At 53.7% G+C, this 51,183-nt stretch carries 32 protein-coding genes (1 of these 32 cut by a window edge); 21 read left to right on the forward strand and 11 right to left on the reverse strand.

Annotated elements, in window-relative coordinates; translation table 11 throughout:
- Positions 1-3,928: the 3' portion of a LamG-like jellyroll fold domain-containing protein gene (locus E0L15_RS01555; RefSeq protein ID WP_168124319.1), read on the forward strand. 2 nt of this gene lie to the left of the window's left edge; the window shows 3,928 of its 3,930 coding nt (coding positions 3-3,930); the start codon is cut by the window's left edge — 1 of its three bases falls inside, at position 1; its stop codon occupies positions 3,926-3,928.
- 79 nt (positions 3,929-4,007) lie between these two features.
- Here the strand turns inward: E0L15_RS01555 and galE are convergent, their stop codons facing one another.
- Genes galE through E0L15_RS01570 form a run of 3 tightly spaced genes read right to left on the reverse strand, consistent with a single transcriptional unit; the run spans position 4,008 to position 7,127 of the window.
- Positions 4,008-5,027 carry a UDP-glucose 4-epimerase GalE gene (galE, locus tag E0L15_RS01560; protein ID WP_168124320.1) on the reverse strand — a complete coding sequence of 340 codons (1,020 nt, stop codon included), beginning with the start codon at positions 5,025-5,027 and terminating at the stop codon, positions 4,008-4,010.
- A gap of 40 nt (positions 5,028-5,067) precedes the next feature.
- A complete protein-coding gene (gene glmM, locus E0L15_RS01565; RefSeq protein WP_168124321.1) occupies positions 5,068-6,432 on the reverse strand; it encodes a phosphoglucosamine mutase in 1,365 nt (454 codons plus the stop codon).
- Positions 6,433-6,464: 32 nt separating this feature from the next.
- Positions 6,465-7,127, reverse strand: a complete 663-nt coding sequence (locus E0L15_RS01570; RefSeq protein WP_087371793.1) for a UDP-N-acetylglucosamine pyrophosphorylase — start codon at positions 7,125-7,127, stop codon at positions 6,465-6,467.
- A 422-nt stretch (positions 7,128-7,549) separates the two neighbouring features.
- Here E0L15_RS01570 and E0L15_RS01575 point away from each other — a divergent pair, with 422 nt between their 5' ends.
- The 11 genes from E0L15_RS01575 (at position 7,550) to E0L15_RS01625 (ending at position 28,133) form a co-directional block, all read left to right on the forward strand.
- On the forward strand, positions 7,550-18,004 hold the full coding sequence (locus tag E0L15_RS01575; RefSeq protein WP_168124322.1) for a MucBP domain-containing protein: 10,455 nt from the start codon (positions 7,550-7,552) through the stop codon (positions 18,002-18,004).
- A gap of 66 nt (positions 18,005-18,070) precedes the next feature.
- Complete coding sequence (locus E0L15_RS01580; protein ID WP_168124323.1) at positions 18,071-18,784, forward strand: hypothetical protein; 714 nt, start codon at positions 18,071-18,073, stop codon at positions 18,782-18,784.
- Positions 18,785-18,795: 11 nt separating this feature from the next.
- Positions 18,796-19,068 (forward strand): PqqD family protein, encoded by a 273-nt coding sequence (locus E0L15_RS01585; protein WP_087371802.1) that lies wholly within the window; start codon positions 18,796-18,798, stop codon positions 19,066-19,068.
- A 50-nt stretch (positions 19,069-19,118) separates the two neighbouring features.
- On the forward strand, positions 19,119-19,367 hold the full coding sequence (locus tag E0L15_RS01590; protein WP_168124324.1) for a hypothetical protein: 249 nt from the start codon (positions 19,119-19,121) through the stop codon (positions 19,365-19,367).
- Positions 19,368-19,369: 2 nt separating this feature from the next.
- Positions 19,370-20,260 (forward strand): hypothetical protein, encoded by an 891-nt coding sequence (locus E0L15_RS01595; protein ID WP_168124325.1) that lies wholly within the window; start codon positions 19,370-19,372, stop codon positions 20,258-20,260.
- Positions 20,253-21,371 carry a radical SAM protein gene (locus tag E0L15_RS01600; RefSeq protein ID WP_168124326.1) on the forward strand — a complete coding sequence of 373 codons (1,119 nt, stop codon included), beginning with the start codon at positions 20,253-20,255 and terminating at the stop codon, positions 21,369-21,371. The genes E0L15_RS01595 and E0L15_RS01600 overlap by 8 nt, the downstream gene beginning before the upstream one ends.
- 10 nt (positions 21,372-21,381) lie before the next feature.
- Positions 21,382-23,124, forward strand: coding sequence for an ABC transporter ATP-binding protein (locus E0L15_RS01605; RefSeq protein ID WP_087371813.1), 1,743 nt, complete (start codon positions 21,382-21,384; stop codon positions 23,122-23,124).
- 507 nt (positions 23,125-23,631) lie between these two features.
- Positions 23,632-24,417, forward strand: coding sequence for a hypothetical protein (locus E0L15_RS01610; RefSeq protein ID WP_087390598.1), 786 nt, complete (start codon positions 23,632-23,634; stop codon positions 24,415-24,417).
- A gap of 11 nt (positions 24,418-24,428) precedes the next feature.
- A complete protein-coding gene (locus E0L15_RS01615) occupies positions 24,429-25,868 on the forward strand; it encodes a CpsD/CapB family tyrosine-protein kinase (protein WP_168124327.1) in 1,440 nt (479 codons plus the stop codon).
- Entirely contained in the window at positions 25,852-27,264 is a 1,413-nt protein-coding gene (locus E0L15_RS01620) for a polysaccharide biosynthesis tyrosine autokinase (RefSeq protein WP_168124328.1), read from the forward strand. The genes E0L15_RS01615 and E0L15_RS01620 overlap by 17 nt, the downstream gene beginning before the upstream one ends.
- Positions 27,265-27,275: 11 nt before the next feature.
- Positions 27,276-28,133 carry an immunoglobulin-like domain-containing protein gene (locus E0L15_RS01625; protein ID WP_168124329.1) on the forward strand — a complete coding sequence of 286 codons (858 nt, stop codon included), beginning with the start codon at positions 27,276-27,278 and terminating at the stop codon, positions 28,131-28,133.
- 232 nt (positions 28,134-28,365) lie between these two features.
- Here E0L15_RS01625 and E0L15_RS01630 read toward each other — a convergent pair whose 3' ends face one another.
- Genes E0L15_RS01630 through E0L15_RS01640 form a run of 3 tightly spaced genes read right to left on the reverse strand, consistent with a single transcriptional unit; the run spans position 28,366 to position 30,053 of the window.
- Complete coding sequence (locus tag E0L15_RS01630; RefSeq protein ID WP_168124330.1) at positions 28,366-29,022, reverse strand: carbohydrate-binding domain-containing protein; 657 nt, start codon at positions 29,020-29,022, stop codon at positions 28,366-28,368.
- A gap of 16 nt (positions 29,023-29,038) precedes the next feature.
- On the reverse strand, positions 29,039-29,731 hold the full coding sequence (locus E0L15_RS01635) for a DUF4956 domain-containing protein (RefSeq protein WP_168124331.1): 693 nt from the start codon (positions 29,729-29,731) through the stop codon (positions 29,039-29,041).
- Positions 29,724-30,053, reverse strand: coding sequence for a VTC domain-containing protein (locus E0L15_RS01640; RefSeq protein ID WP_168124332.1), 330 nt, complete (start codon positions 30,051-30,053; stop codon positions 29,724-29,726). The genes E0L15_RS01635 and E0L15_RS01640 overlap by 8 nt, the downstream gene beginning before the upstream one ends.
- Positions 30,054-30,482: 429 nt before the next feature.
- On the opposite strand from E0L15_RS01640, the gene E0L15_RS01645 reads away from it, so the two are divergent.
- Positions 30,483-33,164 carry a family 20 glycosylhydrolase gene (locus E0L15_RS01645; RefSeq protein ID WP_168124333.1) on the forward strand — a complete coding sequence of 894 codons (2,682 nt, stop codon included), beginning with the start codon at positions 30,483-30,485 and terminating at the stop codon, positions 33,162-33,164.
- Between the two features lie 308 nt (positions 33,165-33,472).
- The gene (locus E0L15_RS01650) at positions 33,473-38,161 is read left to right on the forward strand and encodes a glycoside hydrolase family 97 catalytic domain-containing protein (protein WP_168124334.1); all 4,689 of its coding nucleotides are present in this window, start codon (positions 33,473-33,475) and stop codon (positions 38,159-38,161) included.
- Between the two features lie 97 nt (positions 38,162-38,258).
- On the opposite strand, the gene E0L15_RS01655 is transcribed toward E0L15_RS01650, so the two are convergent.
- From E0L15_RS01655 to E0L15_RS01675, 5 genes are read right to left on the reverse strand one after another with little or no spacing between them, the layout of a single operon-like run.
- A complete protein-coding gene (locus tag E0L15_RS01655; RefSeq protein ID WP_168124335.1) occupies positions 38,259-39,266 on the reverse strand; it encodes a TRAP transporter substrate-binding protein in 1,008 nt (335 codons plus the stop codon).
- A 21-nt stretch (positions 39,267-39,287) separates the two neighbouring features.
- The gene (locus tag E0L15_RS01660) at positions 39,288-40,574 is read right to left on the reverse strand and encodes a TRAP transporter large permease (protein WP_168124336.1); all 1,287 of its coding nucleotides are present in this window, start codon (positions 40,572-40,574) and stop codon (positions 39,288-39,290) included.
- Positions 40,575-41,168 carry a TRAP transporter small permease gene (locus E0L15_RS01665; protein WP_168124337.1) on the reverse strand — a complete coding sequence of 198 codons (594 nt, stop codon included), beginning with the start codon at positions 41,166-41,168 and terminating at the stop codon, positions 40,575-40,577.
- A 31-nt stretch (positions 41,169-41,199) separates the two neighbouring features.
- Entirely contained in the window at positions 41,200-41,961 is a 762-nt protein-coding gene (gene aroD / locus E0L15_RS01670) for a type I 3-dehydroquinate dehydratase (RefSeq protein WP_168124338.1), read from the reverse strand.
- A 44-nt stretch (positions 41,962-42,005) separates the two neighbouring features.
- On the reverse strand, positions 42,006-43,223 hold the full coding sequence (locus E0L15_RS01675; RefSeq protein ID WP_168124339.1) for an MFS transporter: 1,218 nt from the start codon (positions 43,221-43,223) through the stop codon (positions 42,006-42,008).
- 249 nt (positions 43,224-43,472) lie between these two features.
- Between E0L15_RS01675 and E0L15_RS01680 the strand changes: the two genes are divergently transcribed.
- The 7 genes from E0L15_RS01680 to E0L15_RS01710 all read left to right on the forward strand — a co-directional run bounded on the left by E0L15_RS01680 (position 43,473) and on the right by E0L15_RS01710 (position 51,028).
- On the forward strand, positions 43,473-44,360 hold the full coding sequence (locus E0L15_RS01680) for a LysR family transcriptional regulator (protein WP_087228593.1): 888 nt from the start codon (positions 43,473-43,475) through the stop codon (positions 44,358-44,360).
- 131 nt (positions 44,361-44,491) lie between these two features.
- Positions 44,492-46,516, forward strand: a complete 2,025-nt coding sequence (locus tag E0L15_RS01685) for an FAD-dependent oxidoreductase (RefSeq protein WP_087370772.1) — start codon at positions 44,492-44,494, stop codon at positions 46,514-46,516.
- A gap of 30 nt (positions 46,517-46,546) precedes the next feature.
- The gene (locus E0L15_RS01690; protein WP_087228589.1) at positions 46,547-47,434 is read left to right on the forward strand and encodes a quinate/shikimate dehydrogenase; all 888 of its coding nucleotides are present in this window, start codon (positions 46,547-46,549) and stop codon (positions 47,432-47,434) included.
- A gap of 155 nt (positions 47,435-47,589) precedes the next feature.
- Positions 47,590-48,174, forward strand: a complete 585-nt coding sequence (locus E0L15_RS01695) for a helix-turn-helix domain-containing protein (RefSeq protein WP_168124340.1) — start codon at positions 47,590-47,592, stop codon at positions 48,172-48,174.
- Positions 48,175-48,331: 157 nt separating this feature from the next.
- The gene (locus E0L15_RS01700; RefSeq protein ID WP_168124341.1) at positions 48,332-48,892 is read left to right on the forward strand and encodes an RNA polymerase sigma factor; all 561 of its coding nucleotides are present in this window, start codon (positions 48,332-48,334) and stop codon (positions 48,890-48,892) included.
- Positions 48,889-49,779, forward strand: coding sequence for a hypothetical protein (locus E0L15_RS01705; RefSeq protein WP_168124342.1), 891 nt, complete (start codon positions 48,889-48,891; stop codon positions 49,777-49,779). Before E0L15_RS01700 ends, E0L15_RS01705 begins: the two co-directional genes overlap by 4 nt.
- A gap of 19 nt (positions 49,780-49,798) precedes the next feature.
- Positions 49,799-51,028 carry a serpin family protein gene (locus E0L15_RS01710; protein ID WP_168124343.1) on the forward strand — a complete coding sequence of 410 codons (1,230 nt, stop codon included), beginning with the start codon at positions 49,799-49,801 and terminating at the stop codon, positions 51,026-51,028.
- Positions 51,029-51,183 lie beyond the last annotated feature (155 nt).

A 51,183-nucleotide genomic window follows, 5' to 3' on the forward strand; every position in this document is an offset into this window, starting at 1 on the left:
GAAACAAAAGGGGTGGAAGATCGTTCTATCTTCTGTGCTGGCATGTAGTATGCTCATGCCCTATGCGATGGGCGTGCGTACCATGGCTGCTGCGCCAGAGAGTCAGCTAAAAGATCACTGGAGTTTTGATTCTCTGACCAGTGATGCAGGAGAGCACACGACGGCCACACTGGAAGGTGACAGCGTGAGTGTTGTGGACAGCGGAAATCCGGTGTTTGGGAATGTGCTTCGATTTGGAGGGGGTACCGACAACTATCTGAAGCTGCAAGATTACATCAACACGGGAAAGGGACAAGTTTCCTTTTCAATGTGGTATCGGTACGATAAGACCATTACAGGGGATAAGGAGTCTGCATCTACCGTGCTGCTTCAGCACGAGGGGAGTGGGCGTTCTCTGTTGACCCTGCGCTCCAATGGCCAGTACCACACGTACATCAACGGAAAAGATGTGCTCTCTCAGAAGTCGGTGTCCAAGGGAGAGTGGCAGCACATCACGGTCACCTTTGACCAAGAGAGTAAGAAGGTAAAGTTCTATATCAACGGTGTTTTGGACAGTGAGCAAGCGCTGGGTGACAGCACCGTGGATCAGTTGCTGACGCTTCGTCTGGGCGCCCATAAAAACGCAGGCAACACGGATCCTCATCCTATGCGGGGAGATGTAGACGAGTTCTATGTATACGAAAAGGTGCTTAGTGATGCAGAGGCCCTGGCAGTGTACGAAGATAAGGCTGTGGAGCTGTACCGGGCGGAGTTGCAGACTGCTGTGGAGGAGGCCCAGGCCCTCTATGACAGCCATGCTCTGCCCGATGACCACGAATGTGCCGTGGAGCTGGCTCAGGCCATTGCGGCGGCGACAGAGGCCACAACCCTGGAACAGATGAAGCAGGCTTATGAGACGCTGCAAAATGCCGTAGCGGCATACCAGGCGGCTGTCCCACTGAACCTGACGGTCAACCTGGACCAGGTGAACCGAGTCATTGATGCAGATTCCATTTTTGGTATTAATCACCGCTATGCGTTCAATGGTTATGGTACCTTTGATTCTGAGACGATGCAGATGAAAGAGGAGTTTACCCAGCTGTACATGAATGCGGGTTTTGGCTCCATCCGTTATCCCGGTGGAACCATTTCCAATCTGTTCAACTGGAAAACCACCCTGGGACCGAAAGAAGACCGCAAGGACCAGATCCACGGCTTCTATAATAATCCGGGGCAGGGAGGTATTGAGCCCAACTTTGGCATTGCAGAGATTGCAGACTTTGCCGACCAGGTGGACTCCGAGATCGTCTATGTGTACAGCTTGGGCCGCGGCAATGCGCAGGATGCAGCCGACCTGGTGGAGTACCTGAATGCAGAGGTGGGTACCAATCCCAACGGAGGCATTGACTGGGCTCAGGTGCGTGCGGATAACGGACACCCGGAGCCCTATCACGTGCGCTATTTTGAGATTGGAAATGAGATGCAGCAGGCTTTTGGCCAGGCTGCTGACGGAACGTCTTCCCAGGGTTATTGGACCGATTATGTGGCCGGTGGAGCAGAGAAGGCCTACACCGAGGGCGGAACCGCCACGTTCACTCAGAGATACACAGTGGATGAGGAGAATTGGAACAAGGTGGCCTCTCAGTCCGATGGAAGCGCCAATCTGGTACGCTTTTTGCGGTATGCCAACCTCAACCCCGGTATGCTGGATGAAAATGGGGAGATTGTAGATGACCCCAGCTTCCGGGCCATGAATGATGGAGTGCGGGTCTATGTGGGGACCGACGGGAACCTGACGGAATGGACTGTGGTGGACAGCTTGGAGAACTCCGGGCCTGAGGACACCCACTGTGTAGTGAACTACGCCAACGGCTCTATCCTGTTCGGTGATGGCGTTCACGGCAAGATTCCCTCCAAGGGCCAGAACATCTATGCCACCTACAGCGTGGACCGAGAGGGATTCCTTGATGTGTCCAAGGCCATCAAAGAGACCACCCAGAAGATCAATGAGGCGGAGGGCACAGACTACCAGGCCAACGTATATACCAGCTTTGAATCCAAGGGCTTTATCAATCGCATGAACAGCCTGGGGGCCAACGAGTGGTACGATGGCATGACTATCCACCCCTATTCCGGCACCGTGTCTGGTGGCAGCGATGCCAATGCCTTCTATGACAACGCCATGAAGAAGGCAGAGAATGTGGGCATCCAGCACGTGCAGGACTATGTGGACATGCTGCCGGAGGGAAAGGTGCCTGTGATCAGCGAGTTTGGCATCTTCCGGAACACGGAAGCTCAGGTGCGATCCCAGACCCATGCCCTGTACATTGCCAAGGTGATGATGGAGTATGTGAAGCTGGGTAGCCCCTATATCCAGAAGCACTGCCTGGCAGACTGGTATAGTTCTGGGGCAGACTCCCTGGGGCCCACCCAGCAGGCGGTGATTCAGGTGGTAGCCCAAGAGGGGGCTGACACCTCCACAGGCGAGGGTGAGTTCCGTTTCTTCTCCACTCCGTCTGCCCATGTGTTTGAGATGCTCAACGCTGGCTTCGGTGATCAGGTGGTGGAGGCCCAGGTGGCGAATGCTCCTACGCTGTCCAACGGTGTGACGGCCATTTCTACCCTGGCTAGCAAGGACGAGGCTGGAAACGTGTACATCGCAGTGGTCAATGTGGACCGTGAGAAGGACTACAGCGTGCAGCTGAATATCCCTGGCATGGATCTGTCTGGCCGCACCGTAGAGATTCAGACCCTGGCCTCTAAGGGCATTGCCGATGAGAATACCCTGGAGAATCCCGACAACGTATCCATCGAGACGACTCAGATGGTCATGGGGGACAACCCTGTGGTGGAGCTTCCCAAGCACTCCTTTGTGGTGATGAAGGTGATGGCACCTCAGCCTGAGACCTACACCGTGACTGTAAACACCCAGGGCCAAGGCACCGCCTCTGCCTCTGTAGAGACTGCCACGGCTGGTACTACCGTCACCCTGACGGCCCAGGCTGCCCAGGGCTGGCACTTTGTGGAGTGGAAGAGTGACGATGTTACTGTTTCCAACAACGCCTTCCTGATGCCGGAGCAGGCGGTGACTGTAACTGCTGTGTTTGCCCAGGATAGCCAGCCCGGCGATGTGGACAAGACTCTGTTGGAGAAGACCATCGTCTACGCTGAGACGCTGGACACCACCGGTGTCACCGACTCCGCTGTGGTTGCTTTCCAGAAGGCGCTGGCCGAGGCCAAGACCGTGATGGCCGACACCAATGCCACCCAGGAGCAGGTGAATGCCGCTTGGGACAACTTGCTGGAGGGCATTTGGGTTCTGGGCCTCACCCAGGGCGACAAGACCCTGCTGGAGCAGCTCATCACCAAGGCCGATGACATGATGGCTGAGGCCGACAAGTATGTGGAGACCAACTGGCAGCAGCTGGTGGACGCTTTGTCCGCTGCCAAGGATGTGGCCGCGGACGGCGACGCCATGGACGAAGATGTCCAGCCCGCCGCAGAGGCCCTGCTGAATGCCATTCTGGCCCAGCGCTTCAAGGCCGACAAGACCATTCTGGAAGACCTCATCAACAAGGCTGAGGACATCAACCTAGAGGGCTATACCGCCGAGTCTGTGGCCACCTTCCGCACGGCTCTGGCCAATGCCCAGGCAGTGATGGCGGATGAGAGCCTCAGCGAGGACGATCAAAGCGTGGTGGAGCAGGCGGTAGCCCAGCTCAGCAATGCCATGGACGGACTCACGGCCCAGGGAGCGTCGGAGCCCAGTGATAAGCCGGATGCCTCCAAACAGCCTGAGGCGACCCAGAAGCCCCAGGTCACAGAGAAGCCCAGCAGTGTGCCCCAGACTGGTGATTCCGCTCACCTGATGTGGTATGTGGCCGCTTTGGCCACCGCTGTGAGCTTGCTGGCAGGGGCTGCTGTGGCCGTGCGCAAGCGTAGAAACTGAACATACAGAAAATAATAGAAACAACCGGAGAGGCCAGCCCGTTTGGGCTGGCCTCTCCGGTTGTGATTTATAAGTGGAATTAAGCCTTATATCCGTTGGGGTTTTGGGACTGCCACTTCCAGGAGGAAGCGCACATCTCTTCAATGCCGTACTGGGCTTTCCAGCCCATCTCGTCCCAGGCCTTCTGGGGGTCTGCGTAGCAGGCGGCAATGTCGCCGGGGCGACGGGGGTCCATGACGTAGGGCAGTTCCTTGCCGCAGGCCTTCTCATAGGCGTGGAGAATGTCCAGCACGCTGTAGCCCTTGCCGGTACCCAGGTTGCACACAAAGAGGCCGCAGTTCTGGGATACCTTTTTAATGGCAGCCACATGGCCCCGGGCCAAATCCACCACATGGATGTAATCCCGGACGCCGGTGCCATCGGGGGTGGGGTAGTCTCCACCAAAGACGTGGAGCTTCTCCAGCTTGCCCACGGCTACCTGGGCGATGTAGGGCACCAGGTTGTTGGGGATGCCGTTGGGGTCCTCGCCGATGAGACCACTTTCATGGGCGCCGATGGGGTTGAAGTAGCGCAACAGAGCCACGTTCAGGGTGGGATCGGCCTTGCAGTAGTCCATGAGAATCTTCTCGATGAACAGCTTGGTGGTACCATAGGGATTGGTGGTGCCGCCGGTGGGGAAGTCCTCACGGATGGGCACCGTGGCGGGATCGCCGTACACGGTGGCGGAGGAGGAGAATACAAAGTTCTTCACGTTGTGGGCCCGCATGGCGTTGAGCAGCACCAGGGTGCTGGTGAGGTTGTTGGTGTAGTATTCCAGGGGCTTGGCAACGCTCTCACCCACGGCCTTGAGACCGGCGAAGTGGATGACCGAATCAATGTCGGGGTACTGGTTGAAGATCTGCTCCACGGCGGCTGCATCACACAGGTCTGCCTCCACAAAGGGAATGGTGGTGCCAGTGATCTGCTCCACGCGGTGAATAGCCTCGGGGCAGGAGTTGACGAAATTGTCCACGACGACAATGTCGTGGCCGGCCTGAATGAGCTCCACACAAGTATGGCTGCCGATATACCCGGCGCCGCCGCTGACGAGAATTGACATGATTGTATGCCCTCCTTTGAATATTGGTGAAAACGGAAACTTACACTGCGTGGCCCTTGGCAATGACCACATCCACCACTTGCTGGGCCAGAGCCTGGCACTGATCGTGGTCAGGGGCCTCCACCATGACCCGAATGAGAGGCTCGGTGCCGGACTCGCGCACCAGAATGCGGCCGGTATCGCCCAAGGTATTGGCCACGGCATCCACCGCAGCCTGTACGTCGGCGTCATCCTGGGCGGTTTTCTTATCGTGGACCCGGACATTGATCAGTACCTGGGGATAGATGGTAACCGGAGCGGCCAATTGGGTCAGAGTTTTGCCCTGGGCCAGCATGGCCTCCATGATCATCAGAGCGGTGAGAATGCCGTCGCCAGTGCGGGCGTGCTGGCTAAAGATGATGTGGCCGGACTGCTCGCCACCCAGGCAGTGGCCATTCTTGACCATATTCTCATAGACGTACTTGTCGCCCACGGCGGTCTTCTCATAGGAGATGCCCACCTCGTCCAGGGCTTTGTACAGACCAAAGTTGGACATGACGGTGGTGACGACGGTGTTGTTGGCCAACTGTCCCAGGCTCTTGAGGTAGCAGCCATAGAGGTACATAATGTGGTCACCGGTGACCACATTGCCGTTCTCATCCACGGCCAGGCAGCGGTCAGCATCGCCGTCAAAGGCAAAGCCCACATCCATGTGGTTTTCCACCACGTAGCGCTGGAGTGCGCCGATATGGGTGGAGCCTGCATCCATATTGATGTTCAGTCCATCGGGATTGGCGTGGATGGTGTGTACCTCAGCGCCCAGAGCCTCGAAAATCTGGGGGGCAAGTTTCCAGGCGCTGCCGTTGGCGCAGTCCAGAGCCACGCGCTTGCCCTGGAAGGAGTGTTGGACCAGGGAGATGAGGTATTGGGCGTACTGCTCTCGGCCAGCCACATCGTCAATGATGCAGCCGATGGCATCGCCGCTGGCCATGGGCAGCTGCTCCAGGATCTCACCATCCAGCATCAGCTTACCGTCCAAATAGTCCTCTACCAGAGAGATGACACCCTCGTCCATCTTCTCGCCGTCTCCATTGATGAGCTTGATGCCGTTGTCATAGAAGGGGTTGTGGGAGGCGCTGATCATCACGCCGCAGTCGTAAGCGCCGTTGCGAGCCATGTAGGACACAGAGGGGGTGGTGGTGACGTGCAGCAGGTGAACATCTGCCCCGGAGGCGGCCATACCAGCGCTGATGGCATACTCCAGCACATAGCTGGAACGGCGGGTGTCCTTGCCCACCACGATGGTGGCACGATGGCCCCGACCATAGTAGTAGCCCAGGAAACGGCCAATCTGATAGGCGTGGTCGGCAGTGAGGCCTACGCCGGCCTTACCGCGGAAACCGTCGGTTCCAAAATATCTTCCCATGAGATTATCCTCGCTTTCTTTATTGGAATGCATCAACCCTGACGCTGGGTGATGTGGTCCTTGTCCTTATAGATACTGCCCTGGGGGATAACGCCCCGGACGCAGCTGGTGGGGTAGACGCTGGTGTGGCGGCCCAGAATGGTGCCGGGATTGAGCACAGAGTTGCAGCCCACCTCCACATAGTCGCCCAACATGGCGCCTACCTTTTTTCGGCCAGTCTCCAGCAGCTCATCTCCCTTGATGACCACTGGGGTCTTGTCGGACTTCACGTTGGAGGTGATGGAGCCAGCACCCATGTGGCTCTTATAGCCCAGAATGGAGTCGCCCACGTAGTTGTAGTGGGGCACCTGAACGCTGTCAAAGAGAATGACGTTTTTCAGTTCCACGGAGTTGCCCACCACGCAGCCTTCGCCAACCAGAGCGGAGCCCCGGATGAAAGCGCCGTGGCGCACCTCGGTGTTGGGGCCGATGATGCAGGGGGAGCCCAGGTAGGCGGAAGGCATCACCTTGGCGGTGCGGTGTACCCATACCTGGGGCTGAGGCTGATCGTATTCCTCCGGGGACAGAGTGCTGCCCAGGGAGAGAATCAGCTGGGAGATTCCCTCCAGTGCCTCCCAGGGATATTCGAATTGCCGCAGATAATCGGCGGCAACGGTATGCGAGAGGTCAAATAGGTCTTGAATTTTTACATCCATGAAATGTACCTCCAATTCTACTTCTTTACATCTTATTAATATAGAGGAAATCCATGAAGTTTTCAATCACTGATTCTATTGAATTTCTTTCCAAACATAACGTGTGAAACTGTCGAATTGCCGGATGAGACACTTCGGCTCAGCTGTAGCGGTATTTGTCAGGTAAAAAAGTGTAGCGGTAATCTATGTAGCTAGAGTAGACTGCGCTGAAAAAATAAGAAGAGAAAAATGAGGCGTGTATCTGGTGAATGTTGAAAAAATCTGTCGATGTGCATAAAAAAACAGACGAAAGCTGTGGTATATTAGTGGTATATTACAAATAAGGGGAATGGGCAAATAATTGAATATTGATGCAATATGTGGTAAAATATAAAAAGTTAAAGCACATTTTGGAAAATTTTATCTGGAGTGAGGGAAGAACGATGAAAAAACGATGGGAACGGTTGATTGCCGCGGTTATGTCTGTGGTGATGGTTCAGACCGTGTGCCCGCCGCAAGCGATGGCATTGGCTGCATCAGAGGTGAAGGAAGCAGCGGAGTATCTGGAAATTGACCAGCTGTTTTCTGCCACGCAATCGGCGGTCACCACCGACTCCCCGGAGAACGTGGAGACCCAGACTAGCGCCGCACTGTTTCAAGACGGAGCGGTGCGCATTTATCATGCCCTTCAGCTGTATGCCATTGGCAGCAATGCGGTGGTGCACAGCGGAGATGCACAGGCGGAGACCTTTGGCACAGGTACGGTGCTCACCGATGAGAATGGTCAGGTCCTGCTCTATGATTCGGATGGCAGCTATCAGCTGATGAACGACATTGCGCTGCCTGAGGGAACGGCATGGACGCTGCCCAGTGGCTTCTCGGGCACCTTCGTGTCAGAAGGGGAGAGCACGGAAGCGCCGTTGTACGATGAGGATACGGATACTATCTACATCTACAACAACTATCAGCTTCTGACACGGGCTGCTGAGGATGAACTGAAGACGGTCCTGTCTGGGGATAACGTGGCGGAGACCTTCGGCCTGGGCCAGGTGGTGTATGCTGGCGACCAGCAGCTGGAGTATACCCAGGAGCATAACTATGTGGTGGCCCAGAGCTTTACCGGAGAGATGCCGGAGCTGAAGGCGGAGGAGATTCTGTCGGAGACGACCCAGAATGCCACCCCGGGTTTGGATGGGCGTGATTATCTGGGCCAGGTAGTCTACTATGAGCCCAGTGATACCAAAAAACAGAATCCCTATATTCTCATTGGTAATGAGCAGCAGTTGCAGGAGATTGGCAAAGACACACAGGTTACGCCCATGTTGTATGTGAAATCTACTGCGACATGGGAACAGTGGGAGAAAACTGGTGAAATTATATTAGGAGTACCTGTATATGACTGGGTCAAAAAGGAAGAAGTGACCTATGTTCCGTATTACCCTGGTGATGCAGATTTTAATTTGAGAGCGGATAAAGACGATGAAAATGAACTTGTATATCTGTATTTTAGAGATGGTGACAACGCTCAAGATTCCTTAATGCATATTGATTATGCTGAGAGCAATCTTGTAAGTAATTTGCTAGGCGGTGTGCTTACAATATTGGATGACATAGTAAGCGGATTGCTAGAGGGGATTCTAGGCAGCATTTTTTGGGATGGAACCAGGAATAAGGAGACTACACATGACATTGTCATTGTTGATAAGGAATACAATGATGTGAATGCTGCCAGTTATGTTTCGGTAAAAAATGCACCTGATGAGTACAAAGGCTTGAAGTATACATCTGATGCCAACTATATTATTTTCCGGGATATCGAGTTGACACCGGCTGCCGATGGTGAAGGGAATTGGACACCTTTGATGTTTCATGGAACCATGATTGGTGCCAAATCTGAAAATGGTGAGAAGATTTGGAATGAAAATGGAATCATTTCAACAAAAACTCCCATCACAATTAGTAATGTAACTGTAGTTGCCAATGAACCATTGCAAGTCGAGAAGCAAAAAGGGTATGGTTTTTTTGCAACGATTTACAGTGAAATGAATAGAGAGAAACTCGGTGAATCGTCCGGCCAAACGGTTGTGTCTAATTTGAGGTTGCAGGATGTGGTTGTAAACACCGATACAAGTGACTATTCGGTGGACAAAAGCCTCCTGGGATTACTGTTGGGACTAGCAGGAGGAGTAACGGGAACGATTCTGGATGGGCTGCTGCAATTACTTGGCTTTAAATTGAATCTTGGTGCAGTGCTAACAGATTTGCTGAGTGTTCATCAAAACGACCCAACTAAATTTGCAACGGGAGGTTTTGCGGGGCGCATCCAGGGCGATGTTTTGGTGGCCAATTGTAGCGTAGAAAATGCCGTTGTGAGCAATATCAATGACTATACAGGTGGATTTGTTGGTTATACAGAGGGTGTGACCAAGTATGACGATGTGTCGGGTTTATTGCAGTTGTTGGTGGATTTGCTGGAGAACGTTTTGAATTTAATCCCAGGGCTTGGTCTGGGAGATCTGGTTACCGTCTTACTAGAAAATGATGTGCCGATTGGCAACCTGATTCCATGTGGATACTATCGACCTCAAATTAATAACTGCTCCGTAACGCTGAGCAAGGGGGACCTTGGAAATGCCGCAAGTGAAGCGAAAGACTACGTGGGCGGTTTTGTAGGCAAGCAAGTAGGCACTGTTATGGACACTTGCACCGTATCCGGTCTGAAAAGCGTAACAGCTAATGATTATGCCGGCGGATTTGCCGGGGCGACGATGGATGCGTTGATTCGGGGCTTGCTGACAGAATTGGGTGGCAATATTTCTTATTCTCCGTCTACGGAAAATACCAACTGTACCGTGCAATCAGTAGTAAACAGTTCGGAAGATGAACAATCCGAGACGGAAGCCACTTTGTGGACGATTACCGGTACCAACTATGTTGGTGGATACACGGGTATGACGGCGAATAGCAATATTGTCAATTCTACCGTCAAGAACCTGGGGGCAGTCACTGCATCTGGTGACTATGCTGCTGGCTTCGTGGGACAAGCTACAGTGGGCTCTGGTGCACTGTCTTTGGGTGAAGATGAAAATACCTTGCTGGGTCAAATAGGAAAATTAACTGGAGATTTGACTGGCATGGAAGGAGCAGTTCTGGAACTGTTCGGAGCTGCACCATCACGTTTTAATAACTGCAAGATTCTAGACTCCACACTGTCCGTTCAAGCCGGGAACTATGCTGGTGGGTTTATCGGACAGGGTGACGGTGTGCAGATCAATCAGGAGGGTGGAACTACCACTCTGAAAAATGTGGCATCTATCACCAGTGCCCAAAACTACTCTGGTGGTTTTGCAGGCCAGTTGATACCCACAAATGCTGGTGGAGCCCTTAACAAGGTGTTGGGAATTGCCGCAATACGAGAGCCTGTTGTTTCTAATGTCGATGTGTGGGGGGCTGATGGAGAATTTGCAGTCACAGCGAATGAAAACTACGCTGGCGGAGCAATTGGTGTAACGGTAGGTGGACAAATTAAAAATGTGACAGTGTCCAACTTGCAGAAAGTTGCAGCAAATGCTGAGAAAGGTATTGCTGGCGGATTTTTGGGAAGCAATAATGCCAGCGGATTGGTAGACGCAGGCGGGTTGAACCTGCTCAACCTGGATATCCTGAAAGTTAGCAATCTACTCAATGTCGTCAACTATCTGCTCACCGACTGCACCAACTGCTATGTGAGCTTTACTGGCAATGCTGCACCCCAGGTCACTGCCGCCAGTGCGGGTGGCTTTGTGGGTGAGATGTACGGTGGCAGTGTCAATAATTCTGACATGACAGACAATCGAGGCGCAGTACGAAATCTTTCTAATGTCCAAGGTACGTATTACGCTGGCGGCTTTGCCGGGAAGATTTGTTCTGGCAATCTGGCAGATGCTAGCGGCGGGATCGAGCTTGCAGGATTAAAAGTAGATGTCACAGGTTTGGCTGGTGTTTTGCAGGGTTATGTGCCCAAAGTCACCTCGGCGGATGTGTCGTCTGCAGAAACTGGGCTGAAGGTACAGGCATTAAAGCAAAAGATGCGGGAGGACAACACAACCGTTGCAGACAAAGATTCCGGTGCCGCAGGTGGATATGCGGGCCTAATGCGGGGCGCTCAGATTACGGACAGTGATGTGAACGCCCTGGCAACCCGAGGAAGCTTTAAAAGTGAAGAAGTTTCCAACAGCGATTGGGCGGTGAAAGCACCCGCCTACGCCGGAGGATATGCGGGTAAAATTGACTTGGGCTCCCTGGCTACGGTGGGTGATAGCGTGTCTCTCCTAGACATTGTTGGCTTGGATGACATACTCTCGGCACTGAGTGTGGTGGAGTCACGTCTGGAGCAGTGTGACGTAACTGGAAAAAGCGGTGGTTTCAATGTAAAGGCATCCAACATTACAGAGAAAAAGACTGTAATGAGTGCCACCGTAGGCTCGGCCGGCGGATTTGCAGGTGAAATCAACGGAGCCTGGCTCAATGGATGTGACGCAGGCAATTATGAGTATATCGAGGGTGTGGTCAGTGCTGGCGGATATGCAGGCACAGTCCAGCCTGGAGATATGGTCAGCTTGCTGGAAGGGCAGACGAACATCCTCGAAATTGTGAATGCAAGTGGTCTGCTCAGTGCATTGAAGACGTTTATTCCTCGCATTTACAACAGCTCGACGGCTGCTGTGCCTTGTGGTGGCTATATCGAGGCCACTGGGACTTCTGTCGATGAGCAGCTGAAGGGCATGGCTGGTGGTTACGTAGGTTACAATCAGGGCGGCCGTATCTGGGGTAATGTTAAGACGGACCCTGCTGATGTATCGGAACAACCAGCCGTTTTGAAGGACCAAAAAACGGCAACGACCCATCGAGTACGTGAAGTTGTCGGCGAAGAGTTTGCTGGTGGTTTTACCGGACTCATGAAGTCTGCCAACTTGGTGGATAGCGGGAGCGTGAAACTGTTGCCTACAGGTGAAGGTGGGGCAGTTGTTAAACTTTCGGTGCCGGTATCTGCACTTGAGGTTGTCTATGCAATCCAGACCAATACCCAGACAACTGGTCCGCTGCGTGGCCTAGACGAGGATACCTGGAAGGCATGGGTAGCCGCAGTGGGTTCCAGCGGTGTGTATGGAGAGGAACTTGTTCAGGCTTCCTATAATGAGTTGGCGGAGTACATTTATGGATACACGGTAACCGCAAAAGCAGAAGATGAAGGAAGCAGTTTGGTTGACGGCGGCGCCGCTGGCGGCTATGTGGGACGCATGGAGGCCGGAGTCATTACCAACGCTTATGCGCAGGATGTCAAAGCCGTCACTGCATTCCGTAGTGCCGGTGGTTTTGCCGGTGAAATGGAAACAGGGGCGGTTGCTAATGTTGGAAGCATAAAGATTGCTGAGATAGATGTCACAGGAAACCTGCCGATTGTAAAATCCTTTGTACCGGTGGTCTATGCCTCGCGTGTAGACGGATATCAATCTGGCATGACGATCAAAACAACCAGTGATACTGAAAACAGTGCCATTGGAAATGCCGGCGGTTTTGTGGGCGTAGCTTATGGCGCTCAACTGTGGCGAGAAATTCCAAAAGATGAAGATTTGGACTTTGTGCGGGTGACGGAGCAAGCCGCTGAAGTTCAGAATCTGAAGTATGTTTACGGCTCTCAGTATGCTGGCGGTTTTGCAGGCCGAATTGACTCCGCAAGTGCAGCAAACGTTGAGGTCGGGTCGGACTCCGGTGTGCTGGACCAGATTCTGGAGCATCTCATTCAATCGGTCACGGGAGATGTTGCCAATTTGCTGTCTGTGCTGGATGCCACAATACCCACAGTGGAGAGTGCATGGGTGAATACTAGAGTGAAAAAGGATGCCAAGGCGTCCATCACCAGAGATGATTTGGAAGCCACCATGGACTTTGCAGTTTTGGATGCCGACCAAGCAGCTGGTGGTTTTGTGGGTATGGCTTGCGGCGCTGTGTTTGGTGAGCGAAATGCTACCACAAAGACGACAGAGGAAATTCCTGATACTGCATTGGTGATTTCTGGTGTGCGTGCGGTGGTCGGCGGTGAACATGCTGGCGGTTTCTTCGGACTGGCAGAAATGGGCGGCGTGGCTCAAATCGCTGAGGGAGGCACTGGCATCCTCAACCTTCTGGTGCTCAATAATGTGGACGTTCTCAACGCCTTCCGCACCTACTTCTACGATTGTTATGTGTTTGGTTCTGCTGAGGGAATGTCGGTCTATGCGCAAACGGACTCCAGTGATGGAGGCGATAGCACAAGTGGCAGTGATGCAAACCAAGTCTATCACAGCGGAAATGCCGGAGGATTCGGCGGCAGCTTGCTCAATGCGACCGTACTGCGTAGTCATGTGAGAAATCTGAAACTGGTCAACGGCCTCAATTATGTGGGCGGCTTTGTGGGCCTTAGTGGTAAGAGTGGCGTCTTGGACCTGGATAAAGCAGAAGTGCTGAAAAATGTGTTGATTGCCGCTGCGGGCCTGATGGACATTTTCGGCTCCCACATGGATGACAGCTCCGTCACCGGTATGGCCAATCAGGTGGGTTACACCTTGGCCAGTAAGGGCGGGAAGGATTGCATTGCCGGCGGTTTCATCGGATATGGTGATCTCTCGCGGGGCAACAACTGCAAAGTAGACCAGCTGAAGCAAGTGTACAGCGATGCCCAAGCCGGTGGCTTTGTGGGCCGTACCAGCTATACCTATCTTGCCAAGATTGACGGCGCCTCCCCAGTACTGCTCAACCCTCTGTTGTATGTGATTAATGAGTTGCTTGATGCACTGTATGTCGGGAAGTTGGAAGATATCGGTGCGATTCAGGTAACAATCCCTGGCTTGGAGAAGGCGTTGGAGCTAAAGGTACTGAGTGATGGCGATGTACTTTCTGTAACACTCTTCGGCTTGAAAATTTCCGTTGCTCTAGTGAAAGACAACGGAGATGGAACTAAGGATGTGGCTCAAATCCATATCGGAGACTCCTATGTGGAGATACCATGTTCGGAGGACGGTATCACCGCAGACAACCTGGAAATCGGTCTGATTAAAGCCAATCGTACCAAAGTGGCTGGCTGTACCATTACTGGTGTCACAAATGGCTACGACGTATTTGGTGGCGGCGCAGGAAATGGTGAGAAAGAGGAGGCTACCGACCCCAATGGCTACGCTGGCGGCTTTGTAGGCTTCAACAATGAGGGCTTGCTGGAGAACAACACCATGATTTATGCTGATACCATTCGTGGTACGGCAAACTTGGTCGGAGCCTTTTCTGGACGTACGGAACTTGAGTCCTCGTATAGTTTTAATACGTTGAAAGAAATTGAAGGTAATAATAACAAATATTCGGTGTACCGTCTCGATAAGTATGGGGATGAATTGAATCGCATACTGCACCAGAGCGGGGAGGCATTGAGCGCAGATTATCAGAAGGAGAAGATAGGAGAGGTGTCTTACCACGTCTATACTGTGGAGCACCGTGGCCCCTCTGAGATTCTCCAGGGAGAAGCTCCATCCTATTTTGAGGCTGCATGGAAAGATGCCGTGCTGAACAGCTCCAAATATGAACAAGCTAAGTTCCCGGCCAATGTGTATGTGTCGGCGGGACAGGCAAACCTGATGCTGGGGGTGGCCACCGAACAGAATGAGGACCGGACGATTCCTGGTGCTGGTGATATGCAAGACCCCTGTGGAACCGAGATGCTGCTGACCGTACAGAAAATTTGGTTTGATGATGGGAGTATTAAGAGACCCGAGGAAATCAATGTGACTCTGCTTCAAGGCTTCAAGCCCTCGAAGGAAGGGGAAGAGTCCACTATGAAGCCATATCAGGTTCCTGTGGAAGATCAGTATCAGCCAGGAGAAACCGGTGCGTCTGTTGTGGATAATGTCTTGAAAGAGAATCCCTTCCAGATGAATATCGACATGGTAGGTGCGGACCCCGATATTTGGACCACCCAGTTCTATGTACCGGTGCGTGCGGAACAGGGGGAGAACGGGGAACTTGGTCAACTGTATACCTACGATGTCTCGGAAGAAACAATTGATGGCTATGTTACTTTCTATTACAAGCCAGACGACTACACCATTTACATCTTGAACTTCCAGATTTCTATGCTGATGGAAGACGATACTGTAGTCATCGATTACGGTTTGCCCGTGGCAGTGGATGTTTTGGACAATGATGCGCTGGGGTCCTATCAGATTGCGGGCGAGTTGGCGGGCGTTGCAACATTTGACGAAAAGGATTTGTACAAGACATTTCCTGATACCAAACGAACCTTTGAAAAAATGGATTTGTCCTACGGCACTGCGGTCACGAACATAGACGTGGGCGTGTTGGGTACGGAGCTATACGACAAGCTATCAAATGTAAAAGCTGAGACCCCGGAGACCGACGTTAAGCCCGAGACCCCGGAGACCGATGGTAAGGCTGAAACCTCAGAGACCAACGCCGCTTACAAGCGGGACGTATACTATGTACCCGATACCATGCAAATGGACTCCCTGGAAAAAATGCTGTATGTGGTGAAGTTGGATTCTGAGCATGTAAAAAATGACCAACACTACATCACGGGTGCGCTCTCAATCATTCCTGCGACCGAAATCTTCTATGAAGATAATTTTGGTGCGATTAAGTACACGCCTGGATTGAAGAATGATGGAACAGACATTAGTTGGGTTAATGTAGAGAATTCTGGGTCTTCGAGTGATCATCAGCAAGATACAGATCGTCCGGGCAGCAAAGAATTGGGCAAGCTGTGGGATGATCTGTACGGGAATGATACACACTACAAGGACGATGCTACGTACAGCAATGGGTCCACTTATTATGTGACAGTTGATGAAAATTCGGACTTGAACCAGTTGCCTACAGCAGAGTTTGAATTTACTGGAACTGGGTTTGATATCATTAGTGTGACCAGCGGGGATACCGGGTATGTTATGATTGAGGTCTACAATAAGAAAGAGAATAAGCTCGTTCGAAGGGCCATAATTGACACATACTATGGTTATACGTATGATGCAGAGAAAAATGAGTGGATTGTGGATGAAAATGCGGATAACACCAATGCGTTGTATCAAGTGCCTATTGCAAAGGTTGATGGTTTGGGATGGGGAGAGTATAGCGTAAAAGTAATGCCTGTTTATGAGAAAGTTTTTGACCATCATTATCAGGAAGGCGGTCAAGACAATTCCTACACATTCTATTTAGATGCCATTCGTGTATATAATCCAGCAAATCCCTCGGGCAATGCCTATAAAGATATCAAGGATGTTTACTTGGAAGATGGGGAATTCAATCCTCAATTCATGGAAATCCGTGATATTCTCCTCAATGCAAAGAATACATCTGAGGTCACTGAGATTGGCGCAGTTTTCGTGGATGGCAATGGAGCCTTGACTGACATTGAAGACTATAAGGCGTATGGACCCAAAAATGAGGTCTACTTGGCCCCAGGTCAGGCGATATCGTTCAATCTGGAGACGACAACGAAGGATATTCCTGATAAGCTGCAGTTGTCTGCAAAGCTAGACAGTGGAAGTTCCACACAGATGACCATCGAACTGGCAGTTCCTGATAAAGATCAACAGTGGGTCTCGTTCCGGGCAAAGACACACACGATCGAGACAGCGTATGATTTGTATTACGAATTTGGTGAACAGTGTGTGTGGGAAGCCCAAAAGGATGAAGCGGGCGAGGTTGTCTCCTATAAAACCAAGTTCCCCATTGTTATCCGAAATTCCAGCAGTTCGACAACGGAGGGGGCGGGTGTGGTCCCCACGGATGATCCCAACGCAAATCTGGACGACAAGGTTGGAAATCTGCTGTCTCTGACCAACCTGCAATGGACGGGAAATGCTAAAATCAAGCAAGAAGGCGATGGAACTGCCACAGTCCAGAGCGAGGAGAACCGTACTGCACAGCAAGACTTGCTGGTGACAAGCAGTTGGGAAAATGTTGAGGCCGCCTATTACTTGCTCAATCCTGTGCAGCAGTACACCGTGACCGTGAAGTATCAGGATGAGAGCGGAAATTCTTTGGCAGAGGACCAAGTGCTCCAGGTTTACGATGGCGCAGAATATGATGCCACGAAACTTCTGGAACAAGCCATCAAAGGATATCAGTTCCAGCGGGTTCAGGGAGAGGCAACTGGTGTGGCCACAGGCGATGTGGAGATTGTGGTGATTTATCAGAAGCTGAGAATGGAAACTCTACAGCAGCTGATAGACCGTGCCAATACCATGGTGGACTGTGCCCACAAGTACGTCAAAACCCAGTGGGAAGCTCTGCTGGATGCACTGGCAGCGGCGGAGCAGCTCTTGAGCGTGGAGCATGTGACTCAAGACCAAGTGGACGACACAGCCAGTGCGCTGCTTGAGGCGATTTTGGCCCAGCGCTTCCAAGCGAATAAGGAGAACTTGGAGGCGATTTTGGAGCAAGCCAAGGACATGGACCTCTCCGGCTACACGGTGGAAAGCGTAGCAAGATTCCAGGCGGCGCTGGATGCAGCGCAGGCTGTGATGGATGATGATAGCCTGAGTGAGGAAGAGCAGCAAACGGTGGATGCAGCGACCGAGGCGCTTGCTGCGGCCATGGAGGGGCTGACGGCTGAAACGGAGCCGGAAGAGCCGGAAGCCACAGATGCCCCCCAGGTGACCGATGCGCCTGAGGTAAGCCAGCAGCCCGAAGCTACCAACGCTCCACAGACAACGGATGAGCCCCAGGCGACTCCGGAGTCGGAGGCCCAGGTTCCCCAGACGGGAGATGAGTCTGGTTTGACCATCTGGCTGACAACTCTGTTTGTCTGTGCTGCGGCTGGAATTGCCATGGGTATGAAAATCAAGACTCGAAAAGAAGAAGAGCAGTGACAAATACCTGATATGGCCGGTGGCTTCCCCTGGAAAGGGGAAGCCACCGGGGCACTGGAGGAAAAGATGGATAGTTCCAAAGGACAGACAAGAAAAAAACGCAGAAACACACTGGTGTGGAAAGGTGTGGCTCTGGCAATTATGGTAGCCGTGTGTGTGGGCGGCCTTTTTGTGTGGAGCATGTGGAGGAAAGACCAAGAACAGAAACAAAATATGCCCGTATATTTAAAAAGCGGCATATCCATTGAACGTGTGGAAGCTTATGACGGACCCTTTTGGGAGGATGGCACAGACCGTGCCGTAGAAGACGTATGGCAACTGACGGTGCTCAATACGTCAGACCAGGACATACAGTATTTGAAAATCGTGGCCAAGGACGAGAATGGGAGCTCCTTGGGAGAATTTGAAATAACAACGTTGATTGCAGGAAGTACCGTCCAGGTGTTGGAGGCATCTGCTGTGCAGATGCCGGGAAATGCCCAGTCTTGCACTTATTCCATAGAAAATTTGGCCTATTTGAAGCAGGAACGCTCGCTGCATACGGATAAATTTACCCTGTCCGTGGCGGACCAGTGGATTCGATTGGAGAACAACAGCAGCGAGAACATCGAAAACGACATTTATATTTACTATAAAAGAATCGAGGATAATGTATTACAAGGAGGAATCACCTATCGGGTGAAATTTGCCGGAGGTCTGGAGGCCGGAGAGAGCCGGGAAGAGCAGACCCAGCATTTTGACCCAGATACATGTGAGATTATGTATTTGACCTATCAGTGAGGAGCGTTTCAATGAAAATTTCCAAGGAATTTATGTTGCGGGAAATTGCAGGAGAGTACATTGTTGTGCCCACAGGTAAGGCTGTATTTCAGTTTATGGGGTTGATTACGCTAAATGAAGTGGGGAGGTTTTTGTGGGAGTTACTTCAAAGTAAAGAATACTCTATGGATCAACTGATACAGAAAATTTGCCAAAGCTATGAAGTGGAAGAGGCTGTTGCTCAGAGCGATGTAAGAGAATTCATAGATGCTTTGAAAAGTAGAGGCATTTTGTCTGATGATTGAGCGAGATAGAACTGAAATTCAATAACGATATAATTAGTGGGAGAGAGTAAATGAAGAAAACATATGAAAAGCCTATGGTATATTTTGAAGAGCTTAGTTTTGATACTACCATAGCAGATATGTGTAGCGCCGTTCTTACAAACAAGTGCCAAACAAATGCGGCTACAGGTGATCTCTGTACAAAATATGAGATTCCAGGGAGTATCTTAGGGTTTGTTTATTTTAACGAAAACCTAGATGTTTGTGAGGCATCAATGGAGTGTTATCATGTTAATGCAGGGGTGTTTGGGGGCTCCTAAATATGTATGGGTCAATTCAATATACTGTTGCAGGACTTCGACTACAAATCAATTGGCAACCCTATATGATTAAACTGAAAAAAGAATACCCATATTCTGCGTATATGTCTCAAGAAGAACCATGTGATGTGAACGTGATGATACGTCCAGCATCTCAGTTGATGAGACGCAATACAGACCCGGTTTTTGCCAGTAGCAGAAACCGGGCTTATTACGAGTACGGAAAAATATATCGCTATCGAGGTACATTTCTGAATGTAGATGAGGAAAACTGGCTTGGCTGTCAAGTCATAGACCCATTGGAGGAGAACGTGATACAGGTATATTTGCCGTGCCGACAAAAAACAATGACTGAAGGAAGCCTGTTTGCCGCCATGGGTTTGGATTATCTATTGTCATACAGGGGGAAAGTGGTGCTCCACGCTGCCTATATCCAGTGTCTTGGACAGGCCGTTCTCTTTACAGCCCCCTCTGGCACTGGAAAGTCTACTCAGGCGGAACTGTGGCGCCAGCATCGGCCAGGTACTCGCATTGTCAACGGAGACCGGGCGGTGTTCAGTGTAGAGGATGAACGAACGATGGCACATGGCTTTCCGTTCTGTGGGTCCTCTGGAATCTCCCACAACATATCTTGCCCGTTGAAAGCCATCGTGGTCTTGCGCCAAGGGAAGAAAAACCATCTGGTGCGCCTTGTGGGCGCTCAGGCTGCCACAATTCTGCTCTCGGAATGCATGGTTCCGTTATGGGATCGGATTGCCACGCAACGTGTGATGGACACTGTGACGCAGGTAGTAGAGCAGTGTCCCATTTATCTGTATCACTGTCTTCCGGATGCCTCGGCAGTGGAGCATTTGTATCATGTAATCTATGAAGGAGGGAAACCAGATGAATGAGCCATGGTGGAGTCAGGACGTGCCCATCAGTCAAATGCTGTCTCGAAAGGCAGCTGTGCGTGGCATTCCGTTGCATGGTACCTTTGAGCTGACCAGTCGATGCAATTTTAGCTGTAAAATGTGCTATGTGCACGGCATGGAAAACATGGAGCAGTTGGAACAGCAGGAGCTGACAACGCAAGAGTGGCTGGACATTGCCCGCCAGGCAAAAGAAGCCGGAATGCTGTTTTTGTTGCTCACGGGTGGGGAGGCCATGCTGCGCCGGGACTTTATCGGGCTGTATGAACCGCTGTGTGACATGGGATTTCGGGTGGTCATCAACTCCAACGGCTCCATGCTTACCCCAGAAATCGTAGAGTGCTTTTCTAAGCGCCCTCCTGCTCGGATCAACATCTCCCTCTACGGGGCTTCCGATGAGACCTATCGCTCCTTGTGTGGCGTGCCGGCCTACGAGTCGGTGAAAACGTCCATCTATCGTCTGCGGGAGATGGGGATATCGGTTCGGGTCACCATGATGCTGACCACTTATAATTGCGGGGATATGGAGCAGGTGCACCAGACTGCACGGGATGCAGGGGCGCTGTGTGCCATGTCTTCCTATCTCTTCCCGCCGATTCGGTTGGATGAACAGACCTGTGGGAATAATCCTGGACGCTTAGCGGCGGAGGAGGCGGGGGCTTACCTTGTGCGCCGGGAGCGCCTGTTAAGCAAAGATGAGGAGTTCGTCAGACGTGCAAAATGGGCCGTTGAGCGGGATAATTCACCGCAAGAGCCAGCACAGGAGGGACTCCCCATGCAGTGTTTGGCGGGGCGAGCCTCTTTTTGGTTGACCTGGGACGGAAAGATGCGTCCCTGTGGCCTGTTTGACCGAATTGAAATGGATGTGCGAGAGGTTGGCTTTGCGAAGGCCTGGAAAGAAATTCATGAGAAAACTCTTCAAATTCGGTTACCACATGCCTGTGCCAATTGTCCTGACCGAGTGCTTTGCCACAACTGTGCTGCCATGACCTTAGCAGAGACCGGGGCATTTGACAAAAGACCAGAGTACGTATGTCGGATGGTGGAGGGCATGAAGACAGAGTATGCCAGACAACTGAAGAATATGGAGTGATGGAATAGTCATGTTTGACTGGAAGCGTATCAGACGCAAGATTGCAGAGGGTGCCCTTCAGGAAATGAAACGGGAAGGACAGTGGATCTTCCAGCGCATGAGAAAGTATTGGGGCAGCATATTATTCTACTTGGTTATAGGAGTGTTGGGAACACTGCTAGGATTGGCAGGCAGTATTAGTTCCAAGTATCTGATTGACGGAGTCATGTTTCAGAATTTGAATTTGCTGCTTGCAATGCTCTTGTTGCTGATTTTGACTGGCCTAGCTAAAGTTGGGTTAGATGCGTGGAGCGGGATTTATCTGCGAAGGGTAAGCTTAAAGGTGCAAAATGAGTTGTTGGCACAGGTTTATCATGATATTTTTTGTACTCGTTGGCAGAGTATGAGTAAATACCATAGTGGTGATTTGCTCAGTCGTTTGAATAGCGATGTCAACACAGTATCTGCCAATGTGCTGAGCTGGTTTCCTTCGTTTGTTACCACTGGTGTGCATGGTTTGGGCAGTTTGGCGATTATGCTGTATTATGACAAGACCATGACCGTGATTGCGTTGCTCAGTGCACCTGTTTCGTTGTTGCTATCTCGGGTATTGTTGGTACGCATGAGGGATCACAACAAGAAGATGCGACAGGTGGGCAGTGAGCTGATGGGCTTTACAGACGAGTCATTTCAACATGTACACACCATCAAAGCGCTGCACCTTACGGATATATTTGAAAATAGACTCAAAGCAGTGCAAAATAAATATATGACAGAGGCGGAAGAGTACAACCAATTTTCAGTACAAGCCGCCTCCTTTATGTCTGTGCTGAGTTTGATGGTATCCGTGTTGTGTATGGCCTGGGGAGTATTTCGACTGTGGAACGGATATATCACCTATGGTACGATGACGTTGTTCTTGCAGCTGGCGCGCTCCTTGAGCAGAGACTTATCTGGTATAATTCGAATGGTACCCAGCGCTATCTCAGCGCTTACTTCGGCCGGGCGAATCATAGAAGTCACTGAATTGCCCAAAGAGCCTGTAGGGAATTCGGTCAACATTCAGCACATTGAAGATCAGAAACAGTATGGTTTGTCCATCCGGTTGCAGGAGGTTAGCTTCTCTTACAAGCGGGGAGAGGTTGTGTTGAAAGGGTGTAGCTTAGAGCTGAATCCTGGTGATTACGCTGCAATAATGGGACGATCTGGCTGTGGGAAGACTACTTTGCTTCGTATGGTATTGGGGATGATTCAGCCAGATGAAGGAAAGGCTGCCGTCGCGGCAGTGGACGGGGTCTCTGAGCCCTTGGGGGCAGGGACACGAGAGTGGATTGCCTATGTTCCTCAGGGAAATACCATTTTTTCCGGATCGATTGCGGAAAATTTGCGAGTGGTGGTTCCAACAGCCACGGAGCAAGAAATGATAGAGGCACTCCAGGTGGCATGTGCGTGGGAATTTGTTAGCAAACTGCCAGGAGGCCTACAGGGCATAGTAGGAGAAAAAGGAATTGGTCTGTCTGAGGGACAAGCTCAACGTATTGCGATTGCAAGAGCGGTACTAAAAAAAGCGCCCGTGATACTGTTTGATGAGGCTACGTCGGCACTAGACCAAGAGACGGGGTGTCAGATTTTGCGCAATATTAAGCAACATATGACATATTGTACCTGTCTGATTGTTACCCATCGCACTTCTGTGCTGGAGGTCTGCAATCGCTTTTTTTACATGAGAAATGGACATTTGACGGAGGATACACGGTCATATGCACAACAGTGAAGGCAAATGTTGGAAGAGATCGGGTGAAACATGTTGCACGGTCCAAACCAGGATATATCTGCAAGAGATAGAAAAGATGCTTCATGAGAACCATTCGGCATCTATTCCGGTATCTGGAATAAGTATGTACCCGTTTTTAACCCCCAATTGTGACTATGTTGGATTGAGGCCCATGGATACTGTGCGGTGTCGTCCAGGAATGATTGTACTTTTTAGGCGTGAGAGTGGAGCATATGTTCTGCACAGAATTATCAAGTGTAAAAATGAAAGCGTCTTTTTGGCTGGGGACGGACAGTGCATACTAGAAGGCCCTATCCATATCTCGCAGGTAGTGGGATGGGTTTCGCATGTGTATCGACGCGGGAAATGGGTTGCGCTTTGGAGAAGGAAAGGATTTATATTCGGTGTTTTATGGCGTTGGGCATTTCCCATCCGTAGATATTGGTTTGGTGGTGCTCGGCGATTGAGTGTACTTGTGGCCGGTAGGAAAGGATGAGGTGGGAGTGTATGAGAGTAATTCGTTGGCTTGTGGTGGGGCTGTTTGTGCTGTCTCTTGGATTATGGACGTTGGTGAGATATCAGGAATGGAAACGACAAGATGTTCATGCACCGATCATCACAGCACAGCCCGAGGTGCTAAATTTGTCGGTGGATGAGATGAAAACCGGTCTGATGGAAGGCGTGCAAGCCTGGGATGAAGAGGAAGGAGACTTGACAGAGCAAGTCATTTTGGGAGGACTCTCGTCGCTGAGTAGTGATGGAAGTTGTTATGTAAGCTATACTGTATTTGATCGAGCGAATCATTCCGCAACCCTACGACGAAAAGTTGTGATGGAAGACTATCACTCCCCTCAATTTCAGCTGATCTCTGCATTGGTGTTTGAACAGGGGGGAAAAGAAGATCCGATATCTTACATACGAGCGTTTGATATGCTGGAGGGAGAGATTACAGATTCGATAACTTCGCTAGAGAATGATCTGGACATGGGGCAACCAGGGGAATACATGATTCAAGTTCAGGTTGCCAACTCGATGGGAGATTTGTCGGAACTGAGTTTGCCAGTACATGTACTCGAGCAGGGGGAAGTGGCCTTGGAGAATCAATGCCCTTTGTTGTATTTGGCCTGCGGCGAGTCGTGGAATGCCTACGACTATGTGTGGGCCATTTCGGGACAGGGAGAAGAGAAGCTCCAGATAGAGGATGGGGTGGATGCATCAACCCCCGGAGTGTATCAGGTGCACTACTGGGCTGGAAAACAACACACATGGATGACGGTTGTAGTATACGAATAGGGTGAGAAATGATGGAAGAAAGAGAATTGTTTCGCTGGGATGAATTGAGCTGGTATTCGGTACTCCGTGATCTGGTTATCAATCTATGGGTTGTGGTTTTAGCTGGTTTTACGGTGTGGATGGGAGTAGACAGTGTTGTACAGCTTCGATATGTTCCGGCGTATACGTCCTATGCCACAATGGCGGTTACCGCAAAGGGAAGCGATATCAGCATTTACTCCAACCTCACAGCCACAACTCAAATGGCAGAGGTGATTGGAGAGGTGTTTGCCAGCAATGTTCTACGCGAGAAAGTTGTTGAGGAGTTAGCCGTAACAGAGTTTGATGGGGAAATTAAAGCAGAGGTAATACCAGAGACCAATATGCTCACAGTTCAGGTCACGGCACCTACTGCCAAGCAGGCCCATCAAGGTTTGTGGTCAGCTATAAATCATTATGACGAAGTTTCAAACTATTTGTTTACCAATGCTGATTTAATGATGCTTCAACCACCATCCGTACCCCAAACACCTTCAAATACCCCAAACATCCGACACATTCAGAAAATAGCAAGTGTTGGAGCGGCAATCTTGGTGGCGGCAGGATGTGTGTTGTTTACTGCGTTACGTCCAACCGTTCAGACCATGCAAGGGGCACAGCGGAATCTAAATGGAAGTGTCTTGGGTGATGTACCGTTTGAGCGGAAGTGGAAAAGTACAAAAGACATCATACGCCGAAGAAAGAAATCCATTCTGTTGAATGACCCAGGGGTTAGTATGGGATTTTCTGCATCCATCAGAAAAATTGCAACTCGCCTGGAGCTTCGGATGAAACACAGTGGGCACAAGATTCTGTTGGTGACAAGCGTAGGAGAGAATGAGGGCAAATCATCGGTGGCAACCAACATTGCACTGGCGTTAAAGGAAAAGGGGCGGAGAGTTCTGCTGTTGGATGGTGACCTGCGAAAGCCTGCCATTCATAAGGTGCTACAATTGCCCAAAGAGGATGCTGTGTGCATAAATGACTATCTCAACGATCGGTGCGAGGGAACGAATACTGTCTATTACGATGAGGACAGCGGTCTACACGTAGTCCAATCCGGTGCTCAGCGTGTGGATGACGGAGTACGGGGGAATGCAACAAAGATATGCCAACTAATCCAAGCTCTATCAGAAACGATGGACTACATAATTGTAGATTCGGCACCTATGGCTGTGACAAGTGATACGGAATATCTGCTACAAGCAGTGGAAAGCGTATTGTTTGTTGTGCGACAGGATTGGTGCGGGGTGGATGCCATTAACGATAAGCTCGAGATTCTTCGGCAAAATAATGTGCGAATCCAAGGTATCGTGCTCAATGCAGTGCATCCATTTGGGTTTGGTAGCAGAAGTCGGGATCGGTATTACGGATACGGTCGAAGAACGCGCGGGAAAAAGAAACTGGAGGCAGAACATGAGCGAGAAAATTGAGCGTTCAGAACATGAAATTGATCTATTGTTTCTGATAGAAAGCTTGGTAAAACTCCTGTGGCGACACTGGTGGTGTCCTGTGGTGCTTGCCTTGGTTTTTGGTGCTTTCAATTATGGCTATACATATAAAACCTATGTTCCCATGTACTGCAGCAAGGTTTCTGCAACTGTTATGGTGGCAACCAATCCACGGGGAGATAGCTATGGGTTTTATTATGATAGTAGTGCAGCCAATCAGTTGGCAAACACCTTCCCTTATATTTTGAGTAGTCCTATTTTACTTGATGAGTTGAAGGCAGAACTAGGTTCGGAGGTGATTCAGGGGAACTTGGCGGTTTCCCTGGTGGAAGGCTCCAATATGTTGACCATGTCTGTGACGGGCCCCGATCCTGTGGAGACAGAAAGAATTTTACAGGCGCTGTTACAAGTATATCCTAACGTAGCTCGTGTGGTAATAGGCGATATCGAGTTTCATCTGATTGATACGCCAGCTGTGCCCAATGAGCCATGTAATTTTCCTAACTATCCCAAAGCGGTGGTGCAAGGAGCTGTCTTGGGGGCAGTGGTGGGAGTAGCTGTTCTATTTTTGGTCGCATTGCTCCATAAGAGAATCCATAGTCCCGATGAACTCAAACCTGTGAGCAACATTGTGTGTCTGGGTAAAATATCCGCACTCAGAAAGAGAAAGTGGCGCCATCCTTCTATTTTGGAAGAAGAGATGAGCTTAGGATTTGTAGATGAAATAGACAGCCTTACGTTATCAGTGCGGAGAGAGTTGGATGAGATACAGGGAAAGGTCGTAGTTGTAACCAGCACAGTGGCTACAGAAGGAAAATCCATGGTTGCAGAAAATCTGGCTTATGCATTGGCCAAACAAGGGAAACGGGTTACTCTGATTGATGGAGACTTGCGTAAGCAGGATATGTGGACAAAGGTAGGAGGAAGTGGTAAATACGGCCTGATGGATGTAGTGTCAGAGCAAGAAGGTCAACAGAGAACGTTGGAGGTGTGTGAGAAATCCGGGATCTCCTTTGTGGGAGGAAGTGCTCCTGTCCCCGCCGTTGCTGAAATTTTGAACTCAGGTAAATTGAGCGAGTGGCTTGAGACGTTAAGGGGGACTATGGATTATATAATAATTGATAGCCCGCCCATGCAACTGTTTGAAGATGCAGCTGTATTGTCTGGGTATGCCGATGGAGTACTCTATGTAGTAAGACATGATTGGATACGAAGAAATCAAATCATGGAAACTTTGGATCAGCTAGGGGAGGTACACACCAAAATCCTCGGTTTTGTATATAACGGTCAGCCTCACTCACATAGCCGGTATGGTTACGGATATGGGTATGGATATGGCAAATACGGCTATAGCTACGGTAGATATGGAAATCGATGAGGAGAGAAAGCATGAAAAGGAAACTGTTTTTTCTGCATGCGCTGGGAGTTTTAGCTGCCATCCTACTGGGAGTCCTACTGATGTATGCCGTACAGCAGCGGCCGGAGCAAGTAAATTCAGCTCTGACCAAGAAAACACAGAAATGCCAGATCCAGTGGAGTCCGGAGATACTGGTGTACGATGGAACGAGTGAGCTAGATATAATGCAAGGAGTGCTTGTTACAGATGAGGACGGAAATGATCGTACCTCTGATGCCCGTGCAGTACTCCAGAACACAGAGCAGCTGAACCAAAAAATGATTTATTATTCATTGAACGGATATAGCGAGAAATTAACAGACCAGGGACGGATGCTGCTTTTGGAAAACTATACTGGTCCAACCATACAGGTGGATTCGGAAGTACAGTTGACAGTAACTCAATTGGGGAATTTACCAGGAGTATTGGCTGAGCGGAAGCAGCTGGAAGCGGATAATGGATACGGTAAGGAGATAACGGGTCAAGTATCATGGTATCGGGAGAAAACTGCAGAGGGAGAGTATAGTATTTTTTTCACGGTGTCAAATGAATTTGGCGATGTAGCAACTGCACAGTGCAGAGCATATATAGATGGTGTGAAAGATGATATTGTGCTAACCTTGCGACAGGAACAAATATCCATTTCTCAGAATGAACCGTTTGTACCCCTTGACTGGGTCCTTGAAGCGGAAGATGCCAATGGAGAAAACCTGATCGATGGAGTAGAGGTGGAAGGAACGGTCAATTCTTCTGTACCGGGGAACTATACGATTACATACCGGTTAACATCCTTGGACGGAAGACAATGTGCAACAAGAAATCTAAGTGTAAAGGTCAACGAGACCGCATAAGGCCAGAATACCAAAGGGGGGTGTCAGCAGTTTGTTGAGCATATCCTCGATACTACCATGTACCAATTTTTGGATTTACCTTTTGGCGCAGACTTATTAAACCATAGAAGCTTATCAGGCATGGTTTGCTATCCCTTTTCGAATGATGTGTTACAACTTCATTCGACCAGAGATTTGCAAACCATGCCTTTTTATATGCAAATATATGATACTTATTCTACCATGTTCCTACTTACGGACGGCGTCCGCCCATGCCACCCATGCCCCCCATCTGGCCGGACTGCATGTTGTCGGTGTGAGCTTCCCCGTTGGCGCTGCCGCCGCCAGAGGTGATGGTGTAGGTTCCACCATCTATCTGCATCCAACTGCTGGCACTGACACCATCTCCGTCGGCGGTGATGGTGTAATTTCCATCGCCCAGATAGACAAAGCCCTTTTCGGTGTCTTCCTCATTGTCGCTTTGAATGCCGTCCTTCCCGGTTTGGAGGGTGAAGGTACCGTTGGCAATGGCCAAACTGTCCTTGCCAGACAGGCCGTGGCTGGAGACGTTGATCTCGTAGGTACCGCAGGTGACCACCAAGTCATCTTTGGACACCACACCGTGTCCCCCCTGAGAGGTGATGGTGACGGTGCTTCCGTCCACGGTGACGGCGTCGCTGTCGCAGGTAGAGGGGGAACCCAGCGGAATGTGGACGGCACTCTCCTCGTCATAGCCGATCTCAAAGTCCCGGCCACTGAACAGCTGGGACAGATCCACGCTGCCAGAGGTACTGGACTGAGAGGACGGCAGGTCCTGACTGGATGTTGTGGGAGCGGGTGAGTTTGTACTGCATCCTGGTAACAGCAGGAGCGTGGAGAGCAGCAGAGTGCAAGACTTCAGAGATTTCATGATGTATCATCATCTCTTAGAACTCGCAGGAAGCGGTCTCTTGGCGAGAAACTGTGATTTCCAGGTTTCCGTTGCGGCAGCGCAGCTGGTCAATGAATTCCTTTTCCAATTTGGGGTCCCGGAGGGTGAGCTGGTAGGTTAGGCGCAGCAGGCTGCCCATGTTGGTAGTCTTCACCTGGGAGAGCTCGCAGCGGTTGGTGTAGCGCTGGAGCAGGTCGTCAAAGACACCGGTATACTCCAAATCTTCGGGAATGGTGATGTGCAGGGTCTTGTAACAGGCAGATTTCTTGCCGGAGCCGAAGTTTACCAGGTGGTAGAGGACGCTGACACCGCCCAGCATAATGGCGATGACAAAGCCGTAGCCGATGTATCCCATGCCCATGACCAGCCCTGTTCCCATGGCCAGGAAAATAGCGCCAATCTCTTTGGCGGAGCCGGGTACCGAGCGGAAGCGCACCAGGTTGAAGGTGCCCGCCACCGCCACTCCCGTGCCGATGTTGCCGTTGACCATCATGATGATGACGCATACCACGGCGGGGAGCAGGGCCGAGGTGGCCACAAAGCTTTTGGTGTACCGGGTGCCCACCATGTAGGCCAGGGCCAGCAGCAGTCCGGCCACCAGTGCTCCGCCCACACAGAGCAAAAAATCAGTGATGGAAATTACTTGGGTGAGATCGGTGTCAAATACACCGCGAAAGAAATCAGGCATAACGGAGTCCTCCTAACTGCTGTTGTTTTGTCATGTGTTGATAGGCCGTCCCATACTTGGAGAACGACGTTTTGAAGATGTTGTGCTGGGTCAGGGCGTGAACCATCCACAGGGGAATCCCCCCAGAGGTTTTGATCTCCATGAGGGTCTGATCGGGGGAGAGGATGGGGGTGCCATAGACCTCACTACACAGGGAGATCTGGTCCTGACGGTATTGGTCTAGCTCCATGTGCCCGTCCATGGCCTGTAGCACTGCCCGCTTTTGAGTCAGGTTCAGCAGATATTTGAGTTCGTAGCGCTGGAATGTCATCTGTGCTGCCATCCCTGGATGCCCCTTTCCATCAGGATTCTGTTACGGGAGACAGTATACCGAGGCTACCTTAATCAAACTTAAAATTTTTACACCCCATTTACAAAAGAAAACCGCTAAATTCAGAGCATGTTCACCAGAAAAAGGATGACTGTACAGATGAAATAGTACGGTGTGATGGCATATGGAATCACCTGCAACTTACAAGATATTACAATTTATTCTTAAAATATTACAAATGTTGCACAAAAGTGTTGACACAAATAGGGGAGAAGTCGTAAGATAAACTTGAACTGGAATGTCATGGGATCTGGAAAGAGGGCGTCGGGATACGCTCAGGGGCGCTTGCAGACGCATCACAACGGCGTGGACCGTGCTTTCTCATGTCCAAGGACATGTGTAGATATTAGGAAACAACTTATTGCAGGGAGGTACTTTATTATGAGAAATTGGATCAAAAAAGGCCTTGCACTGGTGCTGACAGCCGCTATGGTGGTAGGCATTTCGCCGCTCCATGGTTCGGCTGCTGATACGGACAGTGCGCCTGGCATCGCCAGTGTTCCTACTGTGCAGTCCGCAACGGCTGGAGAAGGCAGCTTTACTCTGACCAGTGAGGCTCGCTTCTTCATCGTTGCAGACAGCGATCCCACTGGGACGGATTTGGCTACCTATGTTCAGACGGCCAATTCTGAGTTTGCCGCTCGGGGCATTCCTGGTGATTCCGTGCTGCCCATCGTCTATGGCGATGAGTCCATGGCCAAGAGCGGCGATATCGTCGTGAAGGTGGATGGAACTGCTGTGACGGACAGCCAGGGTTATACGCTGGACATCACCTCTGACAACATCACCGTGACTGCCAATTCTGCCATCGGTGTGTTGTACGGACTGCATACCGTGCTTCAGAGCATGATTGCCAACGGCACCACTGTGATGGCTGGCACCGTCACCGACTATCCTGACGTTCCCGAGCGCTCTTTGTACCTGGATGCTGGACGTGTATTTTACACCGTTGACATGATGAAGTCCTTCATCCACACGCTGTCTTGGAATAAGATGAATGTGCTGTACCTGGATTTCTCCAACAATAACGCCACTCGCTTCTTCCTGGACGACATGAACGTGACTGTGGCTGGCACCGACTATGATGTTTCCACCTGCAAGCCTGACAATGGCTATTGGACTGAGGCGGATATGAATGAAATCCTGGCCGAGGCTGAGCAGTACGGCGTTCAGGTCATTCCTACTCTGGACAGCCCCGGACACATCGGTGGCGTGTATAGCGTCAATAACAGCTGGTTCTATCGTGCCAGTGCCACCGACTATGATGCCAAGGTTGGTAAGATCACTCTGGACCTGTCCAACGAGGACGCCTATGCCTTTGGTCAGGCACTGGTGGCCAAGTATGTGGACTACTTTGCTTCCAAGGGCTGCACCAGCTTCAACATTGCAGCAGACGAGGCCTCTTATGCAGATGGTACCCACATGAACAGCACTGACCCTCGGTTTGTCAACTATGTCAATGATCTCAACGACTACATCGTCAGCAAGGGTATGACTACTCGGATGTTCAACGATGCTGTCAAGAGTGTGGACTCTGGTATCAGCAAGGATATCATCATTCTGTATTGGGTTCCCGCTTCTCCCAATGCCCAGGCCCTGCTGGCTGCTGGCTACGATGTGGTGAACTTCGTCTATACTTATGTCTACTATGCATACGGCGCCTCTAGCTATTGGAATGCAGACCTGAGCAAGGTGTATGGCTGGAATCCCGGTATCTTCGGCGACAGCGCAAATGCTGAGCTGGGGGATAATGGATATGCATACCCCGACAGCGTCGGTAAGGTGCTGGGCGGAAACTTCGCCATTTGGTCTGACTATGGATACAATTATGGCAAGACCGGTGCCGACGTCATCAAGGGGACAAGCTGTGCCTATCAGCGTTCTGATTACTCCGTGAGACAGAAGATCTACGCCGTGGCTGAGCGCACCTGGAATCAGGATGGAGCCACTGCCAGTCTGTCTGATTGGGAGGCTACTCTGCTGGATGCCCCTGCTGGAATTTCCGTTTCCACTGGCGATATGGACGCTACCGTGTTGCCCGAGGCTTCTGCCGTGACCCCCGCCACCCCCTCTAAGGTGGACAAGACCCTGCTGGAACAGACCATCGCCTATGCCAAGGGCCTGGATACCACCGGTGTCACCGACTCCGCCAAGGCCGCCTTCGAGAAGGCTCTGGCCAACGCCGAGGCCGTTCTTGCTGACGACAACGCCACCCAGGACGAGGTCAACGCCGCTTGGGATAACCTGCTCACTGGCATCTGGGGTCTGGGTCTCACCCAGGGCGACAAGACCGAGCTGGAGATGCTCATTGCCCAGGCAGACGGCATGATGGAGAACGTCGACAAGTATGTGGAGACCTACTGGCAGGAGCTGGTGGACGCTCTGGCTGCCGCCAAGGATGTGATGGCTGACGGCGACGCTATGCAAGAGGATGTGGACGTGGCCGCCGACGCCCTGCTGGACGCCATTCGGGCTCAGCGCTTCAAGGCGGACAAATCCGTCCTGGAAGAACTCGTCAACCGTGCCACCCAGATGGTTGAGAATGCCGATAAGTATGTGGAGACTCACTGGCAGGAGCTGTTGGACGCTCTGACGGGGGCTCAGGCAATCATGGCTGATCAGACTCTTTCCGAGGATGACCAGGCCAAGGTAGACGAAGCCGCCGACGCCCTGCTGGACGCCATTCTGGCCCAGCGCTTTAAGGCGGACAAGTCCATCCTGGACGACCTCATTAACAAGGCCGAGGGCATCAACCTGGACGGCTACACTGCCGAGTCCGTGGCTGCTTTCCGCGCTGCCCTGGCCAATGCCCAGGCTGTGATGGCTGACAACAGCCTCTCCGAGGACGATCAGGCTACCGTGGATGCCGCTGTGGCTGCCCTCAGCGACGCCATGAACGGCCTCACCGCCGGTGGCGCTCCCGAGACCACCCAGAAGCCTGAGAACAACGTGCCCCAGACCGGGGACAACGCCCACATGATGGGCTATGTGCTTGCCACTCTGGCTGCCGCCAGCCTGCTGCTGGGCGCAGTTGTGGTGGAAAAGCGCCGCCGCAACGGCTAAAATAATCAATCCAAATGGAGCTCCGGCTAAATGCCGGAGCTCCATTTTTTTGTGAAGGCATATGCACAACTTACAAAATATTACGATGGACTTTTGAAATATTACGGACATTGCACAAAGCTGTTGACACCAAAAGGGTGTGGTCGTAAGATAGGCTTGAATTCGGATGTGGTGCAATCTGGAAGGGGAGGGAAATATAAGAGGGCGCCAGGGTGCGCCGGATCACCGTACCGCAGACCAAGATATCGGAACACGGACCATAGGGGACCAAATGCCCCACTGAAACGGACTTTGAGGAGGGAATGCACGTGAAAAAAGGTTGGAAGATGATGGCCGCCGGAATTCTGGGCTTGCAGATGTTGATACAACCTGTGGCGATGGCCATCCCGGCGTCCTCCGCTCAGGAGGATGGAGAAGTTGCATACCTGAGCAATCAGATTCAGCGGAATGCAGGGGAAGAACTGGATGGGGCCTACTATTTGAGTGACATCCCGGTATCCGATTACGAGACAGGCTGGGGTGACCTGGGCATCAACCAGGGCGTAGACACTTCCGCCAAGGGCCTGCGCCTGCGTATTAACGGCGAAGTGAAGGACTTTACCAAAGGCGTTGTCATTCACCCCGGAACCTCCCAGGACGGCTATGCCACTTGGGATGTCTCCCGGTATGAGGCCACCCGGTTCACTGCTTACGTGGGCATCAACACAGGTGCTGACGGGGAAGGCAGAGACCGGGGCGACGCTGCCTTTGAAGTCTGGGCGGACGACCAAAAGATCTGGGGCGACGGCGTGTTCTATAAGGAGAGCGGCGACGCTGCTTACATTGACGTGGCCATCCCGGCTGGGACCCAGCAGCTGAAGCTGGTTACCAAGTCCGGACCGGACATGTCCTGTGACCACGCTCTGTTTGCCGAGCCCAAGCTGTACCTGTCCAATCTGGACCAGCGGTGGTTTACTCTGTCTGCTCAGTCCTCCATTATCTCCGGCCAGGGCAGCACTGTCATGGTGCCTCGGGTGGAGAATATCTTCGGCACCGAGGACTTTACCCAGGAGTATACCGTGACCTATGCCACGGAAGATACCGATGTGGTTTCTGTGGAGGAAACCACCGGAGCTGTCACGGCTGTGTCTGCGGGTGTGGCCACCATTCGTGGCACCGCTGTGCCCAAGGCTGGCGGCGACACCCTCACGGCCACGACCCAAGTGGAGGTCACCGAGAACGGCTGGACGCTGGCCTCTCCCGACGGCTCCATCGTAGCTGACCTGGCTCTGGACCAGGAGGGTGGCCTGCGCTACACCGTGACCCGGGACGGGGAAGTGACGGTCAGCAATGGCCGTCTGGGCCTCCAGACTTCCCTGGGCGATTTCGTCACCGGTATGACCCTGCAGGGCGAGCCGGAGGTCACCGAGATCAACGAGGACTATGAGATGATCTCGGGCAAGGCCTCCACCTATCACAACCACGCCAATCAGGTGACCCTGACCTTGGCCCTGGAGGACAGCCAGGCCCAGCTCCAGGTGGTGTGCCGCAGCTATGACGACGGCTTTGCCTATCGCTATCGCATCGTAACCGATGAGGAGCAGGAGATGGTGGTCAACGGTGAGGTGGGCTCCTTTACTGTGCCTGCCGATGCAGCCTCTGTGTCCATGCCCAACGGCAGCGGCAACTTCTCCCACGAGGGTCTGTACTCCATGAAGGAGGCGGGCACCCTCAGCGGAAAGATCGTGCTTCCCTTCCTCTATCAGATGGGAGACAACTGGGTGCTGATGAGTGAAGCGGCTCTGGACGGCAACTACACCGGCTCCGTGCTGGATGCCTCCGGCTCCACCTTCACCTTGGGCTATCCCCAGCAGCAGGGTGAGACCGTGAGCACCACCGCTCCCTTCCAGTCTCCTTGGCGCTTTGCCGTCATCGGGGACATCACCGACATCATGGAGAACACCATGGCGGAAAACCTCAGCCCCGCCCCCGATGAGGATACCTACCACTTCAGCGAGTGGGTGGACCCCGGCGTGTCCTCCTGGACCTGGCTCCAGGGTGGCTTCAACGTCCAGCGGGACCCCGAGGCCATCAAGTCTTACCTGGACCTGGCCTATGAGATGGGCTGGAACTACTTCATTCTGGACGAGGGCTGGCAGCCCAACAACCCCGACTACGGCAAGCCCGGCGAGACCAAGTACGAGGGCGTGTTCGACTGGTTCCCCGAGATCGTGGAATACGCCGAAGAGCGGAACATTGGCCTCATCGCATGGGTACCCTGTGACGACCTGGCCACCGAGGAGCAGCGCAACGAGCGCCTGCCCTACTGGTCCGAACTGGGCATCAAGGGCATCAAGGTGGACTTCTTCGACCGAGAGAGCCAGGACCGTATCGCCCTGATGCAGGAAATTTATAAGGACTGTGCCGAGAATCGACTGCTGGTCAACGTCCACGGCGCCAACAAGCCCACCGGCGAAGTGCGCACCTATCCCAACGTGCTCAACCGAGAGGGCATCAACGGGGAAGAGATGGGCTACAACCGCTATGAGCAGCTGACCCTGGCCCCCCTGACCCGTGGCGCGGTGGGTCCCACCGACTACACCCCTCGCATTACCCCCACCGGTAACATCACCTATGCCCACCAGCTGGCCATCGCCATCCTCTTCGAGAGCGGCCTGCCCTGTATGGCTGGCAGTGTGGAGCAGTACGAGACCCTCACCGGTGCCTCCTTCCTGAAGAACCTGCCCGCCGCCTGGGATGAGACCGTGGGCCTGGATACGGTGCCCGGCCAGTACATCACCGTGGCCCGCCGCAACGGACAGCAGTGGTATCTGGCCACCAACCAGGGCTCTGGCACCCGTGAGGCCTCCATCCCCCTGGACTTCCTGGGTGAGGGCAAGTATCTGGCCGAAATCTACACCGATACCGAGAGCGGCGTGGATGTCCAGCGCACCACCCGCATCGTGTCCCGGGAGGATACCATCTCCGCTTCCCTCAAGCAGGGCGGTGCCTGCGTGGTGCGGCTGAGCCAGCTCAACGCCGTGGATACCATCGACATCGTGGAGAGCGACGTGGTTGTGAAGGAAGGGGAGAGCGTGCAGCTGACCCTGGATGTCATCCCGGAGGACTACAAGAACGCCGACATCCTCTGGAGCGTGGACAACGACCAGCTGGCCCAGGTCACCGACGGCCTGGTGTCCGCTAAGAACGACGGTGTGGTCACCGTGACTGCAGCTTCCGCTCTGGACGGCACTGTATTTGACACCTGCCGGGTGGCCATTACCGCCAAGGCCCAGCTGTCCGACCAATGGACGGTGGTCAATCCCACCAACGCCCTCACCGTGGCAGAGGACCAAGACAACCAGATCACCATTGATACAGAGGCTGGCGACTTCACCCAGAAGAATGTGCCCAAGAACAAGCTGGTGCTGGAGATTCCCCAGGGTGACTTTGAGATTTCTGTGAAGGTCAACGCTGAGATGACCGCAGACTTCCAGACCGCAGCCCTCTATGTCTGGGACGACACTGGAGCACTGTTTGCAGCCCAGCGCCGCTATCACAGCTTCTTCGGTCAGAATGATAACCACCATATCTACGCCGCCCCCAACCGCAACGACGTCAACAGCAACATGGAGGAGCCCTGGGTCCAGGCCAATCCCGAGGACACCCAGTGCTACCTGAAGGTGGTCAAGAAGGACGGCGTGCTGTCCGCCTGGTACAGCCTGGACGGCAGCCAGTGGAATCCCATCCGGGAGGACGTGACCATTCCCAACCTGAACACCAGTGAGACCCTCCAGGTGGGCGTCTTCACCAGCAACGGTGAGCGGAACACCGTCAGCGTCCCCGTCACCTTCACCGATTTCACGCTGAATGGTGAGGTCATCCCCTTCCGGGGTGAAGAGGACACCTACGTGCTGTGGACCGATGCCCTGGAAAACGTGAACGCAGACTATGGCACCTCCGCGCAGGACCTGAACCTGCCCGAAACGGTGACGGTTCTGCTCTCCGACGGGACCAGCAAAGAGGTTGCCGTGAGTTGGGATGTGTCTACTTATGATCCCCAGACCTCCGGAGCTCAGACCCTGACTGGCACCTTGGAGGACTTGGGCGACGTAGTGAATACTCTGGACGTCACTGCCCAGGTGACCGTGGTAGTGGGGGACAAGCCCATCGCCGCCGACAAGACCCTGCTGCAAAAGACTTATGACTACGCTCTGACCCTCTCCACCGATGGCGTCACCGACAGCGCCAAGCAGTACTTTGTTGACACCATGGCTGAGGCCAAGGCGGTGTTGGACGATGCCAACGCCACCCAGGAGCAGGTGAATGCCGCATGGGATAACCTGCTGGAGGCCATCTGGGGCCTGGGCCTCACCCAGGGCGACAAGACCATGCTGGAGCTGCTCATTGGCCGGGCAGACGGCATGATGGAGGATGCCGACAAGTATATGGAGGCCAACTGGCAGCAGCTGGTGGACGCTCTGGCAACTGCCAAGGACGTTCTGGCTGATGGCGACGCCATGCAGGAGGATGTGGACAAGGCCGCCGACGCCCTGCTGGATGCCATTCTGGCCCAGCGCTTCAAGGCGGACAAGTCCATTCTGGAAGAGCTTCTGAACAAGGCCGAGGGTATCAACCTGGACGGCTACACGGCCGAGTCTGTGGCTACCTTCCGCACGGCTCTGGCCAATGCCCAGGCTGTGATGGCAGACAACAGCCTCTCGGAGGACGACCAGGCTGTGGTGAATCAGGCCGTGGAGCAGCTCACCGCCGCCACGGACGGCCTCACCGCCGGTGGAGCCCCCGAGACCACCGACAAGCCTGAGGCGACCGACAAGCCTGAGGCGACCGACAAGCCCGAGACTACGCAGAAGCCGGAAGCCACCCAGAAGCCCGAGAACAACGTGCCCCAGACTGGGGACACTGCCCACATGATGGGCTATGTGCTCTCCGCTCTGGCCGCTACCAGCCTGCTGCTGGCTGTGGTTGTGGTGGAGAAGCGCCGCCGCAACGGTTAATGAAGATTGGAGCCCCGGCCATTTGGCCGGGGCTCCAGCGTAAAAGAATTGCCCCACAGGGTGGCTATGCAAGCCGACCCTGTGGGGCATTTTTTCTTTATTGGGTGTACCCTTGATACAGCTCCGGGGAAATGGCCTGCTCAATGGCATCGTATACCCCTTGGCACCGCTCTCGAATCTCATCCCGGAGTTCCTGGGAGAGGGTGATGATCTGGGTGCCGCTCTCCTCGATGATGTCAATGCGCTGGGAGATACGGGCGTCCGACTGCTCTCGGGCGTACTGGGTGGCGGTCTGTGCTGCCTGAGTGAGAATCGCCTGGTCCTCTTCCGAGAAGCTCTGGAACAGCTGGTCGTTGACGATCAGGGAGATGAGGTGGGGGAGGTGGTTGGTCTCCACAATATAGTCCTGCTGCTCGTACAGCCGATTGGAGACGATGACCTCGTAGGGATTCTCTTGGGCGTCAATGGTGTGCTGCTGGAGGCCGATATACACCTCACTGAAGCTCATGGGGGTGGGCTTGGCGCCCAGGGCCTGCCAGAAATCCAGGTGGTAGGGATTTTCCATGGTGCGGATTTTCTGGCCCTTGAAGTCGTCCAGGCTGTACACCGCTCGGTTGGTGCTCATGACCCGGAAACCCTGGTCTGCCATGCCCAGCAGGTGATAGCCCCCTTGGGTGTACACATCGCATACCGACTGATAGAAGTCAGGGTCGTCCAGCTTGGCCCGGCAGTCGTCCAGTGAGTCGAACACACAGGGCAGGTCAAACACGGCCAGGTCGGACATGAAGGTGACCTGCGGGGCGGTGTTCTGCACCAGGAAGGGGATGTCTCCGTCATAGCAGCTCTCCAGCAGCTCCCGGTCTCCCCCCAACGTGGAGTTGGGGTAGACCTTGATGAGAATCTCTCCGCCGCTGAGCTCCTCCACCTCCTGGGCAAACCGCTCGGCAAACAGCTGGGTTACCGTATCCTCGGGGCTGGCAGTGGCCAACACCCACACCGGACGGGTGTCCCGCTCTCCGGTGCACCCGGACAGAAACAGGGAGAGGCACGTGGCTCCTGACAGGACGGCGGCCAGCAAGCGGCGTCTGAATTTCAACGATTTCATACCGATTTCTCCTCCGTTGTGTCAGATGAGGGCCAGGGAAAGGGCGGGGATATAGGTGATGAGCAGCAACGCCACCAGGAAGTAGATGATCATGGGGAACGACTTTTTGGCGATGGACATCACCGGCAAGTCCGTCAGCGAGCTGGCCACAAAGAGGTTGACGCCAATGGGAGGCGTGACAAACCCGATGGCCAGGTTGACCACCATGACCACGCCAAACTGAATGGGATTCATACCGGAGGCCTGCACCACGGGCAGGAGGATGGGGGTGAGAATCAGAATAGCGGGAGTGGTGTCCATGACCATACCCACAATGAGCAGGAACAGGTTGATGACCAGCAGTACCACCACGGGGCTGTGGAAATGGGTGCTGATGAAGTCGCTCACCGTCTGAGGCACCTCCATCAGAGTCAATACCCGGGAGAAGGCGGTGGAGGTGGCCAGGATGAAGAGAATGGGGGTAAAGGTGCGGATGGACTCCTGCAAAATACTCCAGATGTCCCGGATGCGGATGGTGCGATACACCACCAGGCTGATGAACAGGGAGTAAAACACCGAGATCACAGCGGCCTCTGTGGGGGAGGCTACGCCGGTGTAGATGCAGCCCAGGATGATGATGGGGCTGAGGATGGCAAAGAAGCTCTCCCGCAGGACCCGGAACAGCCCCTTTTGGTGGAGCTGACCCACCGCAGCCCGGATTTTCACCTTGTCCTCTCCGTGCTTCCGGCAATAGAACACGGAGTAGCACATGAGCAGCAGGCCGATCATGAGGCCGGGGATAATGCCCGCCAAGAACAGGTCGCTCACCGATGCCCCCGAGGCCATGCCATACATGATAAAGGGAATGCTGGGGGGGATGATGACCCCCAGGCCACCTGCCACCGCCACAATGGCGGTGGAGAAGGTGACGTCATAGCCCAGGGAGGTGAGGATGGGGATGGTCATGCTGCCCACTGCCGCCACAGTGGCTGGGGCGGAGCCGGAGATGGCCCCGTAAAAGAGGCAGGTGACAATCACCGCACAGGGCATGCCTGCGGTGCGGTTGCCCAAAAAGTAGGTGAACACGTCAAACAGCTTCCGGGAGATGCCGCCTTTGGCCATGATGATGCCGGACAGCACGAACATGGGCACGGCCAGCAAGGGGAAGGAGTCCAGACCGCTAAACATGGAGCGGATGAGGAATTTGGCGCTCACCGTAAAGGAAGGGTCAAACACAACGGGCAGCGCGGATGCAATGCCCAGGGAGATGGACACAGGGATGGCAATGACCAAGCAGATGATAAAAATCAAAAACAGCAGTGCGACCATTTATCCATCCTCCTTATCTGTGTGTTTGTGGTGGTTTTCATCCCCTGCCTCGGTGTTGGCCTCAATGAAGGACTCCGGAGTGTTGTGCTCGGGGTGGGCCGGGTCGTATACCGGCTTTCCTCGGGCCACCTGGAACTCAATGACCCAGCGCTGGAGAATGCGGAAGCTCACCAGTACAAAGGAGACAAAGGGGGCGGCCTGTACGTAGTACATGGGAATGGAACAGGCCGGAGAGACCTGGCCGCTGTACACCGCAGACATCATATAGGAGTATGCGGCAGGGAGCAGGAAGAGAAAGAAGATCAGCTCGCAGGTGTGGTTGACCACCTTGATGGCGGCTTTGACCCGGCGGGAGAAGACGGCGACGAATTGCTCAATCTTGATGGAAAGGCATTTCTTGCTGCAATAGCTGACGCTGATGAATCCGCACCAGATGAAGAGATACCGGGTCAGCTCCTCCGACCAAGTCAGAGACATGCTCAGGGCATAGCGGCAGAACACCTGGATGCCCATGATGATGGTCATGGCCACCAGCAGGAGGACCAGGATAAACTCTTCCAGGTTTGCATCAAGCCAACGAATCGCTTTTCTCATAGATCTTCTTCCTAACTGCATGTTGTTTGAATTAGAGGGCGCCGTGGAGCAGATTGAGCACGGTGCTCAAATCGTGCACGCCCATCTGACCGGGGGCAGAGGCCTTCTTGGCAGCGCCAAAGGTGAGGGCAGAGCCGAACACCTCGCCGCACAGGCGGCTGATGACGCCGGTGCTGGACATGGACATGGTGATGATGGGGCGGTCGGCGTACTGGGTGGCCATCTCCTCGGTGGCGGCCAGCAGGGTGAGCACGTCCTTCTTGCTCTGGGGCATCACGGCAATCTTGGGGATGTCGGCACCCAGGTCCTGCATCTTGCGCAGACGGCCCACGATGTCGGCCTGGTCCGGGGTCTTGGAGAAGTCGTGGTTGGAGGCCACCACCTTCACCCCGGCGGCGTGGGCGCCCTCAATGATGGTCTTGACAATCTCGTCGCCGGTGAAGGCCTCCACGTCCACCAGGTCCACATACCCGGACTGGGCGGCCTGGATGTTCAGCTGGGCATAGGCCTGGGGCTCAATGGCCTTCTCGCCGCCCTCCTTGGAGGTGCGGAAGGTGAACAGCAGGGGAATCTCGCCCAGGGCCTCCCGCAGGCCCTGGAGCACGTCCAGCACCTGGGAGAAGTCGAACACGCCCTCGAACCAGTCCACACGCCACTCCACCACATCCACAGGGATGGAGTCGAAGGTCTTGGCCTCGGCGAGGATGTCCTCTTTGGTCACGCCCACGATGGGCACACAAATCTTGGGAATTCCAGTTCCAATCTCAACATTTCTCACGCGAACAGTATTCATAGCAAAGCTCCTATCTTCAACCTGAAATTGATATTGTGTATAGATTAGCTGTTTTTCTGCTCAGATGCAAGAGAAACCATCTTGGTGTAGCGGAAATTCACGAACAGGCCCAGGAGCACGCCGATGAGGGTGAGGACGATGTTCATGGTCATCACGCCGGAGGGGGTCATGTTGGCGGCGGCGGTGAGAATGGTGTAGTTGCACAGAGAGGAGGCGATCATCACCAGAGCGGTGACCGTGCCCTTGATCTTGGGGAAGAGCATGTTGCACACGGCGGTGACGATCTGGAGCAGTCCGCCGGCGCCGGCCCAGCCAATGGCGAAGGCGCCCACCAGACACATGGTCTGGGTCTTGGTCACCAGCACCAGGATCAGAGCAGCCAGGCAGATGACGGGATAGACCATGATGAAGCGCACGTCCTTGATCTTACGGGTGAGCAGGGCGGTGACAATTAGGGCCAGCATGGTGCCCACGGAGTAGTAGGTCTGCATGATGGAGGGATCAGCCCAGCCCACAACTTCCTTGGCGAAGTTCTGAGCGCAGTTGAGCCACAGCTGGAAGGTACCGGTGCAGGTGAAGCCGATGAGAATCATGGCGATGGACTCCACGGAGAAGCGGGTGGTCTTCAGGCTCTGGATGAGGCCCTCCTTCTTCTCCTTCTTGGCGTCGGAGTCGGGCAGGGGAGCGAAGAGGATGAGCACAGCCAGCACGATGTAGCAGATGCCGCAGATGTAGAACAGGGTGTTGTAGGAAGTCAGGCCAGCAGCAGTGGTGGCCACGGTAGCGCCCAGAGCGAAGGGCAGGAGCATCTGGGAGATGGAGATGAAGAACTTGATGCCCATGGTGGCAACGCCGGGCGCAGCGTAGAACACCTCGCCCACAGCGGGGTAGATGCCGGTGTCCAGGAAGGAGTTGGCCACGCCGCCCAGAATGGCACACACATAGGCGATCTGATAGCCGCCGTTGGTGCCGGCGTTGAAGGCCAGAGCCAGACCGATGAGGTAGATGGCATAGGAAGCGCCGCCGATGACACAGGAGATGCGGCGGCCCAGCTTATCGGACAGAGGACCGGCGAAGGGCAGGGCGATGAGTCGGCCCAGACCCAGGGCGGCGGAAATGGCGGTGATGGCCATGGCGGTCACGTTCCAGCTGCCAGCCAGAGCCTCTTTGATGACAGCTTGTCCCAGGATGGAGCATCCCACACCGTGCAGGAAGTAGTTCAGGTACAGGATGAGGGCGCTGGGGAGGTACTTCTTGTTCATACGATTGTTCTCTCCTTTGAGTCTTTTCCAAGTCAGTGTCCTATATTCCGTCACAAACATAAGAAACACGGTGCGCAGTCGTTAAAAAAATAACGATCACTTACGTATAAAATTTTATCGGTTTCCGTCTAAAAATTCCAATGCCAATAACGACGAAAAATGATGCATACACGCTATGGAAGTGGTATAATCAGCTTAACTGGAAATTATGAATAAGTTTGGGAGAAACATGGAGGAAGGAGACGCGTTATGACATTCAACCAACTGTACCACTTTCAGACGGTGGCCAAGTATGAAAATTACCGAAAGGCGGCGGAAGAGCTGTATATTTCCCAGCCCTCGCTCAGCCGCTCCATTGCCGCCTTGGAAGAGGAACTGCAAGTGCCCCTCTTTGAAAAGAGCGGACGGGGGGTACACCTGACCAAAGGTGGGCATATTTTCCTGGAATACGTGGACCGGATTTTGGAGGAGTGCCGGGTGGCCAAGAGCAAGATGCAGGAGATTGCCAGCGGCGGCGGCAAGATTGACATTGGCTATGTGTTCCCTCTGGCCAGCCACTATATCCCCCACAGCGTGAGAAGCTTTCTCCACCGGGAGGAGAACCGCAACGTCACCTTTAACTTCTATCAGAACCACACGGCGGCCATCCATCAGAAGGTGAAGTCCGGCGAGCTGGATGTGGGCTTTGGGGGCTACATCGACCGGGAGGAGATGGATTACTTTCAGATTTTGTCGGCAGAGATCGTCTTAATTACTCCCAAAGGGCACCAACTGGAGGGAAAAGAGATGGTGTCGGTGTACGAGCTGCAAAACTATCCCGTCATCGGATATGACCGGGAGTCCTGGCTGGGCAACTACACCCAGCAGCTCTACCGCCGCCTGGCGTTCCAGCCCAACATCGCCGTGGAGTGCCCCGACGAGCACTCCATTGTGGCCATGGTCAGCGAGGACTTCGGCATCGCCCTGGTGCCCGACATTCAGGAGATCGACCCCCAGCGGGTGAATATCCACCGCCTCTATGATATGGAGCTGGAGCACCGGGTCTATATGTTCTGGATGCGGGACCGCTACCAGCTCCCAGTGGTCAAACGCTTCGTGGAATATATGAAGGAGCAGGGGGCTGTGGAGCGGCTCTAACTATATTGATAGCTTGAATGCATCAAATTTGCGCAAAAAATGTATTTTGATTTATTGGTTGCGAAGGCTATAATGAGTGTGTCACAAACAGAAGAAACACCTTGTGCGAAAAACAAACGAGGAGAAGATTCATGAAAACACACTATCCAAAAATCTTTGAACCGATCACGGTGAAGAGGATGACCATTCGCAACCGCATTGCGATGACTCCCATGGGCACCAACTATGGCGAGACCAGCGGTGAAATGAGTAACCGTCACATGAATTACTATTCCTTGCGCGCAAAGGGCGGCGTTGGCCTGATCATCCTGGAGAACGCCAATGTGGAGTACCCCGTGGGCTCCAACGGCACCAGCCAGATCCGCATCGATCACGACAGCTTCATGCCCCGGTACTATCAGCTGGTGGAGAACCTGCACAAGAACGGGGCCACCGTGGCCATTCAGATCAACCATGCAGGTGCTTCCGCTTCTTCTGCCCGAACTGGGATGGAGACGGTGTCCTCCTCCAACATTCCCACCAAGGTGGGGGGAGAGGTGCCCCGTCCCATGACTCGTGAGGAGATTCTCCACACGGTGAAAAAGTACGGAGAGGCGGCCAAGCGGGTGCAGGCCATCGGCTTTGACGCCGTGGAGATCCACTGTGGCCACTCCTACCTCATGAGCCAGTTCATCTCCCCCTACTACAACAAGAGAACCGACGAGTTCGGCGGCTCCATGGAGAACCGTCTCCGCTTCCCCCGCATGGTGCTGGAGGAAGTGCGCCGCCAGGTGGGGCCCTGGTTCCCCATCATCGTCCGTGTGTCCGCCGAGGAGCGGGTGCCTGGTGGCAACACCCTGGAGGACACTCTGAAGTATCTGGAATACCTGGATGAGTTCGTGGACATCTACGACGTGTCCTGCGGCCTGAATCCCTCTCTGCAGTACCAGATCGACTCCAACTTCCTGCCCGACGGCTGGCGTGCTTACCAGGCACGAGCCGTGAAGGAAAAGTTCGGCAAGCCCGTCATCAACGCTGGCAACTACCGGGACCCCGCCGTGGTGGAGAAGGTGCTGGAGAGCGGCGACGTGGATATCGTGGGCATGGGCCGTGGCCTCATCGCTGACCCTGAGTGGGTCAACAAGGTGAAGAACGGGGAAGAGGACATGCTGCGCAAGTGCATCTCCTGCAACGTGGGCTGTGCTGGCAACCGCATCGGGGTCAACCGCCCCATCCGCTGCACCGTCAACCCCGCTGTGCCTGAGGGCGACGTATATAAGAAGCTGAAGGTGAAGAAGAACTGCAACGTGGTTGTGGTGGGTGCCGGTACTGCCGGTATGGAGGCCGCCTGCACCGCCGCTGAAGTGGGCTGCAACGTGTTTGTCCTGGAGAAGCAGGACCACATCGGCGGTCTGTCCTCCTTCATCTCCGATCTGCCCAGCAAGTCCCGGATGAAGGACTTCCCCACCTACCTGGAGCGTCGGGCTGCCAAGCTGCCCAACCTGTACCTGTTCCTGAACACCGAGGCCACCCTGGATAAGATCAAGACCTTCAAGCCGGACGTGGTGGTCAACGCCACCGGTTCCGTGCCCCTGGTGCCCCCCATTCCCGGTCTGAAAGAGAACATTGCCGCTGGCAATGTGTCCACGATCTTTGACATGATCCGCGATGTGAACGCCGGGAAGTATCCCGAAGAGGCCTGCAAGGGCAAGAAAGTGGTGGTCATGGGCGGCGGCTCCGTGGGCCTGGATGTGGTGGAGTATTTTGCTCCCCGAGGCGCTGAGTGCTCCATTGTGGACATGCTGCCCCAGATCGGCATGATGGCCGACCCCATCACCAAGTGCTCCATGCGGGAGACCCACGATACCTACGGCGTCAAGGAGTATGTGAACACCGCTCTGCAGGAAGTGAAGGAGAATGCCTTCGTGGTCAAGACTCCCGAGGGGAACATTGAGGAGCTGACCTTTGACCTGGGCTTCAACTGCCTGGGCATGCGGGCCAACAACCCCATTCTGGAGGCCCTGGAGCAGGAGTTCGGCGGCACCGACACCGTGGTGTACAATATTGGTGACTCCGTACGGGCCCGCCGCATCATGGAGGGCACCATGGATGGCCGCGCCATTCTCAACGTGCTGGAAAACCAGGGCTATCTGGACTCCCTGGATGAGATTCGATAACAACATTGGATAGAATGAGAGGTAATTACTATGCCTAATATCACTGGACATACCGAACTGGTGGGCCTGATGGCCTATCCCATCCGCCACACCCAGTCCCCCACCACCCACAACCTGGCCTACGACAAGAATGGCGACGACGTCATCCAGCTGGCCTTTGAGGTGGACAACGACTCTCTGGAGGCCGCGGTCAACAGCATCCGCGCTCTGAAGATGCTGGGCTCCAACATCTCCATGCCCAACAAGACCGTGGTGCACAAGTACCTGGAAGAGGTGGATGAGGCCGCTCAGCTGTGCGGCGCCATCAACACTGTGGTTAACACCCGGGACGAGAATGGACAGGTCACTGGCAAGCTCAAGGGCTACAACACCGACGGCATGGGCTACTGGCAGGCCATCAACGAGGAGGGCATTGACTACACCGGCATGAAGATGGTCCTCATCGGCACCGGTGGCGCTGCCACCGCCATCGCTGTGTATGGCGCGCTCCACGGCATCTCCGAAATGCACGTGTTCAACATCAAGGACAAGTTCTATGGCCGTGGCGAGGAGATCGTGGCCACCATCAACGAGAAGACCAACTGCAAGGCCTACATGCACGATCTGGCCGACCTGGATCTGCTCAAGGAGAAGATGCACGAGGCCGACCTGTTCTGCGATGCCACCGGCGTGGGCATGCACCCCCTGGAGGAGCTGTCCAACATCCCCGATCCCTCCTTCTTCCGCCCCGACCTCATCGTCACCGACACCGTGTATGCCCCCCGTGAGACCGTGATGATGAAGCAGGCCCGTGAGGCTGGCTGCCAGAAGGTGTACAACGGCCTGGGCATGATGCTCTTCCAGGCCCTCATTGCCATCAAGCTGTACACTGGTAAGGACACTGATGTGGCTTACATGAAGGAGCAGCTGGGCATCTGATTGTCCTATAAGAACCATCATAGATAGAACCAACCAGTCCCCCCCGACAGATGTCGGGGGGACTGTCTTTTGCCCCGGTCTACGATGCGTAGGTTGAGGAGACAGGAATTCCCTGATATAATGGCACAACAAGAACAAAACAAAGGAGAACAGTCATGAATTCCTATGTCACAGGGAGTACCATCAAACGGCTACGGGAGGGGCGAAACATGACCCAGGCCCAGCTGGGGGAGAAAATCGGGGTGAGCAGTAAGACCATTTCCAAGTGGGAGACCGCCAAGGGACTGCCCGACGTGTCTCTGCTGGAGCCTCTGGCCTCCGCTCTGGGGGTGTCGGTGCTGGAGCTGATGAGCGGGGACACCATGTGCAATGGCAACCGCTCGGCCAACATGCTCCGCTCCAAGCTGTACGTCTGCCCCATCTGCGGCAATGTCGTCCACACCATGGGAGAGACAGTGGTGAGTTGCTGTGGTGTCACTCTGCCTCCGCTGGAGGCAGAGGAGGTGGACCAGGACCATTCCATCACCCGAGAAGTGGTGGAGGATGAGGTGTACCTCACGGTGGACCACCCCATGACCAAGAAACACTACATTTCCTTCTTGGCCTATGTCACTTCCGATGGCTTCCAGATGGTAAAACTCTACCCGGAGGGAAATGCAGCGTGCCGCTTCCGCCTCCAGCGCTCCGGATATCTGTACCTCTGCTGCAATCAGCACGGACTGATGCGGGAAAAAGTGTAAAGAGACCTCACGCCCCGGCTGGGTACGTTTTCTACCTGGCCGGGGTGTTGCCTTATGTGTGCCAAATTTGATAGGATAAAAAATAGAAACACACTGCAACCAACCCCTATGTTTTACGGGATATCAAGTGAAGGGCACCGAGAAGGGAGGGAGCCAGATGGAGGACCAGGAGATTGTGGAGCTGTACTGGAAGCGGGACGAATCGGCCCTGGAGCACAGCCGAGAGAAGTATCACGGGTACCTAAGCCGTATTGCCCAGCAGATTTTGTATGACCGGGAGGACAGCGAAGAGGTGGTCAACGACACCTATTTCAAGGCGTGGCAGTCCATGCCGCCCCAGCGGCCCAGCAAGCTGTCTATCTACCTGGGCCGCCTGACCCGGCACGGGGCCATTGACTATCTGCGCCGCCGCACCAGCCAGAAGCGGGGTGGAGCCACCTACGAGATGTGCGTGGAAGAGCTGGAGGAAAGTGTGCCCGGCGGAGAGACACCCCAGCAGGCCCTGGAGGAGAAGCTGTTGGTGCAGCTGCTCAATCAGTTTCTGGAGACCCTCTCACCCCAGGCCAGAGCGCTATTTCTGGGCCGATACTACTACTTCGACCCACTGTGGGAGGTGGCCCGCTACTGCGGCATGGGGGAGGGACAGGCCAAGAGCCAGCTTTTCCGCATTCGAAAACGACTGAAAGTCTATTTGGAACAGGAGGGGTTTGTGGTATGAAGGGAGAACAATTGCTCCATGCGCTGGGTGAGGTGGACGAGGAATACTTGGCGCAGGTGGATGAGCTGCGGCGAATGCCCCCAAAAAAGAAGCGACACACCTGGATTTCCATGGCTGCCTGCCTTTGCCTGGTGGCTGGGGTGGCGATGTGGGCGTTGCAAGGTGGAATGGGAATGCCCGGCAAGGATGGCGCCGAGACAAACTCCAATGGAATGAGCGGCAGTGCCCAGGGGATATATGTGCCGCCCCTAGAGGTGGAATTGCCCCAGGCGGAGACGGAGACCATGATAGACATGAGTGGATTTTTCATCTATCAGGGGCGTCTCTATGCTCAGGTGGATGTGGTGGAGCAGGGCCAGAACTTGGTGGGAGAGCAGTTGGGAGAGTCCAGTGGTACCATTGACGAGTGGATGCCCGAGGACCAATATCTGGAGGGCACAGGGAGTATCGGGGGACCATTTTATGAGGTGAAGGGATACGATCCCCGGTACCTGCTGTGTATGGTATATGACTACGGAGTGGAACTATTCTGGAACAACTGCGACATAACGGTATCCACTGGGGCGGATGTGTTGGAAGAGGTGTTCCGCCTGTCTGACGGCATTGCCCGGGCAGAGTTCCAGAAAGAAGTGGACGTTCAGGGGGAAAACAGGCACACGACCCCAATCACCCAACTGGAGGAGTTGGAGGCGTGGGTGGATGACCTGGAGCAGGCCCCGGCCCTGTCCAGCGCTGAGACGGATATGGGGCAGTGCTTGGGGCATCTGTACCTCACCAAGGCGGATGGGGTGACGGTGCACCTGAGATTGATGGGGAATGGCTATGTGCAGGTGGCAGAGTTGCCGGAGGTGTGCTGGCAGATGGAATGGCAGTCTATCCTGCCATGACAGAAAGGAGGAGAACCGGATGAAACAGAAGCGTTTGGCCCTACTGGTGGCGGGAACACTGCTGTGCAGTGCTTTGGTTGGGTGCACCAAAACCTATGCCACCGACCTCATGGACGGAGTGAAAGAGGGAACGCCCACAGAAGTGCAGGTTCAGGAGGAGACTTGGGCGGGGATGTATGATTTCTCGGTAAAATTGCTACAGACCACCTGTGATAGGGAGGAAAATGCTCTGGTGTCGCCCATGTCCGTGCTATCCGCTCTGGCAATGACCGCCAATGGCGCCCAGGGAGAGACCCGGGCCCAGATGGAGAACACCATGGGCGGGAGTGTGGAACAGCTCAACGGGGCGTTGGCGGGGCTGGGTCAGGAGGAGGACTCCCCCTTGTACCTGGCAAACTCCATCTGGTTTGCGGAAGGGGGACGCATCACCCCTGATCCAGACTTCTTGCAGGTGAATGCAGACTACTATGGTGCGGGGGTGTTTGAGGCTCCCTTTGACCAGACCACGATCACTGATATCAATCGGTGGGTGAAGGAGCACACCCATGGCATGGTGGAAGAGATTTTGAAAGAAATTCCCCGTGATACGGTGATGTACCTCATCAACGCTCTGGCCTTTGAGGGGGAGTGGGAGAACCCTTATCAGAAAGAGGACGTGTGGCAGCAGGCGTTTACCAACCAGGCGGGAAAGGTCCAGCAGGTGAGCATGATGCACAGTGAGGAAGAGCTCTATCTCCGGGACGAGCAGGCCCAGGGATTTATAAAGTACTATCAGGGAGGCCGATATGCCTTTGTGGCGCTGCTGCCGGACAAGGGAATTTCTGTTTTGGATTATGTGGAGGGCTTGGACGGCCAGCAATTGAAGGCGCTGCTGGACAACCCGACATCCGTGCCCGTGGCGGTGACCATGCCCAAATTTGAAAGTGAGATGGAAGTGGATCTCCAGGAAGTGCTGAAGGAGATGGGGATGGTCCTTCCCTTTGACAGCGCACAGGCAGATTTTACTGGCCTGGGCACCAGCCCCGAGGGAAACCTCTTTATCAATCAGGTCTTTCACAAAGCTTATCTGGAGGTACAGGAAACAGGTACCCATGGCGGAGCTGCCACCGCAGTGGAGATCAATTGTGAGGGGGCGTTTCAGGAGCCAGAGGACCAGAAGGTTGTGACTTTAGACCGACCCTTTGTCTACCTGGTGGTGGACACCTCCTCCATGTTGCCCGTGTTTATGGGCACGGTACTCTCCGTATAGTCAGGACCCCCGGCTAAGCCGGGGGCTTGAGTAAGCCCTAGAAGGGCATAATACAGACAACGCCCCTCAAGGGGCCCCGAATGGGTCGGTCAACTGCATTGCTGACTCATGGCGGGCCCCTTAAGGGGCTTTATTTATGCCTTCGTATTCTTGCT

The sequence above is a fragment of the Pseudoflavonifractor sp. SW1122 genome, from assembly GCF_012027765.1.
GTDB classification, from domain to species: domain Bacteria; phylum Bacillota; class Clostridia; order Oscillospirales; family Oscillospiraceae; genus Enterenecus; species Enterenecus faecium.

Bases quoted from the DNA above. Each gene is read 5' to 3' on its own strand.
- galE (WP_168124320.1), bottom strand. From the start codon at position 5,027: ATGTCAATTCTCGTCAGCGGCGGCGCCGGGTATATCGGCAGCCATACT.
- glmM (WP_168124321.1), bottom strand. From the start codon at position 6,432: ATGGGAAGATATTTTGGAACCGACGGTTTCCGCGGTAAGGCCGGCGTA.
- E0L15_RS01570 (WP_087371793.1), bottom strand. From the start codon at position 7,127: ATGGATGTAAAAATTCAAGACCTATTTGACCTCTCGCATACCGTTGCC.
- E0L15_RS01575 (WP_168124322.1), top strand. From the start codon at position 7,550: ATGAAAAAACGATGGGAACGGTTGATTGCCGCGGTTATGTCTGTGGTG.
- E0L15_RS01580 (WP_168124323.1), top strand. From the start codon at position 18,071: ATGGATAGTTCCAAAGGACAGACAAGAAAAAAACGCAGAAACACACTG.
- E0L15_RS01585 (WP_087371802.1), top strand. From the start codon at position 18,796: ATGAAAATTTCCAAGGAATTTATGTTGCGGGAAATTGCAGGAGAGTAC.
- E0L15_RS01590 (WP_168124324.1), top strand. From the start codon at position 19,119: ATGAAGAAAACATATGAAAAGCCTATGGTATATTTTGAAGAGCTTAGT.
- E0L15_RS01595 (WP_168124325.1), top strand. From the start codon at position 19,370: ATGTATGGGTCAATTCAATATACTGTTGCAGGACTTCGACTACAAATC.
- E0L15_RS01600 (WP_168124326.1), top strand. From the start codon at position 20,253: ATGAATGAGCCATGGTGGAGTCAGGACGTGCCCATCAGTCAAATGCTG.
- E0L15_RS01605 (WP_087371813.1), top strand. From the start codon at position 21,382: ATGTTTGACTGGAAGCGTATCAGACGCAAGATTGCAGAGGGTGCCCTT.
- E0L15_RS01610 (WP_087390598.1), top strand. From the start codon at position 23,632: ATGAGAGTAATTCGTTGGCTTGTGGTGGGGCTGTTTGTGCTGTCTCTT.
- E0L15_RS01615 (WP_168124327.1), top strand. From the start codon at position 24,429: ATGGAAGAAAGAGAATTGTTTCGCTGGGATGAATTGAGCTGGTATTCG.
- E0L15_RS01620 (WP_168124328.1), top strand. From the start codon at position 25,852: ATGAGCGAGAAAATTGAGCGTTCAGAACATGAAATTGATCTATTGTTT.
- E0L15_RS01625 (WP_168124329.1), top strand. From the start codon at position 27,276: ATGAAAAGGAAACTGTTTTTTCTGCATGCGCTGGGAGTTTTAGCTGCC.
- E0L15_RS01630 (WP_168124330.1), bottom strand. From the start codon at position 29,022: ATGAAATCTCTGAAGTCTTGCACTCTGCTGCTCTCCACGCTCCTGCTG.
- E0L15_RS01635 (WP_168124331.1), bottom strand. From the start codon at position 29,731: ATGCCTGATTTCTTTCGCGGTGTATTTGACACCGATCTCACCCAAGTA.
- E0L15_RS01640 (WP_168124332.1), bottom strand. From the start codon at position 30,053: ATGGCAGCACAGATGACATTCCAGCGCTACGAACTCAAATATCTGCTG.
- E0L15_RS01645 (WP_168124333.1), top strand. From the start codon at position 30,483: ATGAGAAATTGGATCAAAAAAGGCCTTGCACTGGTGCTGACAGCCGCT.
- E0L15_RS01655 (WP_168124335.1), bottom strand. From the start codon at position 39,266: ATGAAATCGTTGAAATTCAGACGCCGCTTGCTGGCCGCCGTCCTGTCA.
- E0L15_RS01660 (WP_168124336.1), bottom strand. From the start codon at position 40,574: ATGGTCGCACTGCTGTTTTTGATTTTTATCATCTGCTTGGTCATTGCC.
- E0L15_RS01665 (WP_168124337.1), bottom strand. From the start codon at position 41,168: ATGAGAAAAGCGATTCGTTGGCTTGATGCAAACCTGGAAGAGTTTATC.
- aroD (WP_168124338.1), bottom strand. From the start codon at position 41,961: ATGAATACTGTTCGCGTGAGAAATGTTGAGATTGGAACTGGAATTCCC.
- E0L15_RS01675 (WP_168124339.1), bottom strand. From the start codon at position 43,223: ATGAACAAGAAGTACCTCCCCAGCGCCCTCATCCTGTACCTGAACTAC.
- E0L15_RS01680 (WP_087228593.1), top strand. From the start codon at position 43,473: ATGACATTCAACCAACTGTACCACTTTCAGACGGTGGCCAAGTATGAA.
- E0L15_RS01685 (WP_087370772.1), top strand. From the start codon at position 44,492: ATGAAAACACACTATCCAAAAATCTTTGAACCGATCACGGTGAAGAGG.
- E0L15_RS01690 (WP_087228589.1), top strand. From the start codon at position 46,547: ATGCCTAATATCACTGGACATACCGAACTGGTGGGCCTGATGGCCTAT.
- E0L15_RS01695 (WP_168124340.1), top strand. From the start codon at position 47,590: ATGAATTCCTATGTCACAGGGAGTACCATCAAACGGCTACGGGAGGGG.
- E0L15_RS01700 (WP_168124341.1), top strand. From the start codon at position 48,332: ATGGAGGACCAGGAGATTGTGGAGCTGTACTGGAAGCGGGACGAATCG.
- E0L15_RS01705 (WP_168124342.1), top strand. From the start codon at position 48,889: ATGAAGGGAGAACAATTGCTCCATGCGCTGGGTGAGGTGGACGAGGAA.
- E0L15_RS01710 (WP_168124343.1), top strand. From the start codon at position 49,799: ATGAAACAGAAGCGTTTGGCCCTACTGGTGGCGGGAACACTGCTGTGC.